The 53,858-nt window shown below is 69.0% G+C and carries 59 protein-coding genes (2 of these 59 running past the window's edge); 19 read left to right on the top strand and 40 right to left on the bottom strand.

What is annotated here, in order from left to right; genetic code table 11:
- From atpD to MIC98_RS04075, 8 genes are all read right to left on the bottom strand, one after another.
- A protein-coding gene (gene atpD / locus MIC98_RS04110; RefSeq protein WP_239735857.1) for a F0F1 ATP synthase subunit beta crosses the window boundary here: on the bottom strand, positions 1-1,171 show its 5' portion. 236 nt of this gene lie to the left of the window's left edge; the window shows 1,171 of its 1,407 coding nt (coding positions 1-1,171); the start codon lies at positions 1,169-1,171; its stop codon lies off the left edge, out of view.
- 37 nt (positions 1,172-1,208) lie between these two features.
- Positions 1,209-2,072, bottom strand: a complete 864-nt coding sequence (atpG, locus tag MIC98_RS04105; RefSeq protein WP_239735855.1) for a F0F1 ATP synthase subunit gamma — start codon at positions 2,070-2,072, stop codon at positions 1,209-1,211.
- A gap of 79 nt (positions 2,073-2,151) precedes the next feature.
- A complete protein-coding gene (atpA, locus tag MIC98_RS04100) occupies positions 2,152-3,699 on the bottom strand; it encodes a F0F1 ATP synthase subunit alpha (RefSeq protein WP_239735852.1) in 1,548 nt (515 codons plus the stop codon).
- 44 nt (positions 3,700-3,743) lie between these two features.
- Complete coding sequence (locus MIC98_RS04095; protein WP_239735850.1) at positions 3,744-4,271, bottom strand: F0F1 ATP synthase subunit delta; 528 nt, start codon at positions 4,269-4,271, stop codon at positions 3,744-3,746.
- 3 nt (positions 4,272-4,274) lie between these two features.
- Positions 4,275-4,745, bottom strand: coding sequence for a F0F1 ATP synthase subunit B (locus MIC98_RS04090; protein ID WP_057639995.1), 471 nt, complete (start codon positions 4,743-4,745; stop codon positions 4,275-4,277).
- Between the two features lie 113 nt (positions 4,746-4,858).
- Entirely contained in the window at positions 4,859-5,161 is a 303-nt protein-coding gene (gene atpE / locus MIC98_RS04085) for a F0F1 ATP synthase subunit C (RefSeq protein ID WP_057639996.1), read from the bottom strand.
- Positions 5,162-5,237: 76 nt separating this feature from the next.
- Positions 5,238-6,035, bottom strand: a complete 798-nt coding sequence (gene atpB, locus MIC98_RS04080) for a F0F1 ATP synthase subunit A (protein WP_057639997.1) — start codon at positions 6,033-6,035, stop codon at positions 5,238-5,240.
- 26 nt (positions 6,036-6,061) lie between these two features.
- The gene (locus MIC98_RS04075; RefSeq protein ID WP_239735847.1) at positions 6,062-6,439 is read right to left on the bottom strand and encodes a hypothetical protein; all 378 of its coding nucleotides are present in this window, start codon (positions 6,437-6,439) and stop codon (positions 6,062-6,064) included.
- Between the two features lie 198 nt (positions 6,440-6,637).
- Between MIC98_RS04075 and MIC98_RS04070 the strand changes: the two genes are divergently transcribed.
- Positions 6,638-6,940 carry a hypothetical protein gene (locus MIC98_RS04070; RefSeq protein WP_239735845.1) on the top strand — a complete coding sequence of 101 codons (303 nt, stop codon included), beginning with the start codon at positions 6,638-6,640 and terminating at the stop codon, positions 6,938-6,940.
- Here MIC98_RS04070 and lpdA read toward each other — a convergent pair.
- The 3 genes from lpdA to MIC98_RS04055 form a co-directional block, all read right to left on the bottom strand.
- Positions 6,909-8,714, bottom strand: a complete 1,806-nt coding sequence (gene lpdA, locus MIC98_RS04065; protein WP_239735843.1) for a dihydrolipoyl dehydrogenase — start codon at positions 8,712-8,714, stop codon at positions 6,909-6,911. The two genes, MIC98_RS04070 and lpdA, sit on opposite strands and share 32 nt — an antisense overlap.
- A 15-nt stretch (positions 8,715-8,729) precedes the next feature.
- Complete coding sequence (gene aceF / locus MIC98_RS04060) at positions 8,730-10,106, bottom strand: dihydrolipoyllysine-residue acetyltransferase (RefSeq protein WP_239735840.1); 1,377 nt, start codon at positions 10,104-10,106, stop codon at positions 8,730-8,732.
- A 196-nt stretch (positions 10,107-10,302) separates the two neighbouring features.
- A complete protein-coding gene (locus tag MIC98_RS04055) occupies positions 10,303-10,842 on the bottom strand; it encodes a DNA-deoxyinosine glycosylase (RefSeq protein WP_239735838.1) in 540 nt (179 codons plus the stop codon).
- Between the two features lie 210 nt (positions 10,843-11,052).
- On the opposite strand from MIC98_RS04055, the gene MIC98_RS04050 reads away from it, so the two are divergent.
- A complete protein-coding gene (locus MIC98_RS04050; protein WP_057640001.1) occupies positions 11,053-11,691 on the top strand; it encodes an OmpW family outer membrane protein in 639 nt (212 codons plus the stop codon).
- A gap of 295 nt (positions 11,692-11,986) precedes the next feature.
- On the opposite strand, the gene MIC98_RS04045 is transcribed toward MIC98_RS04050, so the two are convergent.
- The 5 genes from MIC98_RS04045 to MIC98_RS04025 all read right to left on the bottom strand — a co-directional run bounded on the left by MIC98_RS04045 (position 11,987) and on the right by MIC98_RS04025 (position 16,453).
- On the bottom strand, positions 11,987-12,745 hold the full coding sequence (locus MIC98_RS04045) for a YiiX/YebB-like N1pC/P60 family cysteine hydrolase (RefSeq protein ID WP_239735835.1): 759 nt from the start codon (positions 12,743-12,745) through the stop codon (positions 11,987-11,989).
- 71 nt (positions 12,746-12,816) lie between these two features.
- Positions 12,817-13,617 carry a MetQ/NlpA family ABC transporter substrate-binding protein gene (locus MIC98_RS04040; protein ID WP_239735833.1) on the bottom strand — a complete coding sequence of 267 codons (801 nt, stop codon included), beginning with the start codon at positions 13,615-13,617 and terminating at the stop codon, positions 12,817-12,819.
- 112 nt (positions 13,618-13,729) lie between these two features.
- A complete protein-coding gene (locus MIC98_RS04035; RefSeq protein WP_057640955.1) occupies positions 13,730-14,419 on the bottom strand; it encodes a methionine ABC transporter permease in 690 nt (229 codons plus the stop codon).
- Positions 14,416-15,423: a methionine ABC transporter ATP-binding protein gene (locus tag MIC98_RS04030; RefSeq protein WP_057640956.1), complete on the bottom strand. Its 1,008-nt coding sequence runs from the start codon at positions 15,421-15,423 to the stop codon at positions 14,416-14,418. Before MIC98_RS04030 ends, MIC98_RS04035 begins: the two co-directional genes overlap by 4 nt.
- A 118-nt stretch (positions 15,424-15,541) precedes the next feature.
- A complete protein-coding gene (locus MIC98_RS04025) occupies positions 15,542-16,453 on the bottom strand; it encodes a DMT family transporter (RefSeq protein ID WP_057640957.1) in 912 nt (303 codons plus the stop codon).
- Between the two features lie 76 nt (positions 16,454-16,529).
- Here MIC98_RS04025 and MIC98_RS04020 point away from each other — a divergent pair, with 76 nt between their 5' ends.
- The 3 genes from MIC98_RS04020 (at position 16,530) to MIC98_RS04010 (ending at position 18,912) form a co-directional block, all read left to right on the top strand.
- Complete coding sequence (locus tag MIC98_RS04020) at positions 16,530-17,630, top strand: serine hydrolase domain-containing protein (protein WP_239735831.1); 1,101 nt, start codon at positions 16,530-16,532, stop codon at positions 17,628-17,630.
- A gap of 53 nt (positions 17,631-17,683) precedes the next feature.
- The gene (locus MIC98_RS04015; protein ID WP_057640959.1) at positions 17,684-18,169 is read left to right on the top strand and encodes a YajQ family cyclic di-GMP-binding protein; all 486 of its coding nucleotides are present in this window, start codon (positions 17,684-17,686) and stop codon (positions 18,167-18,169) included.
- Between the two features lie 194 nt (positions 18,170-18,363).
- Entirely contained in the window at positions 18,364-18,912 is a 549-nt protein-coding gene (locus tag MIC98_RS04010) for a DUF1415 domain-containing protein (RefSeq protein ID WP_239735828.1), read from the top strand.
- Positions 18,913-19,080: 168 nt separating this feature from the next.
- Here MIC98_RS04010 and MIC98_RS04005 read toward each other — a convergent pair whose 3' ends face one another.
- From MIC98_RS04005 to MIC98_RS03995, 3 genes are read right to left on the bottom strand one after another with little or no spacing between them, the layout of a single operon-like run.
- On the bottom strand, positions 19,081-19,746 hold the full coding sequence (locus MIC98_RS04005; RefSeq protein ID WP_239735826.1) for an HAD family phosphatase: 666 nt from the start codon (positions 19,744-19,746) through the stop codon (positions 19,081-19,083).
- Positions 19,746-20,453 carry a pseudouridine synthase gene (locus tag MIC98_RS04000; RefSeq protein WP_239735823.1) on the bottom strand — a complete coding sequence of 236 codons (708 nt, stop codon included), beginning with the start codon at positions 20,451-20,453 and terminating at the stop codon, positions 19,746-19,748. Before MIC98_RS04000 ends, MIC98_RS04005 begins: the two co-directional genes overlap by 1 nt.
- Positions 20,450-21,505, bottom strand: coding sequence for a class I SAM-dependent methyltransferase (locus MIC98_RS03995; RefSeq protein ID WP_239735821.1), 1,056 nt, complete (start codon positions 21,503-21,505; stop codon positions 20,450-20,452). Before MIC98_RS03995 ends, MIC98_RS04000 begins: the two co-directional genes overlap by 4 nt.
- A gap of 176 nt (positions 21,506-21,681) precedes the next feature.
- On the opposite strand from MIC98_RS03995, the gene MIC98_RS03990 reads away from it, so the two are divergent.
- Positions 21,682-22,254 carry a DUF3016 domain-containing protein gene (locus MIC98_RS03990; RefSeq protein WP_239735818.1) on the top strand — a complete coding sequence of 191 codons (573 nt, stop codon included), beginning with the start codon at positions 21,682-21,684 and terminating at the stop codon, positions 22,252-22,254.
- 44 nt (positions 22,255-22,298) lie between these two features.
- Here MIC98_RS03990 and alr read toward each other — a convergent pair whose 3' ends face one another.
- Both alr and MIC98_RS03980 read right to left on the bottom strand, forming a co-directional pair.
- Positions 22,299-23,369 (bottom strand): alanine racemase, encoded by a 1,071-nt coding sequence (gene alr / locus MIC98_RS03985; protein WP_239735816.1) that lies wholly within the window; start codon positions 23,367-23,369, stop codon positions 22,299-22,301.
- Entirely contained in the window at positions 23,369-24,637 is a 1,269-nt protein-coding gene (locus MIC98_RS03980; RefSeq protein WP_239735814.1) for a D-amino acid dehydrogenase, read from the bottom strand. Before MIC98_RS03980 ends, alr begins: the two co-directional genes overlap by 1 nt.
- Positions 24,638-24,788: 151 nt before the next feature.
- On the opposite strand from MIC98_RS03980, the gene MIC98_RS03975 reads away from it, so the two are divergent.
- On the top strand, positions 24,789-25,268 hold the full coding sequence (locus MIC98_RS03975) for a winged helix-turn-helix transcriptional regulator (RefSeq protein ID WP_057640938.1): 480 nt from the start codon (positions 24,789-24,791) through the stop codon (positions 25,266-25,268).
- Positions 25,269-25,271: 3 nt separating this feature from the next.
- Here the strand turns inward: MIC98_RS03975 and MIC98_RS03970 are convergent, their stop codons facing one another.
- A complete protein-coding gene (locus MIC98_RS03970) occupies positions 25,272-25,655 on the bottom strand; it encodes a classical arabinogalactan protein 4 (RefSeq protein ID WP_239735811.1) in 384 nt (127 codons plus the stop codon).
- Between the two features lie 75 nt (positions 25,656-25,730).
- On the opposite strand from MIC98_RS03970, the gene msrB reads away from it, so the two are divergent.
- The 5 genes from msrB (at position 25,731) to MIC98_RS03945 (ending at position 28,965) form a co-directional block, all read left to right on the top strand.
- Positions 25,731-26,237 (top strand): peptide-methionine (R)-S-oxide reductase MsrB, encoded by a 507-nt coding sequence (msrB, locus tag MIC98_RS03965; RefSeq protein WP_057640940.1) that lies wholly within the window; start codon positions 25,731-25,733, stop codon positions 26,235-26,237.
- Between the two features lie 74 nt (positions 26,238-26,311).
- On the top strand, positions 26,312-27,166 hold the full coding sequence (gene motA / locus MIC98_RS03960; protein WP_057640941.1) for a flagellar motor stator protein MotA: 855 nt from the start codon (positions 26,312-26,314) through the stop codon (positions 27,164-27,166).
- Positions 27,167-27,169: 3 nt separating this feature from the next.
- Positions 27,170-28,132 (top strand): flagellar motor protein MotB, encoded by a 963-nt coding sequence (gene motB / locus MIC98_RS03955; RefSeq protein WP_239735809.1) that lies wholly within the window; start codon positions 27,170-27,172, stop codon positions 28,130-28,132.
- A gap of 75 nt (positions 28,133-28,207) precedes the next feature.
- Positions 28,208-28,672 (top strand): hypothetical protein, encoded by a 465-nt coding sequence (locus tag MIC98_RS03950; RefSeq protein WP_239735807.1) that lies wholly within the window; start codon positions 28,208-28,210, stop codon positions 28,670-28,672.
- A 17-nt stretch (positions 28,673-28,689) separates the two neighbouring features.
- Positions 28,690-28,965: a DUF4031 domain-containing protein gene (locus MIC98_RS03945; protein ID WP_239735804.1), complete on the top strand. Its 276-nt coding sequence runs from the start codon at positions 28,690-28,692 to the stop codon at positions 28,963-28,965.
- Between the two features lie 114 nt (positions 28,966-29,079).
- Here MIC98_RS03945 and MIC98_RS03940 read toward each other — a convergent pair whose 3' ends face one another.
- Positions 29,080-29,622: a hypothetical protein gene (locus MIC98_RS03940; RefSeq protein WP_057640962.1), complete on the bottom strand. Its 543-nt coding sequence runs from the start codon at positions 29,620-29,622 to the stop codon at positions 29,080-29,082.
- Between the two features lie 126 nt (positions 29,623-29,748).
- On the opposite strand from MIC98_RS03940, the gene MIC98_RS03935 reads away from it, so the two are divergent.
- On the top strand, positions 29,749-29,994 hold the full coding sequence (locus MIC98_RS03935) for a DUF3297 family protein (protein WP_057640945.1): 246 nt from the start codon (positions 29,749-29,751) through the stop codon (positions 29,992-29,994).
- Positions 29,995-30,084: 90 nt separating this feature from the next.
- Here MIC98_RS03935 and MIC98_RS03930 read toward each other — a convergent pair whose 3' ends face one another.
- Together MIC98_RS03930 and MIC98_RS03925 are read right to left on the bottom strand one after the other, a co-directional pair.
- On the bottom strand, positions 30,085-31,728 hold the full coding sequence (locus MIC98_RS03930) for a Na+/H+ antiporter (RefSeq protein WP_239735802.1): 1,644 nt from the start codon (positions 31,726-31,728) through the stop codon (positions 30,085-30,087).
- 223 nt (positions 31,729-31,951) lie between these two features.
- Positions 31,952-34,900 carry an EAL domain-containing protein gene (locus MIC98_RS03925; protein ID WP_239735800.1) on the bottom strand — a complete coding sequence of 983 codons (2,949 nt, stop codon included), beginning with the start codon at positions 34,898-34,900 and terminating at the stop codon, positions 31,952-31,954.
- 276 nt (positions 34,901-35,176) lie between these two features.
- Here MIC98_RS03925 and MIC98_RS03920 point away from each other — a divergent pair, with 276 nt between their 5' ends.
- Together MIC98_RS03920 and MIC98_RS03915 are read left to right on the top strand one after the other, a co-directional pair.
- Positions 35,177-37,270 (top strand): M13 family metallopeptidase, encoded by a 2,094-nt coding sequence (locus MIC98_RS03920; RefSeq protein WP_239735798.1) that lies wholly within the window; start codon positions 35,177-35,179, stop codon positions 37,268-37,270.
- Positions 37,271-37,728: 458 nt separating this feature from the next.
- Entirely contained in the window at positions 37,729-38,331 is a 603-nt protein-coding gene (locus tag MIC98_RS03915) for a hypothetical protein (protein ID WP_239735796.1), read from the top strand.
- 38 nt (positions 38,332-38,369) lie between these two features.
- On the opposite strand, the gene MIC98_RS03910 is transcribed toward MIC98_RS03915, so the two are convergent.
- The 9 genes from MIC98_RS03910 to MIC98_RS03870 all read right to left on the bottom strand — a co-directional run bounded on the left by MIC98_RS03910 (position 38,370) and on the right by MIC98_RS03870 (position 45,733).
- Positions 38,370-38,714 carry a hypothetical protein gene (locus tag MIC98_RS03910; RefSeq protein WP_239735794.1) on the bottom strand — a complete coding sequence of 115 codons (345 nt, stop codon included), beginning with the start codon at positions 38,712-38,714 and terminating at the stop codon, positions 38,370-38,372.
- Positions 38,715-38,750: 36 nt separating this feature from the next.
- The gene (locus MIC98_RS03905; protein ID WP_239735792.1) at positions 38,751-39,524 is read right to left on the bottom strand and encodes a LytTR family DNA-binding domain-containing protein; all 774 of its coding nucleotides are present in this window, start codon (positions 39,522-39,524) and stop codon (positions 38,751-38,753) included.
- Positions 39,514-40,770 carry a histidine kinase gene (locus MIC98_RS03900; protein WP_239735790.1) on the bottom strand — a complete coding sequence of 419 codons (1,257 nt, stop codon included), beginning with the start codon at positions 40,768-40,770 and terminating at the stop codon, positions 39,514-39,516. Before MIC98_RS03900 ends, MIC98_RS03905 begins: the two co-directional genes overlap by 11 nt.
- 257 nt (positions 40,771-41,027) lie before the next feature.
- The gene (locus tag MIC98_RS03895; protein WP_239735787.1) at positions 41,028-42,677 is read right to left on the bottom strand and encodes a M28 family metallopeptidase; all 1,650 of its coding nucleotides are present in this window, start codon (positions 42,675-42,677) and stop codon (positions 41,028-41,030) included.
- Between the two features lie 68 nt (positions 42,678-42,745).
- A complete protein-coding gene (locus MIC98_RS03890; protein WP_239735785.1) occupies positions 42,746-43,999 on the bottom strand; it encodes an RNA polymerase sigma factor in 1,254 nt (417 codons plus the stop codon).
- 47 nt (positions 44,000-44,046) lie between these two features.
- On the bottom strand, positions 44,047-44,403 hold the full coding sequence (locus MIC98_RS03885; RefSeq protein WP_239735783.1) for a DUF1428 domain-containing protein: 357 nt from the start codon (positions 44,401-44,403) through the stop codon (positions 44,047-44,049).
- A 28-nt stretch (positions 44,404-44,431) separates the two neighbouring features.
- A complete protein-coding gene (locus MIC98_RS03880) occupies positions 44,432-44,836 on the bottom strand; it encodes a VOC family protein (protein ID WP_239735781.1) in 405 nt (134 codons plus the stop codon).
- Positions 44,833-45,279 carry a VOC family protein gene (locus MIC98_RS03875; protein ID WP_239735779.1) on the bottom strand — a complete coding sequence of 149 codons (447 nt, stop codon included), beginning with the start codon at positions 45,277-45,279 and terminating at the stop codon, positions 44,833-44,835. Before MIC98_RS03875 ends, MIC98_RS03880 begins: the two co-directional genes overlap by 4 nt.
- A 22-nt stretch (positions 45,280-45,301) precedes the next feature.
- Positions 45,302-45,733, bottom strand: coding sequence for a YciI family protein (locus tag MIC98_RS03870; RefSeq protein ID WP_239735777.1), 432 nt, complete (start codon positions 45,731-45,733; stop codon positions 45,302-45,304).
- A 167-nt stretch (positions 45,734-45,900) separates the two neighbouring features.
- Here MIC98_RS03870 and MIC98_RS03865 point away from each other — a divergent pair, with 167 nt between their 5' ends.
- On the top strand, positions 45,901-46,275 hold the full coding sequence (locus MIC98_RS03865) for a YciI family protein (RefSeq protein WP_239735774.1): 375 nt from the start codon (positions 45,901-45,903) through the stop codon (positions 46,273-46,275).
- Between the two features lie 21 nt (positions 46,276-46,296).
- Here the strand turns inward: MIC98_RS03865 and MIC98_RS03860 are convergent, their stop codons facing one another.
- The 3 genes from MIC98_RS03860 to MIC98_RS03850 form a co-directional block, all read right to left on the bottom strand.
- Positions 46,297-48,378: a gluconolaconase gene (locus MIC98_RS03860; RefSeq protein ID WP_239735772.1), complete on the bottom strand. Its 2,082-nt coding sequence runs from the start codon at positions 48,376-48,378 to the stop codon at positions 46,297-46,299.
- A gap of 64 nt (positions 48,379-48,442) precedes the next feature.
- Entirely contained in the window at positions 48,443-49,507 is a 1,065-nt protein-coding gene (locus MIC98_RS03855; RefSeq protein WP_239735770.1) for a chitinase, read from the bottom strand.
- Positions 49,508-49,731: 224 nt separating this feature from the next.
- On the bottom strand, positions 49,732-50,649 hold the full coding sequence (locus MIC98_RS03850; RefSeq protein ID WP_239735759.1) for a hypothetical protein: 918 nt from the start codon (positions 50,647-50,649) through the stop codon (positions 49,732-49,734).
- Between the two features lie 201 nt (positions 50,650-50,850).
- Here MIC98_RS03850 and MIC98_RS03845 point away from each other — a divergent pair, with 201 nt between their 5' ends.
- Both MIC98_RS03845 and MIC98_RS03840 read left to right on the top strand, forming a co-directional pair.
- Positions 50,851-51,693 carry an MnmC family methyltransferase gene (locus MIC98_RS03845; RefSeq protein WP_239735757.1) on the top strand — a complete coding sequence of 281 codons (843 nt, stop codon included), beginning with the start codon at positions 50,851-50,853 and terminating at the stop codon, positions 51,691-51,693.
- A gap of 80 nt (positions 51,694-51,773) precedes the next feature.
- Entirely contained in the window at positions 51,774-51,971 is a 198-nt protein-coding gene (locus MIC98_RS03840) for a heavy-metal-associated domain-containing protein (protein ID WP_239735754.1), read from the top strand.
- A gap of 130 nt (positions 51,972-52,101) precedes the next feature.
- On the opposite strand, the gene MIC98_RS03835 is transcribed toward MIC98_RS03840, so the two are convergent.
- The gene (locus tag MIC98_RS03835; RefSeq protein ID WP_239735752.1) at positions 52,102-52,527 is read right to left on the bottom strand and encodes a hypothetical protein; all 426 of its coding nucleotides are present in this window, start codon (positions 52,525-52,527) and stop codon (positions 52,102-52,104) included.
- Between the two features lie 145 nt (positions 52,528-52,672).
- Here MIC98_RS03835 and MIC98_RS03830 point away from each other — a divergent pair, with 145 nt between their 5' ends.
- Complete coding sequence (locus tag MIC98_RS03830) at positions 52,673-53,065, top strand: DUF6165 family protein (RefSeq protein ID WP_239735750.1); 393 nt, start codon at positions 52,673-52,675, stop codon at positions 53,063-53,065.
- Between the two features lie 292 nt (positions 53,066-53,357).
- Here MIC98_RS03830 and MIC98_RS17020 read toward each other — a convergent pair whose 3' ends face one another.
- Positions 53,358-53,486 (bottom strand): hypothetical protein, encoded by a 129-nt coding sequence (locus tag MIC98_RS17020; protein WP_275584472.1) that lies wholly within the window; start codon positions 53,484-53,486, stop codon positions 53,358-53,360.
- A gap of 99 nt (positions 53,487-53,585) precedes the next feature.
- Positions 53,586-53,858: the 3' portion of a dethiobiotin synthase gene (gene bioD / locus MIC98_RS03825; RefSeq protein WP_057642057.1), read on the bottom strand. It continues 378 nt past the right edge of the window; 273 of the gene's 651 nt are visible here — the last part of the coding sequence; the start codon falls outside the window, past its right edge; it ends in the stop codon at positions 53,586-53,588.

The raw sequence follows: 53,858 nt of genomic DNA, 5'->3' as shown, positions 1-53,858 counted from the left end.
CTTCTTCGGACAGTTCGTCCATGCCCAGGATCGCGATGATGTCCTTCAGCTCCTTGTACTTCTGCAGGGTCTGCTGGACGCGCTGGGCGGTGTCGTAGTGCTCGTGGCCGATGACCTGCGGGTCCATCTGGCGCGAGGTCGAGTCCAGCGGGTCCACCGCCGGGTAGATGCCCAGCGAGGCGATCGAGCGCGACAGGGTCACGGTCGAGTCCAGGTGGGCGAAGGTGGTGGCCGGCGACGGGTCGGTCAGGTCGTCCGCGGGCACGTACACGGCCTGGATCGAGGTGATCGAACCGGTCTTGGTCGAGGTGATGCGCTCCTGCAGCACGCCCATTTCCTCGGCCAGGGTCGGCTGGTAGCCCACCGCCGACGGCATGCGGCCCAGCAGCGCCGACACTTCGGTACCGGCCAGCGTGTAACGGTAGATGTTGTCGACGAACAGCAGCACGTCCTTGCCCTTGCCGTTGGCGTCCTTCTCGTCGCGGAAGTATTCGGCCATCGTCAGGCCGGTCAGGGCGACGCGCAGGCGGTTGCCCGGCGGCTCGTTCATCTGGCCGTAGACCATCGCCACCTTGTCAAGGACGTTGGAGTCCTTCATCTCGTGGTAGAAGTCGTTGCCCTCGCGGGTACGCTCGCCCACGCCGGCGAACACGGACAGGCCGCTGTGCGCCTTGGCGATGTTGTTGATCAGCTCCATCATGTTGACGGTCTTGCCGACGCCGGCGCCGCCGAACAGGCCGACCTTGCCGCCCTTGGCGAACGGGCACATCAGGTCGATGACCTTGATGCCGGTTTCCAGCAGCTCGGTGGACGAGGACTGGTCTTCGTACGACGGCGCGGCGCGGTGGATTTCCCACGAATCGGAAGCGGCGACCGGGCCGGCTTCGTCGATCGGGCGGCCCAGCACGTCCATGATGCGGCCCAGGGTGCCGGCGCCGACCGGCACCGAGATGGCGCGGTTGGTGTTGGTGGCCACCAGGTTGCGCTTCAGGCCGTCGGTGGAGCCCAGCGCGATGGTGCGGACCACGCCGTCACCCAGCTGCTGCTGCACTTCCAGCGTGATTTCGGTGTTTTCCACCTTCAGCGCGTCGTACACCTTCGGCACGTCGCTGCGCGGGAATTCGACGTCGACGACCGCGCCGATGATCTGAACGATCTTGCCCTGACTCATTGCTGCATCCTCTAATTGAATACTTTGTTTGCGCGCGTCAGACCGCTGCCGCGCCGCCGACGATTTCGGAGATTTCCTGGGTGATCGCCGCCTGGCGGGCCTTGTTGTAGACCAGTTGCAGGGTGCCGATCAGCTTGTTGGCGTTGTCGCTGGCCGCCTTCATCGCCACCATGCGTGCGGCATGCTCGGAAGCGACGTTTTCCAGCAGCGCCTGGTACACCAGCGACTCGATGTAGCGCGTGATCACGTGCTCGAGCACGGTCGCGGCATCGGGTTCGTACAGGTAGTCCCAGTCGTGCGAGGACACTTGCGACTGGCTGGCCGGCAACGGCAGCAGCTGGTCGAAGGTGGCCTTCTGCGTCATCGTGTTGACGAAGTGGTTGTAGACCAGGTAGACGCGGTCGACCTTGCCCTCGGTGAAGGCATCGAGCATCACCTTGATCACGCCGATCAGCGTCTCCAGCTTCGGCACGTCGCCGATGTGGGTGACGCTGCCGACCATGTCCACGTTGACGCGGCGGAAGAACACGCTGGCCTTCTGGCCGATGGTCACCACGTCGATCCCGGCGCCCTTGTCCTGCCACTCGCGCATTTCGCCGACGGTCTTGCGGAACAGGTTGTTGTTCAGGCCGCCGGCCAGGCCGCGGTCGGACGAGATGACGATGTAGCCGACCCGCTTGACTTCGCTGCGCTCGACCAGGAACGGATGCTGCACGTCGGTACTGGCCTGGGCCAGGTGGCCGATGACCTGCTTCATCGCCTGCGCGTACGGACGCGAGGTCTTCATCCGGTCCTGCGCCTTGCGGATCTTGGAGGCCGAGACCATTTCGAGCGCGCGCGTCACCTTGCGGGTGTTCTGCACGCTCTTGATCTTGGTTTTGATTTCGCGTCCGCTTGCCATCTCTTATTCCCGTAGCGCGGGGACATGCCCCCGCTTTTGTCACAGTGAAGCGGGGCCAGCGCCCCGCTCTACATGCGGCTTACCAGCTGCCGGTGGTCTTGAACTCGGCGATGCCCTGCTTGAAGGCCGCCTCGATCTCGTCGTTCCAGCCGCCGGTGGCGTTGATCTTGTTGATCAGCTCGCCCTGCGTGTTGGCGAAGTGGGCATGCAGGCCCTCTTCGAACGCCAGCAGCTTGCCCACCGGCACGTCGTCGAGGTAGCCCTCGTTGACGGCGTAGATCGACAGCGACTGGTTGGCGATCGACATCGGCGCGTACTGCTTCTGCTTCATCAGCTCGGTGACGCGCTGGCCGCGCTCCAGCTGCTTGCGGGTCGCTTCGTCCAGGTCCGAGGCGAACTGCGCGAACGCCGCCAGCTCGCGGTACTGCGCCAGCGCGATGCGGATGCCGCCGGACAGCTTCTTGATGATCTTGGTCTGCGCCGAACCACCGACGCGCGACACCGAGATGCCGGCGTTCACGGCCGGGCGGATGCCGGCGTTGAACAGGTCGGTTTCCAGGAAGATCTGGCCGTCGGTGATCGAGATCACGTTGGTCGGCACGAACGCGGACACGTCGCCGGCCTGGGTTTCGATGATCGGCAGCGCGGTCAGCGAGCCGGTCTTGCCGGTGACCTTGCCCTCGGTGAACTTCTCGACGTATTCCTCGGACACGCGTGCGGCGCGTTCCAGCAGGCGCGAGTGCAGGTAGAACACGTCGCCCGGGTAGGCTTCGCGGCCCGGCGGGCGCTTGAGCAGCAGCGAGATCTGGCGGTAGGCCACGGCCTGCTTGGAAAGGTCGTCATAGACGATCAGCGCGTCTTCGCCGCGGTCCATGAAGTACTCGCCCATCGTGCAGCCGGAGTAGGCGCTGATGTACTGCATCGCGGCCGACTCGGACGCGGTGGCGGCGACGACGATGGTGTGGGCCAGCGCGCCGTTCTCTTCAAGCTTGCGCACGATGTTGGCGACCGTCGAGGCCTTCTGGCCGATGGCGACGTACACGCACTTGATGCCGGTGCCCTTCTGGTTGATCACCGCGTCGATCGCCATCGCGGTCTTGCCGGTCTGGCGGTCGCCGATGATCAGCTCGCGCTGGCCGCGGCCGATCGGGATCATCGCGTCGACCGACTTGTAGCCGGTCTGCACCGGCTGGTCGACCGACTTGCGCCAGATCACGCCCGGGGCCACGCGCTCCACCGGCGCAGTCAGCTGGGCGCCCAGCGGGCCCTTGCCGTCGATCGGCTCGCCCAGCGCGTTGACCACGCGGCCGAGCAGTTCCGGGCCGACCGGCACCGACAGGATCTGGCCGGTGGTCTTGGCCACGTCGCCTTCGCGCAGGTGCTCGTAATCGCCCAGCACCACGGCGCCGACCGAGTCGCGCTCCAGGTTCAGCGCCAACGCGTAGGTGTTGTTCGGCAGTTCGATCATTTCGCCTTGCATCACGTCGGCCAGGCCGTAGATGCGCACGATGCCGTCGGACACCGAGGTCACGGTGCCTTCGTTGCGCGATTCCGCGGACAGGGCGACCTTCTCGATGCGGTTCTTGATCAGCTCGCTGATTTCGGAGGGGTTGAGCGTGTTGGCCATGGTCAAGTCCTAGTGCCGGCGGTCAGGCCGGACGTTAAATGAATTCAGTGGGCGAGCGCGGTCTGCAGGCGCGACAGCTTGCCCTTGAGCGAGCCGTCGATCACCACGTCGCCGGCGTCGATCACGGCGCCGCCGATCAGCGAGACGTCCACCGCGGTCGTCACTTCGACGTCGCGGCCGAAACGCCTGCGCAGCGCGGCCTTGATCTTTTCCAGCTCCTCGCCCGACAGCTCACCGGCCGAGGTCACGGTGGCCTTGACCACGTTCTCGGCATCGGCGCGCAGCTGCTCGAACAGGCCGGCGATTTCCGGCAGTTGCTGCAGGCGCTGCGATTCGGCCAGCAGGTCCAGGAAACGGCCGTAGCTCTCGCCGGCCGCTTCCGGGGCCAGCAGCGCGACCGCGTCGCCGCGCGCCAGTTCCGGATTCGACAGCAGGGCCGACACGCGCGGATCGGCGGCAACGCGGGCGGAGAACGCAAGCGCGTCCGACCACGGCGCGAACTTGCCGTCCTCGCGCGCAATCGCGAACGCGGCGCGGGCGTACGGGCGGGCAAGCGTGAGGGCCTGGCTCATCGATCAGATCTCCGCGGCCAGTTCGTCGAGCAGCGCCTTGTGGGCGTTGGCGTCGATCTCGCGCTTGAGCAGCTTCTCGGCACCGCTCACGGCCAGCGCCGACACCTGCCTGCGCAGGTCCTCGCGGGCGCGGTTGGCGGCGGCGTCGATCTCTGCCTGGGCCAGCTCCTTCTGCCGGTTGGCTTCGGCGATGGCCTCGTTCTTGGCCGCCTCGACGATCTGGTTGGCGCGGGCATGGGCCTGGTCGATGATCTCGTTGGCCTTGCCGCGGGCTTCCTTCAGCGCCTCGTTGACCTTCACTTCGGCCTGGGCGAGGTCCTTCTGGCTGCGGTCGGCGGCGGCCAGGCCCTCGGCGATCTTCTGCTGGCGCTCCTCGATGGCGTTCATCAACGGCGGCCAGATCAGGGTCGCGATGATCCAGATCAGGGCGGCGAAGGCCAGGGCCTGCGCAATGAGGGTGAAATTGATATTCATGGGTTGGCTCAATCGCTGTATCGGGGTGGTCGCGCCGCCACTGCGGACGGCGCAACCAGACCTTCATCCGTGGCCGGGCGCATCACGCGCCCGGTCATCTCGCTGCAACCGGATCAGCCCGCCAGCTTGGCGGCTTCGGCCAGCAGGGCCGAGGCCAGCGGGTTGGCGAAGGCCAGCAGCAGGCCGACGGCGACCGAGATGATGAACGCGGCGTCGATCAGGCCGGCGGTGATGAACATGCGGACCTGCAGCACCGGGATCAGCTCCGGCTGGCGCGCGGCCGATTCCAGGAACTTGCCCGACATGATGGCCAGACCCAGACCGGCGCCCAGCGCGGCCAGGCCGATCATGATGCCAACGGCAAGGGCGGTGGAGCTCTGAACTTGGGCGAGATTGGTCAGGACGGCGAAGTACATGGTTTTCTCCAGGAACGAGGTAGCTAAGGGTGATGAAACGGATGAAGGGTGGAACCGGATTGAAGCTTTGGAACTCTTAGTGGCTGTCTTCCGACAGGCTCAGGTACACGATCGACAGCATCATGAAGATGAATGCCTGCAGCGGAATCACCAGCAGGTGGAACAGCATCCAGCCCAGGCCGAAGGTACCGCCGGCAAGGGCGCCGAAGAAGCCGGCGCCGCCCAGCACCCAGATCAGCAGGAACACGATCTCGCCGCCGAACATGTTGCCGAACAGTCGCATGGCCAGCGAGATCGGCTTGCTCAGCCATTCGACGATGTTGAGGATCAGGTTGAACGGCATCATCCACTTGCCGAACGGCGCGGTCAGGAATTCCTTGACGAAACCGACGATGCCCTTGGACTTCAGCGCGAAGAAGAACATCAGGAACAGCACGCTGATCGACATGCCCAGGGTGGCATTGACGTCGGCGGTGGGCACCGGCTTCCAGTAGTGGATGCCGACCCAGCCCAGCGGGATGGCGATGAAGTCGGCCGGGATCATCTTGACCGTGTTCATCAACAGGATCCAGAAGAAGATGGTGATCGCGATCGGCGTCACCAGCTTGCTCTTGCCGTGGTAGGTATCCTTGGCCTGGCGGTCGACGAACTCCAGGCAGATCTCCACGAACGCCTGCCACTTGCCCGGCACGCCGGACGTGGCCTTGCGGGTGGCCAGCCAGAAGGCGAACACCATCAGCAGGCCCAGCAGCACCGCGGTGACGATGGTGTCGACGTGGATCGTCCAGAAGCCGCCGCCATCACCGACCGGGGAGGTCAGGTTCTGCAGGTGATGCTGGATATAGGTGGTAGGGGTTAGAGCCTCGCCCGCCATGAGTACCGGAACCTTTGTGAATTCGATCAACGCCTGGCCAAGGCCAGAATCAGAGTAAGAAGTTGGACTACTAACGCTACCGGAATGCTTGCCAACAGTGCCAAAGGAGGAAGCTCCCACCAAGCAAATGCCAGCACTAACACAACCAAAATCAGTACTACTTTCAATACAAGCGCCAACATCAAGCGCGTCAGCGCCATATCAGCAGACTGTATGCCGCCACTGAGCGCTACCCATATCGCCATCGCCCCCCCTGCCACCACCGCCAGGCCCGACACGAGCGCGCCGAGGGCGTAGCTTGGCCCCACCAGCAGGAAGGCCAAGGCCAGGACAGCCACTGCGGCCAGCGGATAGATCGCGGCGCGCAACATCAGTCGCCGACCCGCTTCAACGGAGTTCAGCACGTGGTAGGTCCTGCTTCATGGAACTAGGGGAAACGGACGGCACCGGATGGCGCCTCGTCGAGCCGTGAGAGTATAGCAGCGGGACATTTTGCGAGACAACCGCCACAAGCCGCCCCATGTCGAATGCAAGTCACCGCAGTTGCTGGCTTTTTCAGGCCCGGCCAGACAGGGCCGCAGCCTTGCTTTCCGCGCCCCAACATGCGGAACTTCAATGCCGTCGCCGTGTCGAACACCTGCACGTCCGTCGCCATCACCCTCGTCGATGCGCACGGCGGACGTCCGGGCGAGGTGGCCCGCAAACCGGGCCACCTCGCCGCATTCGTCGGTCAGGCGCTGCAGGAGCCGGCTCTGTCCCCAACGCCAGAAACGACCTCTTCGATCACCGGAAAGCATCCGCGTCGGCGTTCCCGCGGCGCACCAAAACAAAGCCCCGGCATTGCCGGGGCCCTGGACTGCAGACTGGATGGCGTCACTTCTTCTTCGGCAGGTACAGGTCGGTGATGGTGCCGTCGTAGATTTCCGAGGCCATCGCCACCGATTCGCTCAGGGTCGGGTGGGCATGGATGGTGTGGCCGATGTCCTCGGCTTCGGCACCCATCTCGATGGCCAGGCAGATTTCGGCCAGCAATTCACCGGCATGCACGCCCACGATGGCGCCGCCGATGACGCGGTGGCTTTCCTCGTCGAACACCAGCTTGGTGAAGCCCTCGGTGCGACCGATGCCGATGGCGCGGCCGCTGGCCGCCCACGGGAACTTGGCCACGCCGACCTTCAGGCCCTTGGCCTTGGCCTCGGTTTCGGTGACGCCGACCCACGCGATTTCCGGGTTGGTGTAGGCCACCGACGGGATCACCCGCGCCACCCATTCCTTCTTCTCGCCGAACGCGACTTCCGCGGCCAGCTTGCCTTCGTGCGTGGCCTTGTGCGCCAGCATCGGGTTACCGACGACGTCGCCGATGGCGAAGATGTGCGGCACGTTGGTGCGCATCTGCCGATCGACCGGGATGAAGCCGCGGTCGGTGACTTCCACGCCGGCCTTGTCGGCGTCGATCTTCCTGCCGTTCGGCGCGCGGCCTACTGCAACCAGCACGCGGTCGAAGGTGGCGCTTTCCAGCGCCGGCTTCTCGCCTTCGGCGGCGGCCTCGAAGGTCACCGTGATGCCCTTCTTGTCGGCGCTGACGCCCGATGCCTTGGTCTTCAGGTGGACGTCGATGCCCTGCTTCTTCAGGCGGTCGGCCAGCGGCTTGACCAGGTCCTTGTCGGCGCCCGGCATCAGCTGGTCCATGAACTCGACCACGGTGACTTTCGCGCCGAGGGCGCCATAGACCGTCGCCATTTCCAGACCGATGATGCCGCCGCCGACGACCAGCAGGCTGCCCGGCACTTCGGCCAGTTCCAGCGCGTCGGTGGAATCCATCACGCGCGGATCACTCCACGGGAAGTTCGGCAGCTTCACCGCCTGCGAGCCGGCGGCGATGATGCACTGCTCGAAGCGCAGCAGCTGGGTCTTGCCGTCGTCGCCGGTGATCTCCAGCTCGTTGGCGGAGACGAACTTCGCCACGCCCTGCACGGTGCGCACCTTGCGCTGCCTGGCCATGCCGGCCAGGCCCTTGGTCAGCTGGCCGACGACCTTTTCCTTGTACTCGCGCAGCTTGTCCAGCGCGATGGTCGGCTTGCCGAAGGCGATGCCCAGTTCGTCGGCGTGCGCGGCATGGTCGATGATCTCGGCCGCGTGCAGCAGCGCCTTCGACGGGATGCAGCCGACGTTGAGGCAGACGCCGCCGAGGCTGGCGTAGCGCTCGACCAACACCGTGTCCATGCCCAGGTCGGCCGAGCGGAACGCGGCGGTGTAGCCACCGGGACCGGCGCCCAGCACCACCATGCGGCACTCGATGTCGGCGGTGCGGCCGCTGGACGGCAGCGCCTTGGCGGCCACCGCCGGGTCCGGCGCGCGGTGCGACGGCGTCACCGGCGGCTTGCTGCCCGGTGCCACCTTGTCGGCGGCCGGCGCGGACGCGGCCGGCGCAGCGGCGGCGCCTTCGGTTTCCAACAGCAGCACCACGTCGCCTTCGGACAGGGTGTCGCCGAGCTTGACCTTGACCTCCTTGACCACGCCGGCGGCCGAGGACGGCACTTCCAGCGTGGCCTTGTCCGACTCCAGCGTGACCAGGCCCTGGTCCTTGGCCACCGTGTCGCCGGCGGCAACCAGCACTTCGATGACCGGGACCTTGCTGTAGTCGCCGATGTCGGGAACCTTGATTTCAACCGTTGCCATTCTTCGTTCCCTCGCTTACAGCAGCACGCGGCGCATGTCGGCCAGCACCTGCGACAGATAGGTGGTGAAGCGCGCGGCCAGCGCGCCATCGATGACGCGGTGGTCGTAGCTCAGCGACAGCGGCAGCAGCAGCTTCGGTGCGAACTCCTTGCCGTTCCAGACCGGCTGGATCGACGACTTGGACACGCCGAGGATCGCCACTTCCGGTGCATTCACGATCGGCGTGAACGCGGTGCCGCCGATGCCGCCCAGCGAGCTGATCGAGAAGCAGCCGCCGCTCATTTCGGCCGGGCCCAGCTTGCCGTCACGCGCCTTCTTCGCCAGTTCACCGGTTTCCTGCGCGATCTGCACCACGCCCTTCTTGTCCACGTCGCGGAGCACCGGCACCACCAGCCCGTTCGGGGTGTCGGCGGCGAAGCCGATGTGGAAGTACTTCTTCAACGTGAGGTTCTCGCCGGACGCATCCAGCGACGCGTTGAACTCGGGGAACTGCTTCAGCGCCGCGGCGCTGGCCTTGATCAGGAAGGCGAGCATGGTCAGCTTGACGCCGCTCTTGCTCTTCTCCGCCTCCTTGTTGAGCTGCACGCGCAGGGCTTCCAGCTCGGTGATGTCGGCCTGGTCGAACTGGGTGACGTGCGGGATCATCGCCCAGTTGCGGGCGAGGTTGGCGCCGGAAATCTTCTTGATCCGCGACAGCGGCTGGGTTTCGGTTTCGCCGAACTTGCTGAAATCCACCTTCGGCCACGGCAGCAGGTTCAGGCCGTTGCCGCCACCGGCCGGGGCGCCGGCGACGACGCCACCACCCAGCGCGGCCTTAACGAACTTCTGCACGTCGCCCTTGGTGATGCGGCCGCCCTTTTCGGTACCGGTCAACTGCGACAGGTCCACGCCCAGCTCGCGGGCGAACACGCGCACCGCCGGGCTGGCGTAAGGCACCTGCGACGGCAGCACGCCTTCGGCGTTGAACTGCACCGGCGGGGTGGCCGGCTTGCCGGCCGGCAGCGCCTGCTCCTGCGCGATCTCGCGCTGGGCCAGCTTGTCCGGCACCGGGGCCACGGCCACCGGCTCGACCCTGGCGCCAGTCTCGGCGGCGGGTTCGACCTTGGCCGGCGCGGCCGGGGCAGCGGCGGCGGCCGGCTTGGCGGCCTCCTCGGCCACCTCGATCAGCGCCACGACCTTGCCTTCGGACAAGGTGTCGCCGATCTTGACCTTCAGTTCCTTGACCACGCCGGCTACCGCCGACGGCACTTCCATCGTCGCCTTGTCCGACTCCAGCGTGACCAGGCCCTGGTCCTTGGCCACCGTGTCGCCGACGGCGACCAGCACCTCGATCACCGGAATGTCGCTGTAGTCACCGATATCGGGGACAAGTGCTTCCTTGATTTCGGCCATGAACTAACTCCAGCAACAGTGAGGGGGAAACCCCTATTGTGGCCCCCCGCGTGGCGCAGCGCCAACCTGCAGCATTGGATTCGCATACGTATGTCCATGGACAGGACCGGGCCATGCCGGCTCCCGCGGGACGCTGGATGCGCGGCAGCTTCGGCGTTTGTCCCGCCCGGCCAGGAGGGACAGGCGCTCGTCGGCCTCAACCGCCGATTCGTTCCATTGGCAACCATTGCGACAGCTGCTGCCATTCGCCCAGCAGCCGCGGCAGCGACCATCCCGCGTTGGCCGGACTGGTGGACGGCAGTGCCAACACCGGCAGCGCTGCCGCACCGGCCGGCAGCGCGGGTTGCACGTGGCGCTTGAACGCCTGCGCGGCGGTGGCGCCGTTGCAGGCGATGGCGGCCAGTTGCGGCAAGCCCGCGATCAGTGCCGGCAGCGGGTTCGGCACCTCGCTGCCGCGCACGATGGCCGCATCCAGGCTGCCGCGCCGCCGGCACTGGCCGATCACGTCCCACACGCCGATGCCGGCCCGCTGCACCAGTTCGATCCGCCGCGGGTAATCCACCCGCTGCGGATCGAACCGGCACAGCGCACCCATCAACGGCCAGAAGCGATTGCGCGGATGCGCGTAGTAACGCGCGGCGTGCAGCGATGCCGCACCCGGCATCGAGCCCAGCACCAGCACCCGGCAATCCGCATTCACCTGCGCGGGCAGGCCCTGCAACAGCGTTTCGGTCATCACGCGCACCACAACTCGATGAACGGGAATTTCCCACGTTTGCCGCAACGACGCATGTTCCGGCGCTTCCGGCTGAACGCCATCGCATGAAAGCGACCATGCAGGGGCGGCGATTCATCTTGCCGCCGCTACGGTTTTCCCCGCCCCGCACAGAGGGCATCGACAACAACAACGCAATCCCGAAAGACATCAAGCAACAAGGAGCCCCCCATGCGCTCGATCAAGATTCTCAGCCTTGCCACCCTTGGCGCCCTGGCGCTGTCGTCCACCGCATTCGCGCAGGAAAGCGGCGACACCGCGTCGGGCAAGCATTTCGCCGTGGTTGGCGGCGTGGCCCTGCTGCAGCCCAAGGACAACCCGGCGCCCGGCCTGGACAAGTTCGACGGCGGCCCGGCGCCGACCCTGAGCGCCAGCTACTACTTCAACGACAACATCGCCGTCGAGCTGTGGGGCGCGGCCGACAAGTTCGACCACCGCGTGCGCGCCGACAACGTCGGCAAGGTCGGCACCGTCGAGCAGCAGCCGCTGGCGCTGAGCGCGCAGTACCACTTCGGCGCGGCCGACAACACCTTCCGCCCGTTCATCGGCGCCGGCTACTACGAGTCGAACTTCAGCAACGAGAAGATCGACGGCCTGTCCGCCAACGGCGACCACGTCGGCGTGGAAACCGCCAAGGGCGCCATCGGCACGCTCGGCCTGGACATGAACATCAACGCCACCTGGTTCGCCCGCGCCGACGCGCGCTACATGCACGCGCGCCCGGAGCTGCGCATGGCCGGCGCCGGCACCGGGCAGGACCTGAAGCTGGACCCGTGGACCGTGGGCTTCGGCATCGGCGCGCGGTTCTGATGTTCTGACCCGGCGGTAGAACAAAGCCCCTCTCCCCCCGGGGTGAGAGGGGCAGCTTGCGAACCATCGGTTCGCTGCCCCTCGAACGCCCTTGCGTCAGCGCAAGGGCCGGGGCGCGGAGCGGGGGTTGGGGAGAGGGTACGGGCAAAGCCGCGTGCAACCTGACGGCATCAGGCTTCGCCCGTACCCTCTCCGGCGCTTGCATGCCACCTCTGCGTCATGCCCTTCGGGGCGGCTTCGCCGTGCAGCTTGGCAGTCCTGCCAAGCCGCCTGGCGCAGGGAGAAGGGAAGAGCATCAAGCCCCCTCTTCGCTCCACTGCAATGCACGGTAGTCGAACCCGGCATGCAGCCGCGGCTTGACGATGTCGAAGAACGGCGACACGTCGAAGTCGCGCGGGGTGTAGAGGCTGTAGTTGCGGATGTGCAGGATTTCCTGCCGCTGCTCGCGCCCGCCGACGTGGCCGAGCACGGTTTCTATCTCGGGCAGGATCGGGTAGCGGATCGACTCGAACGCCTGCGCCAGCAGGGTCGAGCAGATCGCCTTGGTCGGCTCGCCGCTGCCCAGCGCGATCAACCGGCGGCGCATGTGCGCCGGCACCGGCGGCTGCCGGATCAGGTAGCGCGCCAGGTCGAACACGTTCTTCAGGTCGTAGCTGTGGCCGATGCGCGCGCGCATGTAATCGACCAGCCGGTCGACCGCCTCCGGCGGCAACCCCTGCGGGCGGCAGATGCGGGTGTGCTGGTGGGCGAACTCGCTCAGGCCGATGCGCCGCACGCCCTGCTCCACGTCGGCGTCGATCAGCATCGGCCGTGGCGGCCCGCCCTCGGCCAGCGGTTCCTCGCCGATGTAGAGCGCGGCATGCGACCAGGTGGACTGGGTGAGGTACTTGATCGCGGTGGCGAAGCGGCTGTTGCCCTCCACCAGCAGCACGTCGCCGCGCTGCAGAGTGCGCGCCAGCAGGGCCGGGTCGCTGGTCGACGGCCGCGTCTGGTGCGGGCGCGGCTGGGCGAGAAAGCCCGCCATCCGGCGCCCGGCGAAACGCAACGGACCCATCCATTCCCCTCCACGGAAACAAAGGGCGGAGCCTAGCCCCCGCCGGCGCGCGGGTACAAGCGGCGCCCGGCTCAGAACGCCGGCAGCACCGCGCCCTTGTACTTCTGCTCGATGAAGGCCTTCACTTCCGGGCTGGTCAGCGCATGGGCCAGCTTCTGCACGCGCGCGTCGTCCTTGTTGTCGGCGCGGCTGACGAGGAAGTTCACGTAGGGCGAATCGCTGCTTTCGATCGCCAGCGCGTCCCGGGTCGGGTTGAGCCCGGCGTCGAGCGCATAGTTGGTATTGATCAGCGCCAGATCGACCTGATCGAGCACCCGCGGCAGCATCGCCGAATCCAGCTCGCGGAACTTGAGCTGCTTCGGGTTCTCGACGATGTCGCGCTGGGTGGACAGGGCGTTGGACGGGTCCTTGAGCTTGATGACCCCTGCCTTGTCCAGCAGGATCAGCGCGCGGCTGTTGTTGCTCGGATCGTTGGGGATCACCACGTCGGCGCCGTCGGCCAGTTCGTCCAGCGACTTGACCCGGTGCGAATAGGCGCCGAACGGCTCGATATGCACGCCGGCCACGGTCACCAGCGTGGTCTTGCGGTCGCGGTTGTAGGCGTCCAGGTAGGGCTCGGTCTGGAAGTAGTTGGCGTCCACCTGCTTCTGCACCAGCTGGTCGTTGGGCTGCACGTAGTCGTTGAACACGCGCACGTCGAGGGTGACGCCCTCCTTCGCCAGCAGCGGCTTGACCACTTCCAATATCTCGGCGTGCGGCACCGCGGTGGCGGCGACCACCAGCCTCGATTCATCGGCGGCGGGCTTGCCGCAGGCCGACAGCGCCAGTGCGGCGGCGGCAACGAGCAGCGGACGGAACAGGGAAGTCTTCATCGGGATTCCAGTGCGACGGGAGGGGATGCGCGTAGGTGCGGGGCTCGCCCCGCACGGGGTTTTGCCGAGAAGGCCCCATGCCGGGCAAGCCCGGCATCTACGAAAACATTGCTCAACGGCGAGTGTAGTGGCGCACCAGCCGGTCGCCCAGCATCTGCAGCAGTTGCACCAGGATCAGCAGCAATACCACCGTGACCAGCGCCACGTCGGTATGCGAGCGCTGGTAGCCGTCGCGGAAGGCCAGGTCGCCGAGGCCGCCGGAGCCGATCGCGCCGCCCATCGCGGTGAAGCCGATCAGGGCGATGGTGGTCACCGTGGCGCCGGCGATCAGGCCGGGCCGCGCTTCGGGCAGCAGCACCTTGAACACCAGTTGCGAAGTGGTCGCGCCCATCGCCTGGCTGGCTTCGATGACGCCGCGGTCCACCTCGCGCAGCGCGGTTTCCACCAGCCGCGCGTAGAACGGCGCGGCGCCGACCACCAGCGGCAGGATCGCGCCGCGCACGCCCAGCGAGGTGCCCATCATCGCCAGCGTCACCGGGATCAGCACGATCATCAGGATGATGAAGGGCACCGAGCGCAGCACGTTCACCACCAGCGCCGTCACCGCGTACAGCAGCGGGCGGCGGCGCAACTGCGGCGAGCCGGTCAGGAACAGCAACACGCCCAGCGGCAGGCCAATCGCCATCGTCAGCGGCAGCGAGCCGGCCAGCATCAGCAGGGTGTCGAGGGTGGCCTGGCCGATGTCGGCCCACTTGCCGGCATCGAGGTGGCGGAAGAAGCCGCCGGCGGTTGCGAGGATCATCGACGCAGCTCCTCCACGTGCACGCCGGCGTCGACGAAACCGGCCTGGGCGGCGTTCTGGTCGCCGCCGACCAGGGCGACGGTCAGCTGCCCGTAGGGCGTGTCCTTGATGCGGTCGATGCGCCCGGACAGGATGTTGTAGTCCACCCCGGTCTGCCGCGCGATGCGGCCCAGCAACGGTTCGTAGGTGCCGTCGCCGAGGAAGGTCAGGCGCACCACGCGCCCCTCCACCACGGCGAAATCGCGGTGCAGCTCGCCCTCGTCCACGTGCTCGGATTCGGACACGAAGCGGCGCGTGGTCGGGTGCCGCGGGTGCAGGAACACCTCGCTCACCGGCCCGCTCTCGACCAGGTGGCCGGCGTCGAGCACCGCCACGCGGTCGCAGACGCGGCGGATCACGTCCATCTCGTGGGTGATCAGCACGATGGTCAGGCCCAGCTCGCGGTTGATCCTGCCCAGCAGCGCCAGCACCTGCGCGGTGGTCTGCGGGTCGAGCGCGCTGGTAGCCTCGTCGCACAGCAGGATCTTCGGGCGCGTCGCCAGCGCGCGGGCGATGCCGACGCGCTGCTTCTGCCCGCCGGACAGCTGCGCCGGGTACTTGGCCGCGTGCGCTTCGAGGCCGACGGTATGCAGCAGCTCGTCCACCCGCGCGTCGACCTGCGCCTTCGGCGTGCCGGCCAGTTCCAGCGGGAAGGCGACATTGCCGGCCACGGTACGTGCCGACAGCAGGTTGAAGTGCTGGAAGATCATGCCGACCTGCCGGCGCAGCGCGCGCAGGCCGTCGGCGTCCAGCGCGGTGGCGTCCTGCCCGTCGATCAGCACGCGGCCGCCGCTGGGCTCCTCCAGCCGGTTGATCAGGCGGATCAGGGTGGACTTGCCGGCCCCGGAATGGCCGATGATGCCGAACACCTCGCCGGCCCCGATGGACAGGTCGAGCGGATGCAGCGCGGTGATCGCGCGGCCTTCCACGGCATAGGATTTGTGCAGGTTCTGGAACTCGATCACGGCCAGGGCGGGGGTCGGCGGACGGAACGGGCGGCAAGCCTAGCAGCGCCACGGCCGCGGCGCCCGCACGGGCTGGGGGAATCTTATTCCTTTTGCTTCCATGCGGCCGGGCAGCCGCTCAGGGATGGTCCACCTGCCCGGCCCGCCGCGCGTGCCGGACGCGCTCGCGGTGCAGCAGGTACAGGCCGCTGGCGATGATGATCGCCGCGCCGATCCAGGTCATGCGGTCGGGCAGCACGTCCCACAGCAGCAGGTCCCAGCCGATCACCCAGACCAGCCCGGTGTATTCCAGCGGCGCGATCATCGACGCCTGCCCCAGCTGGAAGGCGCGGGTCAGCGCGATCTGCCCCAGCGCCCCGGCCAGGCCCATGCCGGCGATCAGCCCGGCGTGCCGCCATTGCAGCGGCTGCCATTGCGGCCACGCCAGCAGCCCGGCGCCGACCGCCATCAGCAGCAGGAACCACACCACCATCGATTGCGGGGTGTCGGTGCGGGTGAGCAGGCTCACCGTCACCGCGGCGATGGCGTAGGCGGTGGCCGCCAGCAGCACCATCAGCCCCGGCAGCGAGATCAAGCCATCCGTGCCGGGGCGCAGCACCACCAGCACGCCGACCAGGCCGATGCCGATCGCGACCCAGCGCCGCGGCCCCACCCGTTCGCCCAGCAGCGGCACCGACAGCGCCGCCACCAGCAACGGCGCGACGAAATAGATCGAATAGGCGGTGGACAGCGGCAGGCTGCGCAGCGCGTGGACGAAGCAGCCGATCATCACCATGCCCAGCACGCCGCGCAGCAGGTGCAGGCCCCAGCGCACCGGCACCAGCGAGCGCGGCCCGGCGCTGGCCAGCACCCACACCAACACGAACGGCAGCGAGGCGGCGCCGCGCAGCATGGTCACCTGCAGCACCGGGTAGCTGGCCGAGAGCAGCTTCATGCCGGCATCCATCAGCGAGAAGAACGCGACGGCGGCCAGCATCCAGGCCACCGCGGTCACGGGCGAGCGGGCAGCGGACGGGGAGGAAACGGACATGGCCTATTGTCGCAGGTCGTGCCGGCGGCAGGCACGGTGGCGCTATGCTCGTCGCACCCGCCACGGAGCCGAACGCATGCCCCTGCCCACCCTCCTGCGCCGCAGCCTGTGCGGCCTGATCCTGCTTGGTGGGTGCGCCTCGGCCGCCGCGCAGGCGCCTTCGGCCACCGACCTCGCGCAACTGGATGGCTTCGCCCTCGGGCTGGAGACCGCTGGCCGCTTCTCCGGCGTGGTGCTGGTCGCGCACGAGGGCGAGGTGGTGTTCGAGAAGGCCTACGGCCTGCGCGACGAGAACGGCGAAGCGCCACTGGTCGCCGACGACCGCCTCAACCTGGCCTCGGCCGGCAAGATGTTCACCAGCGTGGCGATCCTGCAACAGGTCGCCGCCGGCCGCGTCACCTTGGACAGCCACGTCGGCGAGGTGTTGAAGGACTACCCCAACCGCGCCTTCGCCGACACGGTGACGGTGCGCCAGCTGCTCACCCACACCGCCGGCGCCGGCGACGTCGATGAGCTGTTCGGCATCGAGCATGCGGCCGAACGCGCGCGGCTGCGCACGCCGGCCGACATCATCGCGCTGCACGGCGACCGTCCACCGGAATTCGCGCCCGGCACGCAGCAGAAATACGGCAACTATGGCTACGTGGTGCTGGGGCGGATGATCGAAGTGCTGTCCGGGCAGGATTTCGAGTCCTACGTCCGCGAGCACGTGCTGAAGCCGGCCGGGATGATCCGCACCGGCTTCGTCGACTGCGACGACCCGGCACCGGACCTGGCCGCCGGCTACGCCGAGGTCGAGGGCAAGCGCGTGCGCAACTGCGCGACGCTGCCGGCGCGGGGCTTCGCTGCCGGCGGGCAGGTGGCGCCGGCAGGCGACCTGCTGCGCTTCGTCGAGGCGCTGCGCGACGGCCGGCTGCTGCCGCTGCTGCTGTTCATGGAGGCGACCACGCCGCAGCACGAGTTCATGGGCCTGGGCTTCTTCGCCACCGGCTACGGCGAGGGCGTGCCCGAACGCGATTTCCGCTGGGGCCACGGCGGCAGCGCCGACGGCATCTGCACCGACGTGCGCACCTACCCGCACACCGGCGAGACGGTGATCGTGCTGTCCAACAAGGACGCCCCGGCCTGCTACGCGGTAGCCAACCTGCTGCACGCGCAGTGGCGGCCGCAACCATGATCGGTGGGCCGATCACCTAGAATGGCTGTCGTTTTCATCCTTGGAGTTCCGCCATGCCTTCCTTCGACGTCGTCTCCGAAGTCGACAAGCACGAGCTGACCAATGCCATCGACCAGGCCAACCGCGAGCTGTCCACCCGCTTCGACTTCAAGGGCGTGGACGCGAAGTTCGAGCAGGACGGCGACAAGCTGATCAAGCTGGCCGCGCCCAGCGACTTCCAGCTCAAGCAGATGGCCGACATCCTGAAACAGCGCCTGGCCGCGCGCGGCATCGACTTCCGCTGCATGGAATTCGGCGACGTCGAAACCAACCTCGGCGGCGCGCGCCAGCAGGTGACGGTCAAGCAGGGCATCGAGCAGAAGCTGGCCAAGCAGATCGCGGCGAAGATCAAGGAGTCGAAGATCAAGGTCGATACCCAGATCAACGGCGACAAACTGCGGGTGAACGGCAAGAAACGTGACGACCTGCAGGAAACCATCGCGCTGCTGAAGAAGAACGAGTTCGAGCAACCGTTGCAGTTCGACAACTTCCGCGATTGAGTCGCGGCCGCCGGTTCGCAGGATCGGCGCGAAGCCCACCGCAACAACCGTAGGAGCGCACTTCAGTGCGCGATGGGGCTTTACCGGAAATGCCATATCGCGCACTGAAGTGCGCTCCTACGGTGTTCCCGGCCATCGCCACCGCAGCGGCCGGCATCCTCTAGAATGGCCGCCCCGGTTTCCAGCCCACCGCCATGAACGACACCGACACCGACCCGATCGCCGACACCCGCCGCTGGCTGGAGAAGGCGGTGATCGGGCTGAACCTGTGCCCGTTCGCCAAGGCGGTATACGTCAAGCAACAGGTGCGCTTCGTGTTGAGCGACGCCACCACGCCCGAGGCGCTGCTGGAGGAACTGGCCGAGGAGCTGGTGCTGCTGCGCGACACCCCGGCCGAGCAGATCGACACCACGCTGATCGTGCATCCGCAGGTGCTGGGCGAGTTCCTCGACTACAACGACTTCCTCGACAACGCCGACGCGGCGGTGGAGGCGCTGGACCTGCAGGGCATCCTGCAGGTGGCCAGCTTCCACCCGCAGTACCAGTTCGCCGGCACCGCGCCGAGTGATGTGAGCAACTACACCAACCGTGCGCCGTATCCCACGCTGCACCTGCTGCGGGAGGACAGCGTGGAGCGCGCGGTGGCCGCGTTCCCCGACCCGGACGTGATCGTCGAGCGCAACATCGCCACGCTGGACGAGCTGGGTGTTGAAGGCTGGAACCAGCTGCTGGCCGGGGAGTAGCGCCCATGCAGGAGCGACGTGAGTCGCGACCAGGTTTTCCCGGGAAAGCCCGGTCGCGACTCACGTCGCTCCTACGACAGTCCGTAGGTCGGGGCTACGCCCCCGACGCTCTAGGCATGGGACACGAAGCCGTCGGGGGCGTAGCCCCGACCTACGTTGCAAGCAGCCTCAGGCCGGCAAGGTCAACAGCGGCTGCAACAACCCACGCACCTCGTGCAGCGAGCCGGCAATGCGGTGGCCCAGCGCGCGTACGCCTTCGTCCGGCACCAGCAGGTCGGGAATCTGGATGACGTGCATGCCGGCGGCCAGCGCGGCGCGCACGCCGGTGGGCGAATCCTCCAGCGCCAGGCACTGCGCCGGGTCCACGCCCAGCTTGCGCGCGGCCAGCAGGTAGATGTCCGGCGCCGGCTTGGGGTAGGCGACGTCGCTGCTGGTCGCCACGTGCTCGAAGTAGCGCAGCAGGCCAGCGGTTTCGAGCTTGCGCAGCGCCAGCGGGCGGCGGGTGGAGGTGGCTACCGCGCGCGGGATGCCGTGGGCGGCCAGCGTGTCGAGCAGGTCGATGATGCCAGGCCGGTGCGGCACGCCGGTGGCGACGATGTCGTCGTAGCGCGCATACGAATCGTGCAGCAGCGCATCGACCGCCGACGCGCCAACGCGGCCGGCGATGGCTTGCCGGGTCATCGCGTCGCTGGAGCCGATCAGCGACAGCAGGAAATCTTCCGGCAAGTCGTGGCCGGCTTCGCCGCCGGCCTGCGCGAGGCAGCCGAGTAGCGCGCGCTCGCTGTCCAGCATCAGCCCGTCCATGTCGAAGACCACCGCCTGCGGCAGCGCCATCACGCTCCTGCTCCGAACAGCACGTCGAGATCGTCCGCCGACAACGCCCGCCATTGCCCTTCCGGCAGGTCGCCCAGCGACAGCCCGCCGACGCGGCTGCGGTGCAGCGCTTCGACGTGGTTGCCGACCGCGGCGAACATGCGCCGCACCTGGTGGTAGCGGCCTTCGTGCAGGGTCAGCCGCGCGCTACGCGGACCGAGCGTTTCCAGTTCGGCCGGCAGCAGCGGCTTGTCCTCCGATTCCAGCATCAGCGTTCCGCTGGCGAAGGTGGCCGCTTCGTCGCCACGCAGGTCCTGCGCCAGTTGCGTCTCGTACACCTTGTCCAGCTTCGACTTCGGCGACACGATCCGGTGCAGCAGCGCGCCGTCGTCGGTCAGCAGCAGCAGGCCGCTGGTGTCGCGGTCCAGCCGCCCCACCGGCGACAGCAGCGGCGAACGCTCGCGGAAGCGCGGCGGGAACAGGTCGTAGATCAGCCGGCCGTGGTCCTTGGTCGAGCAGGTATAGCCGGCCGGCTTGTGCAGCATCAAGGTCAGGCCCGGCGGCGGGTCCAGCGGCTCGCCGTCGATGCGGATGGCGTCGTGTTCCACCTTGTCGTCGGCGTACAGCACCTCGCCATCGGCGTCGGTGATGCGGCCCTCGCGGAACATCAGCTGCACCTGCTTGCGGCTGCCGTAGCCGAGGTTGGCGATGTGCTTGACCAGCTTCATGCGCGGCCCCCGCGGGTGCCGACGATGACCTTGAAACCGTCGCGCTCGGCGGCCACCCGCACCTGCCCGAAGCTGTCGTTGAGGATCTGCTCGTAGGGCAGGTGCCGGTTGGCGACCATGAACAGCCGCCCGCCGGGGCGCAGCGCCTGCGCGGCCACGGCGATGAAGCGCTGGCCAATGTCGGGCCGGTCCTCGCGCGCCGGGGTGTGGAACGGCGGGTTGGAGACGATGAAGTCGTAACGGCCATCGATGCCGGCGGTGACGTCGTGCCAGCGGAAATCCAGCTGCGCGGTGCTGCCGGCGAGGTTGCGGCGGGCCAGTTCCAGTGCGCGCGATTCGGCCTCGTACAGGTCCAGCGCCGTCACCTTCGGGCAACGCGCCAGCACCTCGGCCGACAGGTAGCCCCAGCCGGCGCCGAGGTCGGCGCCATGCCCGGCCAGGTCGGCCGGCAGTTGTTCGGCCAGCAGCGCCGAGGCCGGGTCGATGCGGTCCCAGGCGAACACGCCGGGGCGGCTGTGGAAGCGGCCGTCGAGGATGGCGCGCGGCGCATCCAGCGCGGCCCAGCGCTTGCGCAGCGCCTCGTCGTGGCCGCCCTCCAGCGGCGCGGTCCAGAACACGCGGCAGTGGTTCTTGGTCAGCTTGCCGCCGAGCCCGGCCAGTTGCTGCAGGTCGCTTTCGCCGGAGCGCGCGCCCTCGTTGTTGGACTGGCAGGCCACCAGCACGCCGCCCGGCGCCACCCGTTCCAGCGCCCGCGCCAGCAGCGCGCGGGCCTCGTCGCGCTGGCGCGGCGGCAGCACCAGCACCAGCGGGTAGCGCGCGTCCGTGGTTTCCAGCGCCGCCTCGTCGCGCACCTCCCAGCCGCCGCGCTCCAGCGCCTGCGCGAACGGGCGGAAGCTCTGCACGCAGACCAGTTGCCCGGTAGCGGCATGCTCGCGCGGCGGCCAGCCTTCGCGGGCACGCAGGAACAGCACCGGCCCCTGCGGCCAGTCCAGCGTGCCGTGGGCGAAGGGAAGGAAAAGGGTCTGCAGGGGAGCGTCGTGCGAAGCGGACATGCCGGTGCCGGGTCAAAGCGAACGCGCATTCTACCGGCCCGGGGTCCCGTGCCCGCCGGCGCGGCGTGGCCCGACGATGAACCATCCGCAACCCGGCGCCGCCGGCCGCCGCCGAAACCATTGTCCGGCCCCGCGTTCGCGCCCACACTCGGGGTATCCCGCCAACGGAGACAGCGATGAAAAGCACGACATTTGCCGGGCTGGCGCTGGCCGGCCTGCTCGTGGCCGGTATCGCCGATGCCCGCCCCGCCAACAACGTGGCCGACCCGCAGGCACCACGCGCCCTGCCCGCCGAGGGCCCGGTGCAGGTGCAGTGGAACGACCCGGCCGGTTTCACCGAACTGCGCTACAGCCGCAACCGCTGGGAAGCCCAGCGCGGCGACTGGGTGACCAAGCTGGCCGAGCACCTGCGCAAGCGCGCCAGCGGGCAGCTGCCCGAAGGCCAGCAGCTGGCGGTGACCCTCACCGACATCAAGCGCGCCGGCGACTACGAGCCTTGGCATGGACCCAATTTCGACGACGTGCGCTTCATGCGCGACATCTACCCGCCGCGGATCAGCCTGCAGTTCACCCTGACCGACGCGCAGGGCCAGGTGCTCGACCAGGGCGAGCGCAAGCTGGTGGATAGCGGCTACCTGTACGGCAGCACCCGCCTGTCCGACACCGACCCGCTGCGCTACGAGAAGCGCCTGCTCGACGACTGGCTGCGCCGCGAGCTGCACGAGGACCACGCCACCGCCGGGCTGTAAACCAGCCCGTAGGAGCGCACCTTGGTGCGCTCCTACGTTTCTTGCTACAGATAAATCTTCTCGGCGCGCTTGAGGCTGCACGGCAGCCGGTAGGCGCTGGTATTGCAGCGCGGTGCCAGCTCGGACAGGGTCGGCGCATTGCCCCACAGCTGCACCACGCTGCCCAGCCCGGCCTGCGGGTGGTCGCTGAGGTCCACGGTGAGCATGTCCATCGACACCCGGCCGATCAACCGTCCCGGCACGCCGTCGATCAGCACCGGGGTGCCGTTGGGCGCGAACTGCGGGTAGCCGTCGGCATAGCCCATCGCCACCACGCCCACGCGCGTGGGTTTTTCGGCGACGAAGCGCGCGCCGTAGCCCAGCGGCTCGCCGATGCCGATCTCGCGCACCGCGATCACCCGCGACTGCAGGGTCATCACCGGGCGCAGCTGCGCGGCGTGCGGGCTTGGCTGCGGGTACAGCGGGTCGGCGCCGTACAGCATCAGCCCCGGCCGCACCCAGTCGCTGCGCACCTGCGGCCAGCCCAGCAGCGCCGGCGAGTTGCACAGGCTGGTTTCGCCGGCCAGGCCTTCGACGGCGCGGTTGAAGGTGTCTACCTGTTCCTGCGTACGCGCACTGTCCAGTTCGTCGGCGCGGGCGAAGTGGCTCATCAGCACCATCGGCCCGACCTGCGGCAAGGCCGACAGGCGCGCGTGCGCGGCGCGGAACTCTTCGACCGAAAGGCCCAGCCGGTGCATGCCGCTGTCCAGCTTCAGCCAGACGGTCAGCACCGCCTCGGTGCGGAACGCGGCCAGCGCGTCCACCTGCCATTGCGAGGCCACCGCGGTCCACAGGCCGTGCTCGACGATCAGCGGCAATTCGGCGGCGTCGAAGAAGCCTTCCAGCAGCAGCACCGGCTTGGTGATGCCGGCCCGGCGCAGTTCCAGCGCCTCCTCGATGCAGGCCACGCCGAAGCCATCGGCCTCGGCTTCCAGCGCGCGCGCGCAGGCCACCGCGCCGTGGCCGTAGGCGTCGGCCTTGATCACCGCCAGCGCCTTGCCGCCGCCCAGCCGCCGCGCCAGCCGGTAGTTGTGGCGCAGCGCCTCCAGGTCGATCAGCGCCTGTGCGGGGCGCATCAGCGCGGGCCCCCGCTGCCGTAGCGGAAGATGTCCAACCCCTCGCTGCTGATCTGCGGCGTGCGCCCGCCCATCAGGTCGGCCAGGTAGCGGCCGGAGCCGGCGGCCATCGTCCAGCCCAGCGTGCCGTGGCCGGTGTTGAGGAACAGGTTGCGGTACGGCGTAGCACCAATCACCGGGGTGCCATCGGGCGTGGCCGGGCGCAGGCCGGTCCAGAACTCGGCGCGCGACAGGTCGCCGCCGTGCGGGTACAGGTCATTGACCACCTTTTCCAGCGTGGCGCGGCGGCGCGGGTCCAGCGACAGGTCGAAGCCGGCCACCTCGGCCATGCCACCGACGCGGATGCGGTCTGCGAAGCGGGTCACCGCCACCTTGTAGCTCTCGTCGAGGATGGTGGAGGTGGGTGCCAGGGCCGGGTCGGTGATCGGCAGGGTCAGCGAGTAGCCCTTCAGCGGGTACACCGGCAGGCGCAGGCCCAGCGGCGCCAGCAGCAGCGGCGAGTAGCTGCCCAGCGCGACCACGTATTGGTCGGCGGTTTCCAGCGTGCCGTCGATGCGCACGCCGGTGATGCGGTCGCCGTCGCGTTGCAGCGCCTGCACGTCGTGCCCGTAGCGGAACTCGACGCCGGCCTGCTCCGCCAACGCGGCCAACTTGCGGGTGAACAGCTGGCAGTCGCCGGTCTGGTCCTCGGGCAGGCGCAGCGCGCCGACCAGCTTGTCGGCCACCTGCGCCAGCGCCGGCTCGGCGCGGACGATGCCGTCGCGGTCCAGCACCTCGTAGGGCACGCCGTACTCGGCCAGCACCGCGATGTCCTTGGCCGCGCCGTCGAGCTGCTGCCGGGTGCGGAACAGCTGGGTGGTGCCGAGCTGGCGGCCTTCGTAATCGATGCCGGTGGCCGCGCACAGTTCGTTGATGCAGTCGCGGCTGTAGTCGGACACCCGCACCATCCGCGCCTTGTTGATCGCGTAGCGGCCGGCGCTGCAGTTGCGCAGCATCTGCCACATCCAGCTGTACTGGGCGAGGTCGGCGGTGGGGCGGATCGCCAGCGGCGCGTGTTCCTCGAACAGCCACTTGATCGCCTTCAGCGGCACACCCGGCGCCGCCCACGGCGAGGTGTAGCCGAACGACAGCTGGCCGGCGTTGGCGAAGCTGGTCTCCAGCGCCGGGCCGGGCTGCCGGTCCACCACCGTCACCTCGTGGCCCGCCTGCCGCAGGTACCAGGCACTGGTCGTGCCGATCACACCGCTGCCGAGTATCAGAACCCGCATCACCCTCTCTCCTGACCGCATCATTCCCTGCGCAACCGGAGGCAGGGGCCATGAATGGCGCAGTATAGGCACGCCGATCCAGTCGTTTTTTCCGTATTGAGCGGTGAATACAGTGTATTTTCCCGCAACGACCACCCGAGGCAGAGAACGAATGGCCGCCCGCACCCGCGAACTGGACAAGATCGACCGCAAGATACTGCGCATCCTGCAGGCCGAGGGCCGCATTTCCTTCACCGAACTGGGCGAGCGCGTGGGCCTGTCCACCACGCCCTGCACCGAGCGCGTGCGCCGGCTGGAGCGCGAGGGCGTGATCACCGGCTACTACGCGCGGCTGGACCCGCAGTACGTCAAGGCCGGGCTGCTGGTGTTCGTGGAGATCTCGCTGGCCTACAAGTCCGGCGACATCTTCGAAGAGTTCCGCCGCGCCGCGCTGAAGCTGCCCAACGTGCTGGAATGCCACCTGGTTTCGGGCGACTTCGACTACCTGCTCAAGGCCCGCATCAACGAGATGGCCTCCTACCGCAAACTGCTCGGCAGCACCCTGCTGAGCCTGCCGCACGTGCGCGAGTCCAAGAGCTACATCGTGATGGAAGAGGTCAAGGAAACCCTGAGCCTGCCGATCGCCGAATGACGCTCAGGGGCTGCCGTCGTCCTGCTTGACGATGCGCTGCCCGTCGCCGCTGGGCACGGTGTCGTAGTAGCGGCCGGTGCGGGTGTCCATCACCCGGTTGGCACCGGCCTGGCGCATGCCGTTCATGCGCTGGCCGTGCGCGTCGTAGACCGGCCGCTGCGCCGCCGGCCGGGTAATCGGCCTGGGCGTGGAGGCCTGCGGCTTGCCCACCGTCGGCGGTTCGTCGCGTTGCGTGCGCTCGCCCGCCTTGTCGTCGTTGCTCTTCGACGGCTGCGGCAGGCTCACCGGCCGGGTCTCGGTGGGCGATGGCGGCTGCCGGAGCTGGGCCTGCGCCGCCAGCGGCACCGCCGCGGCCAGCAGCAGCACCAACGCATGCGCACGTTTCATTCACGTCTCCCTACGATCCGGCAGGAAACCCGAGAGTATGCTTCCGGTTCGGCATCGAGCAAGGTGGAGCGGCAGATGGGCAACAGCGAGAACGGCGGCGCGGGCGCGGCCCGCCATCCCGGTTACGACCTGGCGCCTCCCGGCGATGCCCAGCGCGCCGCGCTGGTCGATGCGCTGAGCGAGGAGGAGCGGCGCGTGCTGCTGCACCACGGCACCGAGGCGCCATTCTGCGGCGTGTTCCTCGACAACAAGCACGAGGGCACCTACTGTTGCCGCCTGTGCGGGCTGCCGCTGTTCCGCTCCAGCGCCAAGTTCGACTCCGGCACCGGCTGGCCCAGCTTCTTCGCCCCGTTCGACCCGGCCCACGTCCGCCGCCTCCACGACCGCAGCCACGGGATGGAGCGCACGGAAATCGTCTGCGCCCGCTGCGGCAGCCACCTAGGCCACGTGTTCCCCGACGGGCCGCCGCCGACGTTCGAAAGGCATTGCCTCAACTCGGTTTCGCTGTCCTTCGTCGACCGCGGCGCACCGTGGCCCGACCCGCTGCGGCGCGGCGGCGCCGAAGCGGCAAGCGCCGACTGAGTTCACGTTTTCGCATTACAGAAATCCCCGGTCCGGCCGACAATGGGGTGTCCCCCCTTCCGCTCCGGTTCCCCATGCTCATCATCGTCGGTCTGCTCGTCGTCGTCCTCAGCGTGCTCGGCGGCTATGTCGGCGCGCACGGGAAACTCGGCGCGCTGTGGCAGCCGTTCGAGCTGGTCATCATCGGTGGCGCGGCGCTGGGCGCGTTCCTGGTCGGCACCCCGGCCAAGACGGTCAGGCAGACCCTGCGCGCGGTGGTCGGCGTGTTCAAGGGGCCACGCTACAAGCGCGACGACTACCTGGACGTGCTCAGCCTGCTGTACGAGCTGCTCAACAAGGCCCGCCGCGAGGGCTTCATGTCACTGGAGGAGCACGTCGAGAACCCGGCCGGCAGCGCGCTGTTCGCCAACTACCCCAAGGTCCTGGCCGACCACCACCTGATCGATTTCATCACCGACTGCCTGCGGCTGATGATCGGCAGCAACATCGAGCCGCACGAGCTGGAGCCGCTGCTGGAACTGGAGCTGGACAAGCACCACCACGAGGCGCTGGAGCCGGCGCACGTGCTGACCAAGGTCGCCGACGGCCTGCCCGGTTTCGGCATCGTCGCCGCGGTGCTGGGCATCGTCATCACCATGGGCGCCATCGGCGGGGACATCAAGGAGGTCGGCGCGCACGTGGCCGGCGCGCTGGTCGGCACCTTCCTCGGCATCCTGCTCGGCTACGGCTTCATCGGCCCGATCGCGGCCGCGGTGGAGGCCCGCGCCGAGCAGGACGCGCGCATCTACGAGTCGGTCAAGACCGCGCTGCTGGCCTGCCTGCGCGGCTACAACCCGAAGATCGCGCTGGAGTTCGCCCGCAAGACCGTGCCCTCGGCGCTGCGCCCGGGCTTCAGCGAGTTCGAGCAGCACCTGAAGTCGGTCAAATAAGCCATGGCGAGCAACGATGCCAAGCCCACGGTGATCGTGCGGCGGGTGAAGAAGGTGCAGGGCGGCGGCCACCACGGCGGTTCGTGGAAGGTGGCCTATGCCGACTTCGTCACCGCGATGATGGCCTTCTTCCTGGTGATGTGGCTGCTGGCCTCCACCACCCAGCCCGAGCGCGCGGGCATTTCCGAATACTTCCGCAACCCCAGCCCGCTCAGCGGCACCAGCACCACCGCGGCGCCGGGCATGGCCGGGCCGGGCGGCGCCAGCACCTCGATGATCAAGCTCGGCGGCGCCACCGACATCTCCCGCGGCAACAGCAACGACCCGTTCCAGAACCAGCGCGAGGCCATCCCCAACCCGGTGGACGAGCGCGAACGCGAGAAGCAGCGGCTGGAGGCGCTGAAGCAGGAGCTGGAGGAGGCCATCGACAAGAGCCAGGCGCTGGAGCCGTTCAAGGACCAGCTGCTGCTGGACATCACCCCGGAGGGGCTGCGCATCCAGATCGTGGACAAGCAGAACCGGCCGATGTTCGACGTGGGCAGCGCCAAGCTGATGCCGTACACGCGCGACATCCTGCGCGAGCTGTCGCGCTTCATCAACCAGGTGCCCAACCACATCAGCATCAGCGGCCACACCGACACCACCGCCTATTCCACCCAGAGCGGCTACAGCAACTGGGAGCTGAGCGCCGACCGCGCCAACGCCGCGCGCCGCGCCCTGCTGGAAGGCGGCATGGACGAGGCCAAGGTGGCGCGCGTGGTCGGTCTGGCCTCGTCGGTCCTGTTCGACAAGACCGACCCGCAGAACCCGATCAACCGCCGCATCAGCATCGTGGTGATGACCAAGGAAGCCGAGGCGGCGGCGCTGTCGAACATCGCCGCGGTGCCGCTGGACGCGCCGGACGCCGCCGCCATCCCCGAGGCCGCGGCGCCGCCGGCGGACGCCACCACGCCCGGCATCGACTAGCCGGCGCGGCGGCATTCCGGCATCGCCGCGGACAGCCGCCTACAATGGCGGCCGTTTTCCCTTACCGAGCAGCCCATGTCCCGCAATTCCAAGGCCAAGCGCGACCAGCGCAAGAAGCAGCAAGCCCGCCGTCCGTTCCTGCGCCTGGACGCGCAGCAGCAGGTGCAGAACCACGCCGTGCTGACCAACGAGGAAGGCCACGTGGTCGCCGCCATCGGCCTGCAGGGCCGGCAATGGCTGCTGTCCATCGGCGGGCAGACGATGGGCAACGCCGACAACCCGGTGCCGATGCTGGCCATGCTCAAGCACCTGGCCAACGTGCAGGAGAAGGAAGGCCGCACCGTCAACCTGGAACATTCGCCGCTGCTGCAGCAGCTGCTGGACGCGCTGGCCGCCGAGCAGGGCGTGAGCGCCGACGACTACCTGGCCGCGCAGGTCGCCGAGTTCGAGAACGTCGAAGGCGAGGAAGCGGTCGCGACGGCCGACGATCCGGCCGAAGCCGAGGCCGAAGCCGCCGACGGCGACAAGCCGCAGGCCTGAGCCGCGGGCCGCGCGCGGTGGCGGTCTACATCGACGATGCGGTGCATCCCTGGCGTGGCGAGCGCTGGGCGCACCTGATGGCCGACACCCTGCCCGAGCTGCACGCGCTGGCGCAGCGGCTCGGGATCCCGCGCCGCGCCTTCCAGAACCGCCCCAGCGGCGCGCACTACGACGTGCCGGCGCCGCTGCGCGAACAGGCCATCGCCCTGGGCGCGCGCGCCATCTCCCGGCATACCGACCGGGAGCTGTTGCGCGCGGTCATCGCCAACGCGCGCGCGCAATACAGCCCGTAGCTGCGGGGCTTGCCCCGCAGGCTCTTCGGCAATCCGCGCCGCGCTCGGTGAACGCGACGCCTCGCGATTCATGCCGTCGGGGGCGTAGCCCCGACCTACGCCATCCGCCGGCGCTCAGAACGGGTCGCTGCCCGGCCGCACTTCCACGCCCAGCAGCGAGCACAGGGCCAGCATCGCCTCGTCGTCGCGGCGGAGCGCGATCCAGCCGGCATGGGCGTCCTCGCCGGTGTTCCAGGTCCACAGGGTGTAGCCATGCTCGCGCAGGCGATCATGCGCGGTCGCCAGCAGCGCGGGTACGTCGATGGTCTCGGCGAAATCCTCGTCGTCCAGGTCGCCGCCCCAGTCCACGCGCAGGTTCCAGCGCGCGGCCAGCTCGTCGATCACCGCCACCAGCGAACCGGTGTCCTGCCCGTCCACGAAGAAGCCCGAACGCCAGTCGATGGCGTCCTTCAGGTCCCACAGCCACTGCTCGTCGCCGGCCTCGTGCTCGGCCCCGGCGCGCGCCTCGCGCCAGGCGTCGAACTGCTGCAGCGCCAGTTCCTCGTCACCGGGATTGAGCAGCCACAGCAGGTTCCATACCCGTGCCGGGTGGTCGTCCTCGTCGAAGGTCGGCTGCAGCTCGTCGGGATCTTCGTAATCGGCGCTGTTGTCGGGCATGGCGGTTTTCCACGGGATGGCGGGCATTCTGCCGCCGCGCGCGCGCCGGCGGAAGCGGCCGCGCCGGCGCAGCGGGTATCCTTGCGCACCGAAGCCGGCCACGGTGGCCCGCAGCGAAACCCGAAAATGAGCGATACCCCTCCCGACCGCCTGGCGGTCAACCCCACCAGCCCGTTCCACGACCCGGCCATGCTCGAGCGCGGCGTCGGCGTGCGCTTCAACGGCATCGAGCGCGACGACGTCGAGGAATATTCGGTCAGCGAAGGCTGGATCCGGGTGCAGGCCGGCAAGGCCCGCGACCGCCGCGGCAACCCGATGACGCTGAAGATCAACGGCTCGGTGGAAGCGTATTTCCTCGAACTGAACAAGTAAGGCGGGCAACGCCGCGCCCGGCAGCGTCCGGCGCACGGCCGCGGCGCCCTTCTCCCGCGAAGGAAGAGGGGCGCTGCCCACGGACCCCGCTCAATCCCGCTGCCGGCTTTCCAGCAGGTCCAGGTTGCGGATCAGCCTGCGCGCGACCTCGTCGGACAGCTGCCCGTGCCGGACCAGCCGGAACAGCTCCTCGCGCTCGGCGTTGAGCCCGGCCGCGCGCAGGCTGCGGTAGGCCTGCTCCATGCGCCGCACCTTGCCCGGGTCCTCGTCCGGGCCCTGGCCCTTCTCCAGGTTGCGCTGGTACAGCAGGCTCACCCGCGCCGCGGCGTCGTTGCAGAGCTGCATCCGGGCAGCAGGCTGGCCCTCCACCAGTTGCTGGCGCACCTTCTCCACCGCCACCAGCGCGGCCTTGGAAGACAGCCTGCGGGCCAGATCCTCCTCGCGCCGGGCGCTGTCGTCCTTCGGCAGCTCCAGGCCTTTCAGCAGCCGCGGCAGCAGCACGCTGGCGGCGAGCAGCGATATCAGGATCACCGCCGCGGCCAGGAAGATCACCAGGTCGCGCGCCGGGAACGGCTCGCCGCTGGGCAGCAGCAACGGCAGCGTCAGCACGCCGGCCAGGGTGATGGCGCCGCGCACGCCAGCCACCGACATCGCCAGCACCACGCGCGTCGGCGTATGCGCGCGCTGTTCGCCGCGCATCCGCGCGCGCAGCAGGTTCCAGCGCAGCGACAGCCACACGAACACCAGCCGCAGCAGCACCAGCGTCACGCTGATCGCCGTCACGTAGATCAGCAGCCACCACCACTCGTGGTGGCCGGTGACCGAGATCGTCGCCACCGCACGCTGCACGATGCCCGGCAGCTGCTCGCCCAGCAGCACGAACATGATGCCGTTGAAGCTGAACTGCACCGTGTTCCACACCGCCGTGCGCTGTACCCGCATGCTGCCGCTGACCCGGCCGCTGAGCTCGACGTAGCTCATGCTGATGCCGGCGGCGACCGCGGCGAGGATGCCCGACGCCTCGAACTCCTCGGCCAGCAGGTAGGCGGCGAACGGGATCAGCAGGTTGACCAGCAGCGCGGCGCCCGGCTCCTCGCCGAACCGGCGCCACAGCCAGCGCTGCAGGGTGGACACGCCCAGGGTCACCACCACGCCGATGGCGAGGCCGGCGAAGGCCACCCACAGAAAGGTCAGCGAGGCCTGCGCCAGCGAGAAGCTGCCGGTCATCACCGCCGCCACCGCGAAGCTGAAGCACACCAGGCCCGAGGCGTCGTTGAGCAGCGACTCGCCTTCCAGGATGTGCATCAGTCGCTTGGGGAACGGCACCCGCGCGGCGATGGCGCCGACCGCCACCGGGTCGGTCGGCGAGATGATCGCTGCCAGCGCGAACGCCACCGCCAGCGGCATCACCGGGATCAGCCAGTGGATCAGCAGGCCGGCGCCGAGCACGGTGAACACCACCAGCCCGAACGCCAGCTCCACGATCGCGCCCTTGTCGCGGAACAGCCCCTGCTTGGGGATGCGCCAACCGTCCAGGAACAGCAGCGGCGGCAGGAACAGCAGGAAGAACACCTCCGGCTCCAGCGCGTGGCCGCGCTTGAACACGCCGGAGATCAGCGCGCCCAGGGCGATCTGCACCAGCGGCAGCGGCAGGGAAAAGGGGAGGATTCTTACCAGGTAGCCACTGGCGACCACCGCCACCAGCATCGCCAGAACGACTTCAATCGTGTGCATGCGTGTTCCACGGAAGTCGCCACCACGACGGCAGGCTGCCGACGCCGGCAGCGACGGTTGGATGAATGCAAAAAAACTACCACAGCCGCCAACGGCCGAAGACGGCGGTCTGCAACCACTGCCCGTGGGACGGGGCTACTCCCCCGGCTTCGCTGCGCATGGCGCGTCGGGGACATAGCCCCGACCTACGGAGAGTGGCGGCGGAGGTCGCGGGCGTCTCCGCTCACGCCCCGTCGCACGACAGCGCCAGCAGCGCGATCACCTCGGCCAGCGGCATCGGCTGGCCCAGCAGGTAGCCCTGCACCTGGTCGCAGCCGTGCGCCACCAGCCAGTCCAGCTGCGCCTGGTTCTCCACGCCCTCGGCGATCACCACCAGCCCCATGCTGTGGCCCAGCGACAACAGCGCGCGGCAGATGGCGGCATTGCGCGGGTTGCGCTCGACGTCGGTGACGAAGCAGCGGTCGATCTTCAGCGAATCCAGCGGCAGGTGCTGCAGGTAGGACATGCTGGAAAAACCGGTGCCGAAATCGTCCAGCGACACCGCGATGCCGCGGGCGTTCAGGCTCTTCAGCACCTGCATCGCCTGCGCCGGGTTGTGCATCAGGCAGCTCTCGGTCAGCTCCATCTGCAGCGCGCCCGGCGCCAGCCCGTTGGCCTCGGTGGCGGCGACGAACTCGCCGAGCAGGTCGCTGTTGAACAGCTGCACCGCCGACACGTTGACCGCGATCGGCAACCCCGCCCAGCCATGCGCGGCCAGCTCGCGCTGCGCCCGCGCCGCGGCCTGGATCACCCAGCGGCCGAGCACGATGATCAGGCCGGTGTCCTCGCACAGCTGGATGAAGTCGGACGGCGGGATGAAGCCGCCGTCCGGCTGTGGCCAGCGCAGCAGCGCCTCCAGCACCGCCGGGGTGCCGTCGGCGGCATGCCGGATCGGCTGGAAGTGCAGTTCGAATTCGTCGCGGTCGATGGCCCGGCGGATGCGCCCGGCCAGCTGCAGCCGCTCGGCGTGGCGCGCGGCCATGCGGCAGTCGAAGCGCGACACCACCACGCCCTGCTCGCGCGCGGCATGCGCGGCCTGCGCGGCGCGGCCCAGCACCTGGTCGGCGCGCTCGCCGTCGTCCGGGCAACTGGCCACGCCGATCCGCGGCTCCAACTGGTGGAACGAATCGCGCCCGCGCACCGGTTCGGACGCCGCTTCCAACAGGGCCTCCAGCGCCGCCTGCGGGTCGTGCCCGGCGGTCACCGCGACCACGAAGTCCTCCGCCGGCTGCCACGCGGTCAGGCCATGCCGCGCGCCCAGCGCGCCGAGCCGGCCGACCATCGCCTGCAGCACGTCCTCGCCGGCCTCGCGGCCCAGCGTGTCGGTCACCAGCCGCAGCCCCCGCAGTTGGATGTGCAGGATGGTGTAGCCGCCGCCGTCGGCATCCAGCTGCTCGGCCAGCGCGCGCACCGTCAACAGGCCGGTGTCCGGGTCGTGGCTGGCGCGATAGGCCAGGTCGCGCTCGTAGGCCAGCCGCTGGCTGACGTCCTCGGCCAGCGTCAGGCACGCGGCGCGGCCGTCGAATTCCAACTGCGCCATGTGCCCGACCACCTCGAAGGTGCTGCCGTCCTTGCGCCGGTGCATGCGCACCCGCGGCGCCAGCGCGCGCCCGTGCCCATCGAGCGCATCGTCGCGCGCCTGCTTGACCTCGCTCCACTCCTCCTCCGGGCGGATGTCGAGGATGGTCATGGCCAGGAATTCCTCGCGGCTGTAGCCGTACTGTTCCATCGCCGCGCGGTTCACCTCCAGGAACTGCAAGGTGTCCACATCGAAGATCCAGAACGGCGCCGGGTTGCGGTCGAACAGCAGCCGGAACTGGCGCTCGGCCTCCTGCGCGCGCTCCTGGTTGCGCAGGTGCTCGCTGACGTCGACCACCGCGCCGGCCAGGCGCCGCCCGCGCTGGCTGTCCACCCGCTCGCCGCGCACCGACAGCCAGCGCAGCCCGCCATCGGGCAGCACGAAGCGGTAGGTCATGTCCAGCGCTTCCTCGCCGTTCCAGGCGCGCGCCAGCTCTTCGCGCAGGAGCTCGCGGTCCTCGTCGCAGACCTGCCCCAGGAACGCCTCCAGCGAGGCGCCGCGCAGCTCCAGCCCGAACATCTGCCGGGTGATGTCCGACCAGTGGACCCACGCGCCATCGCCTTCGATGGACCACGTGCCGACCTTGCCGACCTTGTGCGCCAGCGCCAGTTCCGCCGCACCGGCGCGCAGTTCATCGGTCAACCGTGCCTGCCGCCGTGCATTGCCGCGCACGCTGTGGAACAGGTAGGCGAAGCCGGCCAGGTACAGCAGGAACAGGCCGATGGCCACGTACAGGTAGGTGCGCCACGGCGCCATCACCTCGTCGTAGGACAACGCCGCGAACAGGAACAACGGGTAGTCGCGCGGCACGCTCAACGCGACAATGCGGCGCACCCCGTCCATCGGGCTGTCTGCCACCCCCAGCGCCAACGTCTGCTCCGAGGCCGGCGGCAGCCGCAGCGGGCGCGGCAGCGGGCGTTCCACCGCGGCCGGGTCCAGACTGTGCGCCAGCAGGTGCCCGTCACGACTGCCGATCGAAACCACCCCGAGCCGCCCCGTGTCCAGGCCACTGACTACACGCTGGAACACGGCCAGGCGTATCCGCGCCAGCAGCCACTGATCCGGCTGCATCGGCACTGCGGCCAGCAGCACCCTGCCACCTTCGGCGGTCGCCTCCAGCCCGCCGACATACAGATCACCGTCCATCACCCGGTTCTGCGGCAATATCCACTGCGGCAACGTCGGGTCACCGCGGCCGCCGGACAACGGGTTGCCGGCATTGTCCACCAGGGCAATCGTGGCCAGGTCGGGGTTGCGTTCCAACATGCCGTGGATGCTTGCCGCCAGCAACGCGGGCGCCTGTTCCGGCGTCTGCCGGAAATACTCGCGACCATCACGGGCGGCACCACGCAACGCGCGCTCCATCGTGCTCAACTCGGCCCGCAGCAGGCGGTCGCTGCCGGCGGCCAGCGCCATGCTCTGCCGTTGCGCGGCCTGCATGCGGTTGGCATGGTCGCTCCACAACATGGCGGCCAACATGGCCGCCAGCAGCAGCGCGATGACCGCGCCGAACACGGAAACCGAGCGCAGCGGATGCGCGATGCCCCGGCTCACCGGGCCGCTCTCCGCATCTGTGATCGGCTGTTGGTCGTTTTCGGCACCCGTGTCTCCGGAAAAGCAGGCAGCGCCCTGCAAGGCCGGAATACCCCGCCTCGCATACACGCCCGGATCCATCGCAGCATGCAGCACAAAACCGTCGACGTGAAGCCCGCGTGCACGGCATCGCCAACGAGAGCCCACATTCGGCACATCCATGCGCGGGCGCCGGCATCGGCGGCGCGGTGCCAACGCCCTTAAACTCGGGCCTTCATCACGAATCAGGTCACACACATGGTCCCGCAACGTCCCCTGCTGGTGCTGGCAATCGGCGCCGCCCTCGCCCTGAGCGCCTGCGACAGGAACCCCGCCCCGGCCGCATCCGCGCCGCAGGCGCAGGCATCGGCATCGAAGCCGCAACTGGGCAGCTTCGGCTTCGATGCGGCGGGCATGGACCGCAGCGTCGCCGCCGGCGACGACTTCTTCGATTACGCCAACGGTGGCTGGGTCAAGGCCACCGAGATCCCGGCCGACCGTTCCAGCTACGGCAGCTTCAACGTGATCGCCGAGAAGACCCTGGCCGACACCCGCGCGATCATGGAGGAAGCCGGCAGCGCCGCCGACGGCGAGGCACGCAAGGTCGGCGACTACTACGCTGCCTACATGGACGAGGCCGCCATCGAGGCGCGCGGCATCGCGCCGCTGCAGCCGCAGTTGCAGGCCATCACCGGCATCGGCGACCGGCAGGCGTTGGCCCGCGCGCTGGGCGGCAGCATGCGCGCAGACGTGGACCTGCTCAACGCCACCAACTTCTACACCCCGCACCTGTTCGGCGTGTGGGTGTCGGTGGACCTGCTGCAACCGCAGCGCAACGCGCCCTACCTGGTGCAGGGCGGGCTGGGCATGCCCGACCGCGACTTCTACCTGGAAGGCGGGCGCATGGCCGAGCTGCGCAAGGCCTACCAAGGCTACGTGGCGCGGCTGCTGGAACTGTCCGGCGACGCCGCCGCCGCGGCCAAGGCCGCGCGCATCGTTGCATTGGAAACGAAGATCGCGCGCGCCCACGCCACGCAGGAGGACACCAACGACGTCGAGAAGGGCGCCAATGCGTGGAAGCAGGCCGACCTCGGCGCGAAGGCGCCCGGCATGGACTGGGCCGCGTTCCTCGACGCGGCCGGGCTCTCGGCGCAGCAGGACTTCATCGTCTGGCAGCCGCAGGCCGTGGCCGGGCTGTCCAGGCTGGTCGCCAGCGAACCGCTGGACGCGTGGAAGGACTACCTCGCCTTCCACGCGCTGGACGAAGCCGCGCCGTACCTGCCCAAGGCCTTCGCCGACGCGCACTTCGCCTTCCACGGCACCACGATGAACGGCACCCCGCAGCAGAGCGAGCGCTGGAAGCGCGCGGTGGCGCGGACCAACGACGCCATCGGCGAGGCGGTCGGCAAGATCTACGTCGAGCGCCACTTCGACGCCGCCACCAAGGCGCGCGCCGACGAGATGGCGAAGAACATCATCGCCGCCTTCGCCAGGCGCATCGACGCGCTGGAATGGATGTCGCCGCAGACCAAGGCGCACGCCCAGGCCAAGGTCGCCGGGCTCAAGGTCGGCATGGGCTACCCGGACAAGTGGCGCGACTACAGCGCGCTGGACGTGAAGCGCGACGACGCGCTGGGCAACGCGCAGCGTGCTTCGCTGTTCGAATACCGGCGCAACCTCGCCAAGCTCGGCCAGCCGGTGGACCACGGCGAATGGGCGATGCTGCCGCAGACCATCAACGCGATGAACGTGCCGCTGGAGAACCGGCTGGTGTTCCCGGCCGCGATCCTGCAGCCGCCGTTCTTCGACGGCGCCGCCGACGATGCGGTCAACTACGGCGCCATCGGCGCGGTGATCGGCCACGAGATCAGCCATGGCTTCGACAACGCCGGCGCGCTGTTCGACGAAACCGGCAAGCTGCACAACTGGTGGACGGCCGACGACCTGAAGCAGTTCAACGCCGCCGGCGACGCGCTGGCCGCGCAGTTCGGCGGCTACGCGCCGTTCCCCGGCGTGCACGTGAACGGCCGCCTGACCCTGGGCGAGAACATCGCCGACGTGGCCGGGCTGGCCACCGCGCACGACGCCTATGTGCTGTCGCAGCAGGGCAAGCCGGCGCAGGCGCTGGAAGGCTTCACGCCGGACCAGCGTTTCTTCCTCGGCTTCGCTCAGGCCTGGCGCAGCAAGGCGCGCGAGCAGGCGCTGCGCAACTCGCTGCTGACCAACGTGCACGCACCGGGCCAGTTCCGCGCGCTGACCGTGCGCAACCTCGATGCGTGGTACCCGGCCTTCGACGTCAAGCAGGGCCAGCAGCTGTACCTGGCGCCGGAGCAGCGGGTGAAGGTCTGGTAAGCGGCCCTGCCGCACCGGTCACGGAAACGGGCGCCGCGGCGCCCGTTTCCGTTTGCCGCCACGTCCCCCCCTTTCCCGGCGCACTCACCGTGGATGCGGGGATCGTAGATGCGGGGCTCGCCCCGCATGGAGCTTTCCCGACGAAGCCCCGTGCCGGGCAAGCCCGACACCTACGGCCGGGTCGCTTTCCGAATGTACCGCTCGGGTACCACCGGCACCTGTATGGGCACTCACGGCATTCTCGTGTGCGCTCGCAACATCACTTGCGTCTTTCATCTTTCATTTCCATTGGTTGCGTCGTGACGCACCGCAAAACACCCTGACCGTCACCGGCATTGCCCGGAAATTTCCTGCGCCTGCCCCATTGCCAAGCCGCACGAAAATGCTAGAAATGAAGGCGCCTGACCGTTTCACGCCGTATCCGCTCGTTCCAGATTCAGTACCTGCAGGAGCTCGACATGATCGCGTTGTTCAAGGGTTTGGGGTTGTTGCTGCAAGACAATGAGCTGTACCGCAGTCCGTTCGAGAAACAGGTCGAACACTGGAAGAACCTGAGCGACGAGCAGATACGCGAGGAAGTGGGCGTGCTGGCCCGGGCCAAATGCCAATGGCTGATCGCCTCCATCGTGCTCTGGCAGGCCGCCTCGCTGCTGGTGCTGGGGCTGATCACCAGCTACCTGTGGAGCGACGACTACCACATCACCTTCACCCGTGTGGTCATCGTGCTCGGCTCGTGGGTGTCGATCCTGTTCGTGATCTGGTTCATGGCCAACATGTTCGACCACACCGCCGGCTTCGAGCGCTGGATGAAGGCCTTCAACAGCCGCGCGCGCATCAGCTCCGACGCCGACAGCGTGGAGACCGTGGCCGAGGCGCTGGAGATGGCGCAGCACTACCCGGAGGTGCTGGACTACAAGCAGGCGGTGACCGCCCGCCGCGAGCTGCGCCACGAGGACATCCGCATCATGCGCGAGCTCGGCCGCATGCGGCAGCACTCGGAACTGGTCGGCAAGCTCAACCACATCGGCGACGACGGGCTGCGCCTGCAACCTGCGTTCTGACCGCCACCGTTCTCCGCACCTGCCCCGCAACGCCGCGCTCAGTCGCGGCGTTGCGCATTGCGGGCCCGCACCTGCTGGCCGAAGCCGGCCGGCAGCCCCTGCACTTCGCGCACGCCGCCCACGCCCACGCTGAAGTCGTCCAGCGCCAGCCGCCGGCACAGCTCGCCGGCGGCCTCGTCGCGGCACTCCTCGCGGTAGAGCCGGTAGAAGCAGTTGCCGCTCTCGCTCTGCAGGCACTGGAACCGGGCCTTGCCGGCGGACACCGTGGTGCGGCTGAGCACGGCCGCCTCGCCGCTGACGCGGATGATCGACGTCTGCCCCTGCGGCTCGTGGTAGCCCAGCATCGCCAGCAGGCTGCCGAGCAGGACGGTCAGGTAATGCATGGCACTCCTCCCTCGTGGATCGCGTATATCGCGGACTCACATGCCGCGGAACAGGCTCATGAACGCCTGGCTGACCACCAGCGTCTCGCTGCGGCCCTTCAGCCGCAGCACGCCGCGTCCGCTGTCCTCGCGCTCCACCGCCGCCACCGCCTTCATGTTGACGATGGTCGAACGGTGCACCTGGCGGAAGCACTGCGGGTCCAGCACATCGGCCAGCTCGCGCAGCGGGCTGCGCAGCAGCAGTTCCTCGCTGGCGGTGACCACGGCGGTGTACTTGCTGTCGGCGCGGAAATACAGCACCTCCTCCAGCATCACCAGCCGCGTCTGGCGGCCGCTGCTGGCGGTGATCCACGCCAACGGCGGCGCGACGGTCTTCTCCGCCGGGCGCCGCGCCAGCTGCTCCAGCAGCCGGTCCAGTACCTGCCGGTCCGGCGTGCCAGCCTGCAGGCGCGCGAGCAGGCGCTGGCGCGTGGCCAGCAGGCGTTCGTCGGCCACCGGCTTGAGCAGGTAATCCACCGCGCCGCGCTCGAAGGCGTCGATCGCGTACTGGTCGTAGGCGGTGATGAACACCACCTGGGTCCGCGGGCTCAGGGTTTCCAGCGCGCGGGCCACGTCGATGCCGGTGACGCCGGGCATGCGGATGTCGAGGAAGGCGAGGTCCGGCTTCAGGGTTTCCAGCGCCTCCAACGCGGCGGCGCCGTCCTCGCATTCGGCGACGATGCGCAGTTCCGGCCACAGCCGCTGCAACTGCGCGGCCAGCGCCTGGCGCAGCAGCGGCTCGTCCTCGGCGATCAAGGCATCAAGATGCATGGGGCAACTCCGGCGGCAACGCGCCCTTGTGCGGCAGGGTGAGGGTCGCGGCCGCGCCACTGGGAAAATTGGACACCAAGGCGAAGGCCGCCTCCGGCCCGCAGGTCAGGCGCAGGCGTTCGCGCAGGTTCTTCAGGCCGATGCCGGTACCGCTGCTGCTGCCGCCGAAGCCACGGCCATCGTCGGCCACGGTGATGTGGACCTGCCCGTCCGCCTCGCGCGCCAGCAGCCAGATGGTGCCGCCGCCGGACTTGGGCTCCAGCCCGTGCTTGATCGCGTTCTCGACCAGCGTCTGCAATGCCATCGACGGCAGCGCGACGTCACGCAGCGCCTCGGGCACGTCCACCTGCACCGCCAGCCGTTCGCCCATGCGGATGCGCAGGATCTCCAGGTAGGCCTGCACCCGCTCCAGTTCCTGCCCCAACGTCGACAGCGACTGGTCGATGCCCGGCAACGAGCTGCGCAGGTACTGGATCAGGTGGCCGAGCATGCGCTCGGCGCGCTCGGGGTCGGTGCGGGTGAGCACCTGCGCGTTGGCCAGCGTGTTGTAGAGGAAGTGCGGCTCGACCTGCGCATGCAGCAGGTTCAGGCGCGCCACGCTCAGTTCCTTCTCGGCCTCGGTACGCGCGGCCGATTCGCGCTCGTCACGGCGCTGCTCGGCCACGCGCTGGCCCAGCGCCCGGCTCATGGCGTCGGCGTTCTCGCGGTTGCTGCCCTCGTCGGCCAGCAGCAGGTCCACCCAGGCGCCGGCGTCGGGCTCGAACAGCAGGGCCACGCTGCTGGTACCCTCGCCCGGCGTCACCGTCGCCGACACCCGGTCGCGCTTGACCGCCAGCCATGCCAGCGGGTTCCAGCGCGACGGCGGGCGCGTGTTGTAGGAATCGGCGCGCGCGATCCTGGCCCGTACCTGCAGGCTGCCGGGCGAGCTTTCGATGTCCATCACCCGCGGCAAGCCGGCCACCACCGACTCGACCAGCGCGAAGGCCTGCGTGGCATCGAGCGGCAGCTCGATCCGGCGCTGCTGGCGGCTGGACAGGCTGTCGTGGTCCAGGCGCCCGGCCACCAGCTTGACCCGGCGCAGGTGGCTGGCGGTATTGATCGCCGCCAGCACCAGCAGGCCGACCACCAGCAGCACGAATATCGCGCCCGGGCCGCCGAACAGGTTCGACCAGAGGACGCCGAGCACGATCAGCGCCAGCACCCAGGCCACGAGGATGCGGAGGCAGAACCACAGGCTGGCGATCATGATGGCGTTCCCGGCTGGACAGTGGCGCCGAGCATAGGCGCTGCGCCGCTACGTACAAGCGGCATGCGACGAAGGCGGGAAATCAGGGGATGAAGCCGTGCTGCGAGGACGTGGATGGTAGGAGCGCACCTTGGTGCGCGATGAGGCTTTCCCATTTGAATCCCCGCACAGGGATGTGCGGGCTGTTGCAGAAGGATCTGCAGCAAGCCCATCGCGCACCAAGGTGCGCTCCTACGGATGCCTCTCCCTATCTGGGCTTACTTGCGCTCGTCGGCGCTGGCGTCGCGCGTGGCGCGGAACGGTTCGTCGGCGCTCCAGTTCGGCCACGCCCGCGAGTTCGCCAGTTGCTCGCCCAGCGTGTAGACCACCTCCAGGTCGCGCGCGGCACCGGCGAAGCTCCAGTCCGGCTGCCATTCGTCACCCTGCTGGTGGTAGCGCTTGGCGGTGTAGTCGTCCGACGCCTTCTTGCCCGCCGCGATGCCGCCGTCGATCCAGTCCTCCCCGGCCGAGTACGACAGCGCCGGCACGCCGCGCTTGGCGAAGGAGAAATGGTCGGAGCGGAAGAACAGGCCGGCCTCCGGCTTGGGATCGGGCGTGTAGCGGATGTCCCAGCCCTTGGCCACGTCCTTGAGCTGGTCCAGCAATTCGAAGCGGGCCGCGCCATAGGTGCCGAAATCGCGCGACGGCCCGAACGGGGCCATGCCGTCCATGTTGATCACCGCCACGGTCGTGCCCAGCCGGTACAGCGGGTGACTGGCGTAGTACTCCGAGCCGAGCAGGCCCTTTTCCTCGGCGGTGACCGCCAGGAACAACACCGAGCGCTGCGGCCGCGGCGCCTTGGCGAAGCCGCGCGCCAGTTCCAGCAGCGAGGCGGTGCCGCTGGCATTGTCCAACGCGCCGTTGAAGATGCGGTCGCCGCGCGCGTCCGGCTCGCCGACGCCGATGTGGTCCCAGTGCGCGGAGTAGATGATGGTTTCGTCCGGATGGCTGCTGCCTTCCAGCCGCGCGACCACGTTGTGCGAGGTAATGACCTCGGTCTTGACCGCGTAGTCGGCCGAGAAGGTTTCGCCCTCCAGTTCCACCGGCTGGAAGTCGCGCGACTGCGCCTGCTTCTTCAGCGCCTCGAAATCCAGTCCGGCGCGCTTGAACAAGTCCACCGCCAGGTCGCGCTGGATCCAGCCTTCCAGCGGCGGGTGCGCCGCGGCCGGGTCCTCGCGCACCACGTCGAACATGGTGTTGGTATTGGAGCCGGCCACCGTCGCCCAGCCGTAGGAGGCCGGCGCGGTCTCGTGCACGATCAGCACGCCGGCCGCGCCCTGGCGCGCGCCCTCCTCGTACTTGTAGGTCCAGCGGCCGTAGTAGGTCATGCCCTTGCCGTCGAAGTCGCCTTCGCCGCTCTCGAAGTCCGGGTCGTTGACCAGCACCACGGCGATCTTGCCCTTCAGGTCCACGCCCTTGAAGTCGTCCCAATCGCGCTCCGGCGCCTTGACCCCGTAGCCGACGAACACCAGCGGCGCGTCCTCGATCGCCACCGCGCCGGCGCCGTTCATTGCCGCGCGCACCGCGATCTCCTGCCCTTGCGTCAACGCCTGCGCCTTGCCATCGCGCGACAGCGACAGCTGCGGCTTGCCGACGATGTCGCCCTTGAGCAGCGGCACCGCCTGCGTCCACAGGCGCTGGCCGTCCTTCAGGTCGCCGCCGGGTTGCAGGCCGGCTTCGGCGAACTGGCGGCTCAGGTAGGCGATGGTCTTCTCTTCGCCGGCGGTGGCCGGCGAACGGCCTTCGTAGGCATCGGAGGCCAGTTCCTTCACGTCGGCGGAAATGCGTGCGCCGTCGAACTTCGGCGGCGCGGCCATCAACGCGGTGGATACCGACATCGCCAGCAGGGTGATCGCTACTCGTTTCACATCCATCTCCAAGGGTCGGATCGTTGCCGGAGTGTAGCCAGAGGGACGTCGGCGCGGGCAGTGCCAGATCACACAGCGGCGGCACGCGCCAGCAGGGCTTCGCGTTCGCGGGCATTGCCACTCAGCGCGGCAGCACGCTCGAATGCGGCGCGCGCTTCGTCATCGCGGCCGAGTTGTGCGAGCAGGTCGCCGCGCACCGCCTCCAAAGGGGCGTAGCCATGCAGGCGACCGTCGCCATGCAGGGCCTGCAACAGCGGCCATGCCACGTGCGGCCCCTGCGCCCGGGCCACCGCCACCACGCGGTTCAGTTCAACCACCGGCGAGGGCGCGACCGATGCCAGCCGTGCGTACAGCTGCGCGATGCGCGACCAGTCGGTCTGCTCGGCGCGGCGCGCCCGTGCGTGGCATTCGGCGATGGCGGCTTGCAGGACGTAGATATCGTCATCACCGCCGAGCGCCAACGCTTTTTCCAGCGCCGCCTGCCCGCGGCCGATCTGCAACCAGTCCCAGCGGCCGCGGTCCTGCTCCATCAGCAGCACCGCCGCGCCCTGCGCGTCGGTGCGCGCGGCCAGCCGCGAGGCCTGCAATTCCATCAATGCCAGCAATCCCAGTACCGGCGCCGATGCGGGCATCAGCCCTGCCAGCACCCGGCCCAAGCGCAATGCTTCCTCGCACAGCGCCGGGCGCATCCAGTCCTCGCCGTGGCTGGCGGCGTAGCCTTCGTTGAAGACGAGGTAGACCACTTCCAGCACCGAGCGCAGGCGCTGCGGCAATGCCTTGCGCCGCGGCACCTCGAACGGCACCCGGCGCTCGGCAAGGGTGCGCTTGGCGCGGACGATGCGCTGGGCGATGGTCGGTTCCGGCAACAGGAACGCGCGTGCGATCTCGGCAGTGCTCAGGCCGCACAACAGGCGCAGGGTCAGCGCCACCCGCGCGTCAGCCGGCAATGCCGGGTGGCAGGCGACGAACAACAAGCGCAGCAGGTCGTCGCCGATGTCGTCTTCCACTTCGCGCTCGTGGTCGCGCACGACGCTCCCCTGCCATTCCGGTTCCTGCGCCAATGCCTCGTGCTTGCCGGCGTGCAGGCGACGCTGGCGCAACAGGTCGATCGCGCGGCGCTGGGCGGTTGTCATCAGCCACGCGGCGGGGTTGTCGGGGATGCCCTGCTGCGGCCAATGCTCCAGCGCGGCGACCAGCGCGTCCTGCGCCAGTTCCTCGGCGCTGTCCAGGTCGCCCAGCATCCGCATCAGGCGCGCGACCAGGCGTGGCGATTCCATCCGCCACACCGTGTCGAGCCTGCGCTGGAGCGCCTCATCCTGCATCGACGGCGATCACAGCATCGCCGCGGCAACCGCGCAAGCCAAGGCAGTCAGAGATCGACGATGGGCTTGAAGCCGCCCCAGAACATCCGCTTGCCGTCGAACGGCATGTTCCCGGCGTTCCAGCCCTGCAACCGCGCGTCGGCCATCACCTTGGCGTTGACGCGGTCGCGGTGCGCGCGCGAACGGAACAGCACGTAGGCGAACACCACCACCTCGCCTTCCTTCAGCTTCACCGCCTGCGGGAACGAGGTGTACTTGCCCGGCTTCACGTCGTCGCCGATGGCTTCGACGTAGGCCAGCGCGCCATGTTCCTTCCACACCTTGCCGCCAAGGCGGGCCATGCGCCGGTAGGCGGGCAGGTTTTCCCGCGGCACCGGCAATACGTAACCGTCGATGTAGGCCATTGCATTTCTCCCGTGGTTGCGTGGTGGCTCAGCCCGGCTCGCCATCCATGTGGGCGATTTCCCACAGGTGGCCGTCCAGGTCCTGGAAGCCGCGCTGGTACATGAAGCCGAGGTCGCGCGCCGGCATCGGCTCGCTGGCGCCGGCGCCCAGGGCCGCATCGACCAGCCGGTCCACTTCGGCGCGGCTGTCCGCCGACAGGCAGGTGATCACCTCGGTCCGGCTGCGCGCGTCGCACAGCGGCTTGTTGGTGAAACCCTTGAAGAACGGCTCCACCAGCAGCATCACGAAGATGCTGTCGCTGACCACCATGCAGGCCGCGTTGTGGTCGGTGAACTGCGGATTGAAACCGTAGCCGAGCGCGGCGAAGAAGGCCTTGGAGGCTTCCAGGTCGCGCACCGGCAGGTTGACGAAGATCATCTTCGGCGCGGTCATGGCTGTCCCTCCGCCGCGCCCATCGGCTTCATGCAGTTGACCATCCACGGCTTGCCGTAGCGGTCCACCAGCATGCCCCAGCGCCGCGCCCAGAACGTTTCGGCCAACGGCATCTGCACCTGCCCGCCTGCGGCCAGCGCGGCGAACACGCGCTCGGCTTCCTCGATGCCGTCCACCTCGATGTTGATGGTGGTGCCGCCCTGGCCGTCGCGCTGCGGGCCGTCGGCGGCCATCAGCACCGCGCCGCCGGCCTCGACCTGGCAATGCGCCACCTGCTCCGGCCGCGGCATGAACCCGCCGCAGCCTTCGGCGTCCATGTCGGGGCTGGGCGGCATGTCGCCGTATTTCATTTCCGATACCACCTTGCCGCCCAGCGCCTTGGCATAGAACGCCATCGCCTCGTGGGTGTTGCCGTCGAAGCCCAGGAAGGGAATCAGTTTCATCGTGCGTCTCCTCGTCGTCGAATCAGTCGTTGCGTTCGATGCGTTCGCGCAGACGTTGCTCCTGCGCGCGCAATTCGGGGGTGAAGGCCTCGCCGAAATCGTCGTCTTCGAAGATCGGCCGGATCTCAACCTCCACCGCTTCGGTGCCGTCCGGGTTGAACGGCGCGCGCTGCAGCCACTCCACCGCCTCGTCCATCGAACGCACCTGCCACAGCCAGAAGCCGGCGATGAGTTCCTTCGTCTCGGCGAACGGCCCGTCGATGACGCTGTGCCGCGCTCCGTCGAAATGCACCCGCACGCCGCGCCGGCTCGGGTGCAGGCCCTCGCCGGCCAGCATGATCCCGGCTTCCACCAGGCGCTCGTTGTAGGCGCCCATCGCCGCCAGTTCTTCCTGCGTGGGCATCACCCCGGCCTCGCTGCCGGCCGATGCCTTGACGATCACCATCACTTTCATCGCCCTGCTTTCCTCGGTTGCGGGCCGGACGACCCGCTTCACATCCGATACGACGAACCGACGCCACCGGAATTGACAAGACCGACCGGGAATTTTCTGAACGGGTTCAGGTTTCGCAGAGGCGATACCCGCGCCATCATGGCCGCTCCCTTCTGCCGGCGCCCGCCATGAAATTCATGCTGCTGATCAACATCGACCCGGAACTGCTGCAGGAGCTGCCGCCGGCGGACTACGACGCGCTGATGCGCGACTGCCTGCACCATGCCGAGGCATTGCAGGCGCAAGGGGTCCTGCTGCAATCGCAGAAGCTGCAGCCCCCTGCCACTGCCCGCACCCTGCGCACCCGCGGCGGGCAGGCCCGCATCACCGATGGCCCGTTCGCCGAGACCCGCGAGATCCTGGCCGGCTTCAACCTGATCGAGGCGGCCGATGCCGACGAAGCCACCCGCATCGCCCGCCAGTTCCCGTGGTCGGCCTACGGCAGCATCGAGGTGCGGGCAGTGGAGGACCTGCAGGCCGAGCGGGTGCGCGTGGGCGCATGAGCGCCGGCTTCGCCACTTCGGTCAAAGCAACGTGATCCCGAGCTCCCGCCGCTCCGTGGCCGCGTTGCCGCTGTGGTCCTTCGCGGTGATGCGAATGACGTAGTCACCCGCCGGCAACTCCGACACATCCAGCGACCCGGCCGCCAGCCGGCCGTCGCGCACGGTGTTGGTCAGCACGTAGCGGAAGCGGGTGCGGCGGCTGCCGTGCACGGTGATGCCGCTGTCCTCGGCATAAGCGAGCTTCACCGCTTCGCGTTGCGGGGGCATGCGGTTGAACTCGATGTTCATGCGCGGCTGTTCGTAACCGGGCAGCGGGCGCCCGGCGGCATCGAGGATCTGGTAACCCAGCGCGTACAGGCCGAGGCGGCGGCGCGGCAGGTTGCCGTCCACCTGGTCCCACGCTTCGACCACGAGCTGCAGGCCGCCGCCGTCGCGCGGCACCATGAGGCGGCCATCGCGGTGTTCGCGCAGGCGTTGGCCGCCGGCGTCCAGCAGGGCGATGTCGTCGATGCGCGGGACGAAATGATCGGCGTAGTTGGCGAAACCCAGCCGCACGGCGTTGCGTTCGTAGCCCGATGGCCCCATCGCCAGGTGCACGTGGGCCTGGTTGTTGATGCTGCCCAGCGCATCGCCGGGGTTGAAGCGGGTGCCGCGGCGCACGCTTACGCGCTCCAGCTGCCCGGCCTCGTCGTACACCAGTTGGAAGCGCGCCGGATCGAGCGGCCGGTTGGCCGGATCGCGGCCGACCTTCATGTGGATGTAGTCCAGCATGTCCAGCGACAGGCCTTCGGCCTGCCCGCCCAGGTTCCACGTCGCCGCCGGGCTGCCGACCTTGGCCGCGGCGATGGCGAGCACGGTCTGGCCGACGTCGCCGCGCACGTCGAAACCGCTGTGCAGGTGGTGCCGGCTCTCGCCGCTGAAAGTGCCGCGCACCTCGCCCAGCGTGCCGACCACTTCATGCCAGCCGCGTTGCGGCGCCAGCGGCCAGCGGCCTTCGTTGCGCGGCAGCGGGTTGTCGATCGACGGGCCCACCGCCGCCCCGCCTTCCTCCGCGCCCATCGGCAACGGCCGCAGGTGGTGGATGCGGTAGGCATCGGCGTCGGCCAGCAGCAGGCTGCCGTCCGGCGCCAGCGCGACGCCCGCCGCGCGCGCGAAGCGCTGGGTGTCGCCGGCCACCGCCACCACGTGGCCGGCGGGCGACACCTGCAGCACGCGGCCGGTGCCGCGCTCGCCCACGTAGGCGACACCGTCATGGGTGAGGGCCAGCGTCATCGGCCCGCGCAACGCGCGCGCGCTCCAAGGGCCGCCGATCCGCGTCGTCACCGCGCCCGCCGGCGTGAGCGTGCGCAGCGCGTCGTTGTTCATGTCCGCTACCCACAGCGTGCCGTCAGCGGCGAGCTTGAGGTCGGTGGGCGTGTCGAAGCGCGCCTGATCGCCCTGTCCGTCCGCCCAGCCGGGGCGGTCGCCGCCGGCCAGCGTCCACACCCGGCCGTCGGGCTCGATCGCGCGGATGCGGTCGTTCCAGGTATCGGCGACATAGACGCGGCCGGCATCGTCCACGGCCACGCCCATCGGCCCGTTGAAGCGCGCATCGCGGCCGTTGCCATCGGCGAAACCGGGCACGCCGCCGCCGGCCAGCGTGGTCACCTCGCCGCGCGGGGTGACCTTGCGGATGGCGTGGTTGCCGGTGTCGGCCACGTACAGGTTGCCGTGGCGGTCCAGCGCGATGCCGGACGGCGTGTTGAACGCCGCCGCGCCGCCGAGGCCATCGGCGAAGCCTTCGCGGCCGCCGGCCAGCAGGCGGAAATCACCATCCAGCCAGCGCCGCAGGATGCGGTTGTTGTCGCCGGCATCGGCGACGTAGAGCGTGCCGCCGGCATCCAGCGCCACGCCCCAGGGATCGCTGAAGCGGCTGCGCGGGCCGGGGCCGACGGCATCGCCGGCGACGCCATCGCCGCCCAGCAGTTCGACCTGCGCGCGCCAGCCCAGCGGCGTTGCCGCCGGCGCGGGCGGCAACGGCGCCTTCGGCCGCCACAGGAAACTGCCCGTCAATACCGCCGCGGTCAGCCCCGCCACGGCCATCGCCCAATGCTTGCGTGCCATTCCACCCATCCGTTCAACGAGCCGGCATCATGGCCGCTGGCCGGCGCGGGCGGAACCCTCGCGTTCAGCGCGCCGCGCGCAGGTGTTCGCCCACCGGGGCGGAGAAGGCGCGGCCGTCGGCGACGTCGCTGTTGATCGACCAGGTCATCACCCCGCGGAAATCCGGGTACGGCCGGGCCGGCTTCACTCCGTCGCAACCGACCGCCCTGGTCAGGCAGTCGAAGGCGCGGTTGATATCGGCCGGCGCGGCATGGCCGCTGCCGGCCGCGCGCAGGCCCGACGGCAGCGCCAATGCCACCTGCTCCGGGCGCAGGCCTTGGAAACGGCCGTTGCCGCCGGCCAGCTCGAAGCCCTCGATCAGCATCGTCGCCGAGCCCACCATCATGTCCACGCTGCCGGCCGGGTATTTTTCCGCGCGGTACGGCGTGGGCAGGCCACCGTTGTTGTAGAGCTGCACGTGCAGCAGGTCCAGTTCCTCGCGCAGGCCGTCGATCAGCGGCAGGTAGGCGCCCCAGATGCCGTCCATCGACACCAGCCCGCCCTGCACGTAGGGGTGCTCGGGCGCCATCGACACATACAGGTTCGGGTACATCGCGTGCAGGCGCTTGACCGCGGAGATCAGGTGCGGGACCACCGGCGCACCATGCTCGACGCCGGCGATCTTCTCCAGGTCGATGTCGATGCCGTCCAGGCCGAAGCCATCGATGGCCTGCGCGGTGGTCGCCACGAAGTTGTCCTCGTCGCGCCGGGTGCGCAGCGTCACCGTGCCCAGCTCGCCGCCGAAGGACAGCGCCACGATCCTGCCCTGCGCACGCTTGGCGGCGATGTCGGCGATCAGCCGCTCCCGGTCCAGTGCCGGGTCCGGATTGAAGGCGACCCGGCCTTCGCCCATGTCGTCGGCGAAGGCCAGCACGATCACGTCCCAGCCGTCGTCCACCTCGCCCACCGGCAGCAGCCCCAGGCCGTTGTCGAAGTTGTGCAGGTAGCCGATCAGGGCATGCTTCGGCAGCGGGTGGGCGTGGCCGGGGGCGATGCCGGCCTGCGTGGCGGCGGCGCTTTCCGGCCGGGCCTGGCAGCCGAAGGCGGCGGCGAGCGCCAGTGCGCACGACAGCAGGGTGATCGACTTCATCGCAACTCCATACACGGGGAAAGCCCGATTCTAGGCATGCGCTGCGCCTGAAAATCCTTCCGGAACATGAAGTTGCGAAAGTTGTCCGGCAATGTCGCCGGCATTGTCCACCTGCCATCGGCATGCGGCCTCCGCGATGGCGCGTGGGGCCTTGCCGGGCGTCCGCAGCGGTCAGATCGAGTCGCTATTGCCGGCCAGGGAAGACGGCCGGCGACCGTACCGGTTCAACCGCAGGCCCGCATCTGCCGCTCGGCTTCCCACAGCCCGCGCCGGGCCAGGTCATGTGCGCTGTCGGCCGCGGCGGGCAGGCTGTGCTCGGCTTCCACCGGGTCGGCGCCGTGGTTGTAGCGGTATTCCAGCCGTTGCAGCGCGTCCAGGTGCTGCAGCACCGGCGCCAGCCAGCGCTGGCGGTCGCCGGCGGCGCAGCGCGGGTAACGCCGCTCCAGCTCGCCGATGGCTGCACGGATGCGGCGGCTGGCCGTGCCGTCCAGGCCGGGGATGGGCTCGTGCCGGATCGGGGCGGCCCTCCAGGCATCGCCGGTCGCGGCGCTGCCCAGGTCGGCGGGGCGTTCGTGCAGGGCGGGGTTGAAGGCCACCTCCGGCGGGCGTCGCGCCTGCGCCGGCTGGATGTCCTCGCCGAAGATAACGCGCTGCGCGAGCGATTGCGGCGTGCCCGCCGGGCGCCTGGAAAACAGCCCGGCGGTGGCGCGCTCGCCGACGCCGGTAGCCAGTTCGTCGCGGTGCTCGAACACGCGCTCGGCAGCGCTTTTCTGCGCGGTTTCCCCGACCGTGTCCGGCGCCAGCATGACCCGGCCGTTGTCACCATACAGATTCCGCGACCATGCCGGCGACGCGGCGTCGGGCGTTGTCGCATCCGGTGGCGGGGCGATGACCTGCTCGGGCGCCGACGGCATCGGCATGGCGGTGGCTCCGGCGGCCATGACCGGGTTCGTCGCCGTCATCGGCAACGCCTGCGCCGATGACGGCGGCAACCAGCGCAACTGGATGCGCGCCTCCTGCCGCGTGCCGCGGGCTTCCGGCAACTGCCACAGCAGGCGTGCGAGCAGGGACAGCACGGCCACGGCCGCCAGCGCGGCGACGGCATGGTTCCACAACGGTTCGGGCAAACGGGCAGGACGCATGCAACTCCGGTACGAGGCGCTCCGCAAGGCGTTCACCGGCCCTGCCACGGCACATCTGCAACCAGCGACAGACCGCTGCAGGCAGGGCAAGTTCCAGCGGACGCGGCAACGCCATCCGGCATTCAGGCAGGCGCAAGCTTGCCGGCGCGCCCGACCTGCTGCGGTAGCATGGCGCCCCCTTCAACCACGCCGCCTCCGCACATGCCCCATTACGCCGGGCCGTTGCTCACCCGCCCCGTCCTCGACACGCTGCGGGCCGCGCTGAAGAAAGGCGCCGGCCATGCGCAGGCATCGTTCGACCTCGGGCGCAGCGAGGAGCCGGTGGACGTCGGCGGCGATGGCTGGCGCTGGCGCGGGCAGGCGTTCCCGTGGCCGGAAAAGCTCAGGGACCGGACCATCCACTACTGGGACGGCGAGGCGTTCGCCGTGGCCTCGCGCTTCGGCAGCGGCCTGTACAAGCTGGTGCCCACCGACTGGGGCGCGCCGACGTTCGAGATCGACGGCATCAAGATGCTGCCCAGCGCACAGCTGTCGCCGTTCGAGGATGCGCGGCGCAAGGTGGCGCTGGTCGAGCCGCGCGGCAAGCGGGTGCTGGATACCTGCGGCGGGCTGGGCTATTTCGCCGCGTGCTGCCTGGAGGCCGGTGCGGCCTCGATCCAGTCGTTCGAGAAGAGCAGCGAAGTGCTGTGGCTGCGTACGCTCAACCCGTGGTCACCGGACCCCGATGCGGCGGAGAATGGCGGCCGCCTGCAACTGCGGCAAGGCGATGTCAGCCGCGAAATCGAGGGCATCGCCGATGCCTCGGTGGACGCCCTGCTGCATGACCCGCCGCGCTTCGGCATCGCCGGCGAACTGTATTCGCAGGCGTTCTACAACCAGCTGGCGCGGGTGCTGCGCAAGGGCGGGCGCCTGTTCCACTACACCGGCACGCCGAACCGACTGACCAGCGGCCGCGACGTGCCGCGCGAGGTCGCCGCGCGGTTGCAGAAGGCCGGCTTCGCGACGCAGTTGGTCCTTGACGGGGTGTTCGCCACGCGGCGCTGAAATCCCGCGGGCCGCGGCACCTGTTGACCTTGCCACCGTGGCAGGCTCCAGACTGTCGCCTTCCTTTCCGGAGAACCCCCATGCAACTGCACATCGAGAACATGACCTGCGGCGGCTGCGCGCGCAGCGTCACCGCGACGATCAAGGACGTGGACGCCGACGCCACGGTCGAGATCGACCTGCCCGCCAAGCACGTCCGCATCACGTCGGCGCAGCCGGCCGAGCGTTTCACCCGGGCACTGGACGAAGCCGGTTTCCCGGCGCAGCAAACCCCGTAGATGCGGGGCTTGCCCCGCATGAAGCCTTCCCGGTGAAGCCCCGTGCCGGGCAAGCCTGGCACCTACGGTGGATCGTGAATGCGGGGCAAGCCCCGCATCTACCCGCCGGCCGGCAAGGCAACAACCCGACCTACGGCATGCGCTGCCAGACTTCGCGCTCGACGCGGCGCCCGTCCTGCCAGCGCTCCAGCGTCCACGTATCGCCTTCCAGCGTGTAGCGGAATTCATAGCTGCCACCGTTTTCCAGCGGGTAGGACGCCATCAGCGGCGTCTCCACGTAGCGCGCCGCATCGCCGTCGTAGGTACCCGAGCCGCCCGCCCAGAAGGCGCCGTCGCTGGTGGTGGTGAAGGCGAAATGGCCGTCGGCCAGCACCTTGGTGCCGGCCAGTTTGCGGCTGGCGTAATCGACCACGGCGCCGTCGCCGTCGATGAACTCACCGGCCTGCAAACGCCATGCGCCCTGCAGCCGCGAGACATCGGCGGCGATGGCGGCACCGGCAAGGCCCATGCACGACGACAGGGCAAGCAACAGGCGCAGGGTGCGGCATATCGGCATCGTCGGCTCCTCGTGGCGGAAGCCGGCATTGTGCGTGGCGCCGGCCGGCCATCGCCAGCACCGGATCACCGGCAACTTTCCGCGTCGCCGGGGCCGTCGCGGCGGGCGCTATCATGGCGCCCGTCATCATTTCGGCAAGCGCGACGTGCAGCAGACCATCCTCACCCCGGTATCGATCGGCGAGCTGATCGACAAGATCACCATCCTCGAAATCAAGGCCGAGCGCATCGCCGACACCGCCAAGCTCGGCAACGTGCGCACCGAGCTGGACGGCCTGTGGCCGCTGTGGCTGCAGCAGCAGGCCACGCGCCCGGAGTTGGCCGCGCTCAAGCAGCGGCTCAGGGCGATCAACGAGCGCATGTGGGACATCCAGGACCAGCTGCGCGCGAAGGAAACCGCGCAGGACTTCGGCGACGGCTTCATCGCCCTCGCCCGCGGCGTCTACGGCACCAATGGCGAGCGCGTGGCGGTGAAGAACGAGATCAACCGCGTCGCCGGCTCGGCGCTGGTCGAGGAAAAGCAGTACCAGGGCGAGTGAGCCGCATCGCGAGCGCGTAATGAAAAGGTTTCACCCAAGCCCAGGGATCAGGCACCGCGCATGGCCGCATGCCTGCCACGCCCCGGGCGGCGCAGGCGCATCCACGTAGATGCGGGGCTCGCCCCGCATTGAGGCTCTACCGGCAAGGCCCCGTGCCGGGCAAGCCCGGCACCTACGAGGAGCGGGGTATCCATGGCCTGCAGGCCTGCTCTTCCCCGCAATCGCGGTGAAGAACCAATGAAAAGGCCAGGTCGACGACCTGGCCTGCATGTTCCAACGTTGTCGGTGCGGTTCAGTGCAGCGCGGCCGGTGCCTTGTCCGATGGTTCGGCCGGCACCGGCGCGGTCTTGATCGACAGGCACATCGGGCAGACGCTCTCCAGTACCTTGATCGCCGGCTGGTACACCGTGTTGCACTTCATGCACTGGACCATTCCAGTCGTGACGGCTTCCATGAGCCCCCTCTTTCGTCTTTGTTCGATCCATCCGACGTGAGGGCGCATGGCCGGCTTTTCAAGCCCCTATTCCAGCGCCAGCACCGGCACGTCGTACCAACGCGCCTGCGGGAAGCGCGCCTGCATCCAGTCGCGGATAAAGCCGCGGCTCTCGGCGGCGATCACCTCGTCGTTGCCGTCGTCGCGGCCGTTCCAGGCGATGCCGTGCAGCGCGATGCCGCGCGCGGCGATGGCCTCCAGCGACAGCAGCGTGTGGTTGATGCTGCCCAGCCGGCCGGAGGTGACCAGCAGCAGCGGCCAGCCACGCCGGGCCACATAGTCGATGGTCAGCAGCTGTTC

The sequence above is a fragment of the Stenotrophomonas sp. NLF4-10 genome, from assembly GCF_022359915.1.
In the GTDB taxonomy this organism is placed as follows: domain Bacteria; phylum Pseudomonadota; class Gammaproteobacteria; order Xanthomonadales; family Xanthomonadaceae; genus Stenotrophomonas; species Stenotrophomonas daejeonensis.
Note: the sequence above shows the minus strand (reverse complement) of the source record. Positions and strands in the feature narration are given on the sequence as shown.

Bases quoted from the DNA above. Each gene is read 5' to 3' on its own strand.
- MIC98_RS03840 (WP_239735754.1), top strand. From the start codon at position 51,774: ATGCAACTGCACATCGAGAACATGACCTGCGGCGGCTGCGCGCGCAGC.
- atpG (WP_239735855.1), bottom strand. From the start codon at position 2,072: ATGGCAAGCGGACGCGAAATCAAAACCAAGATCAAGAGCGTGCAGAAC.
- MIC98_RS03900 (WP_239735790.1), bottom strand. From the start codon at position 40,770: ATGATCGCCAGCCTGTGGTTCTGCCTCCGCATCCTCGTGGCCTGGGTG.
- MIC98_RS03915 (WP_239735796.1), top strand. From the start codon at position 37,729: ATGATCGCGTTGTTCAAGGGTTTGGGGTTGTTGCTGCAAGACAATGAG.
- MIC98_RS03845 (WP_239735757.1), top strand. From the start codon at position 50,851: ATGCCCCATTACGCCGGGCCGTTGCTCACCCGCCCCGTCCTCGACACG.
- MIC98_RS03980 (WP_239735814.1), bottom strand. From the start codon at position 24,637: ATGCGGGTTCTGATACTCGGCAGCGGTGTGATCGGCACGACCAGTGCC.
- MIC98_RS03850 (WP_239735759.1), bottom strand. From the start codon at position 50,649: ATGCGTCCTGCCCGTTTGCCCGAACCGTTGTGGAACCATGCCGTCGCC.
- MIC98_RS04040 (WP_239735833.1), bottom strand. From the start codon at position 13,617: ATGAAGACTTCCCTGTTCCGTCCGCTGCTCGTTGCCGCCGCCGCACTG.
- MIC98_RS03860 (WP_239735772.1), bottom strand. From the start codon at position 48,378: ATGGCACGCAAGCATTGGGCGATGGCCGTGGCGGGGCTGACCGCGGCG.
- MIC98_RS04045 (WP_239735835.1), bottom strand. From the start codon at position 12,745: ATGGGTCCGTTGCGTTTCGCCGGGCGCCGGATGGCGGGCTTTCTCGCC.
- MIC98_RS03975 (WP_057640938.1), top strand. From the start codon at position 24,789: ATGGCCGCCCGCACCCGCGAACTGGACAAGATCGACCGCAAGATACTG.
- atpA (WP_239735852.1), bottom strand. From the start codon at position 3,699: ATGGCCAACACGCTCAACCCCTCCGAAATCAGCGAGCTGATCAAGAAC.
- atpB (WP_057639997.1), bottom strand. From the start codon at position 6,035: ATGGCGGGCGAGGCTCTAACCCCTACCACCTATATCCAGCATCACCTG.
- MIC98_RS03950 (WP_239735807.1), top strand. From the start codon at position 28,208: ATGTCCCGCAATTCCAAGGCCAAGCGCGACCAGCGCAAGAAGCAGCAA.
- atpE (WP_057639996.1), bottom strand. From the start codon at position 5,161: ATGTACTTCGCCGTCCTGACCAATCTCGCCCAAGTTCAGAGCTCCACC.
- MIC98_RS03870 (WP_239735777.1), bottom strand. From the start codon at position 45,733: ATGAAAGTGATGGTGATCGTCAAGGCATCGGCCGGCAGCGAGGCCGGG.
- MIC98_RS04000 (WP_239735823.1), bottom strand. From the start codon at position 20,453: ATGAAGCTGGTCAAGCACATCGCCAACCTCGGCTACGGCAGCCGCAAG.
- MIC98_RS04050 (WP_057640001.1), top strand. From the start codon at position 11,053: ATGCGCTCGATCAAGATTCTCAGCCTTGCCACCCTTGGCGCCCTGGCG.
- MIC98_RS03905 (WP_239735792.1), bottom strand. From the start codon at position 39,524: ATGCATCTTGATGCCTTGATCGCCGAGGACGAGCCGCTGCTGCGCCAG.
- MIC98_RS03865 (WP_239735774.1), top strand. From the start codon at position 45,901: ATGAAATTCATGCTGCTGATCAACATCGACCCGGAACTGCTGCAGGAG.
- MIC98_RS04015 (WP_057640959.1), top strand. From the start codon at position 17,684: ATGCCTTCCTTCGACGTCGTCTCCGAAGTCGACAAGCACGAGCTGACC.
- MIC98_RS04005 (WP_239735826.1), bottom strand. From the start codon at position 19,746: ATGGCGCTGCCGCAGGCGGTGGTCTTCGACATGGACGGGCTGATGCTG.
- motA (WP_057640941.1), top strand. From the start codon at position 26,312: ATGCTCATCATCGTCGGTCTGCTCGTCGTCGTCCTCAGCGTGCTCGGC.
- MIC98_RS03990 (WP_239735818.1), top strand. From the start codon at position 21,682: ATGAAAAGCACGACATTTGCCGGGCTGGCGCTGGCCGGCCTGCTCGTG.
- MIC98_RS03920 (WP_239735798.1), top strand. From the start codon at position 35,177: ATGGTCCCGCAACGTCCCCTGCTGGTGCTGGCAATCGGCGCCGCCCTC.
- MIC98_RS03930 (WP_239735802.1), bottom strand. From the start codon at position 31,728: ATGCACACGATTGAAGTCGTTCTGGCGATGCTGGTGGCGGTGGTCGCC.
- alr (WP_239735816.1), bottom strand. From the start codon at position 23,369: ATGCGCCCCGCACAGGCGCTGATCGACCTGGAGGCGCTGCGCCACAAC.
- MIC98_RS03875 (WP_239735779.1), bottom strand. From the start codon at position 45,279: ATGAAACTGATTCCCTTCCTGGGCTTCGACGGCAACACCCACGAGGCG.
- MIC98_RS03885 (WP_239735783.1), bottom strand. From the start codon at position 44,403: ATGGCCTACATCGACGGTTACGTATTGCCGGTGCCGCGGGAAAACCTG.
- aceF (WP_239735840.1), bottom strand. From the start codon at position 10,106: ATGGCCGAAATCAAGGAAGCACTTGTCCCCGATATCGGTGACTACAGC.
- MIC98_RS04090 (WP_057639995.1), bottom strand. From the start codon at position 4,745: ATGAATATCAATTTCACCCTCATTGCGCAGGCCCTGGCCTTCGCCGCC.
- MIC98_RS04055 (WP_239735838.1), bottom strand. From the start codon at position 10,842: ATGACCGAAACGCTGTTGCAGGGCCTGCCCGCGCAGGTGAATGCGGAT.
- MIC98_RS04020 (WP_239735831.1), top strand. From the start codon at position 16,530: ATGCCCCTGCCCACCCTCCTGCGCCGCAGCCTGTGCGGCCTGATCCTG.
- MIC98_RS03835 (WP_239735752.1), bottom strand. From the start codon at position 52,527: ATGCCGATATGCCGCACCCTGCGCCTGTTGCTTGCCCTGTCGTCGTGC.
- MIC98_RS04025 (WP_057640957.1), bottom strand. From the start codon at position 16,453: ATGTCCGTTTCCTCCCCGTCCGCTGCCCGCTCGCCCGTGACCGCGGTG.
- motB (WP_239735809.1), top strand. From the start codon at position 27,170: ATGGCGAGCAACGATGCCAAGCCCACGGTGATCGTGCGGCGGGTGAAG.
- MIC98_RS03995 (WP_239735821.1), bottom strand. From the start codon at position 21,505: ATGTCCGCTTCGCACGACGCTCCCCTGCAGACCCTTTTCCTTCCCTTC.
- MIC98_RS03970 (WP_239735811.1), bottom strand. From the start codon at position 25,655: ATGAAACGTGCGCATGCGTTGGTGCTGCTGCTGGCCGCGGCGGTGCCG.
- lpdA (WP_239735843.1), bottom strand. From the start codon at position 8,714: ATGGCAACGGTTGAAATCAAGGTTCCCGACATCGGCGACTACAGCAAG.
- MIC98_RS03910 (WP_239735794.1), bottom strand. From the start codon at position 38,714: ATGCATTACCTGACCGTCCTGCTCGGCAGCCTGCTGGCGATGCTGGGC.
- MIC98_RS03890 (WP_239735785.1), bottom strand. From the start codon at position 43,999: ATGCAGGATGAGGCGCTCCAGCGCAGGCTCGACACGGTGTGGCGGATG.
- msrB (WP_057640940.1), top strand. From the start codon at position 25,731: ATGGGCAACAGCGAGAACGGCGGCGCGGGCGCGGCCCGCCATCCCGGT.
- MIC98_RS03880 (WP_239735781.1), bottom strand. From the start codon at position 44,836: ATGACCGCGCCGAAGATGATCTTCGTCAACCTGCCGGTGCGCGACCTG.
- MIC98_RS04035 (WP_057640955.1), bottom strand. From the start codon at position 14,419: ATGATCCTCGCAACCGCCGGCGGCTTCTTCCGCCACCTCGATGCCGGC.
- MIC98_RS03940 (WP_057640962.1), bottom strand. From the start codon at position 29,622: ATGCCCGACAACAGCGCCGATTACGAAGATCCCGACGAGCTGCAGCCG.
- MIC98_RS03935 (WP_057640945.1), top strand. From the start codon at position 29,749: ATGAGCGATACCCCTCCCGACCGCCTGGCGGTCAACCCCACCAGCCCG.
- MIC98_RS17020 (WP_275584472.1), bottom strand. From the start codon at position 53,486: ATGAAGTGCAACACGGTGTACCAGCCGGCGATCAAGGTACTGGAGAGC.
- MIC98_RS04095 (WP_239735850.1), bottom strand. From the start codon at position 4,271: ATGAGCCAGGCCCTCACGCTTGCCCGCCCGTACGCCCGCGCCGCGTTC.
- MIC98_RS03855 (WP_239735770.1), bottom strand. From the start codon at position 49,507: ATGAAGTCGATCACCCTGCTGTCGTGCGCACTGGCGCTCGCCGCCGCC.
- MIC98_RS04070 (WP_239735845.1), top strand. From the start codon at position 6,638: ATGCGGAACTTCAATGCCGTCGCCGTGTCGAACACCTGCACGTCCGTC.
- MIC98_RS04010 (WP_239735828.1), top strand. From the start codon at position 18,364: ATGAACGACACCGACACCGACCCGATCGCCGACACCCGCCGCTGGCTG.